General features: G+C 35.0%; 48 protein-coding genes and 4 pseudogenes (1 of these 52 running past the window's edge). 7 read left to right on the plus strand and 45 right to left on the minus strand.

Annotated features, from left to right (window positions below; genetic code table 11):
• Positions 1 to 1,181 precede the first annotated feature (1,181 nt).
• Together G8761_RS08400 and G8761_RS08405 are read right to left on the minus strand one after the other, a co-directional pair.
• Positions 1,182 to 1,613 (minus strand): DUF4275 family protein, encoded by a 432-nt coding sequence (locus tag G8761_RS08400; protein ID WP_166025565.1) that lies wholly within the window; start codon positions 1,611 to 1,613, stop codon positions 1,182 to 1,184.
• Positions 1,614 to 2,293: 680 nt separating this feature from the next.
• Positions 2,294 to 3,151: a MurR/RpiR family transcriptional regulator gene (locus G8761_RS08405; protein ID WP_166025567.1), complete on the minus strand. Its 858-nt coding sequence runs from the start codon at positions 3,149 to 3,151 to the stop codon at positions 2,294 to 2,296.
• A gap of 276 nt (positions 3,152 to 3,427) precedes the next feature.
• On the opposite strand from G8761_RS08405, the pseudogene G8761_RS28015 reads away from it, so the two are divergent.
• Together G8761_RS28015 and G8761_RS08410 are read left to right on the plus strand one after the other, a co-directional pair.
• Positions 3,428 to 3,568, plus strand: a pseudogene (locus G8761_RS28015) (NAD(P)-dependent oxidoreductase); the annotation flags it as partial.
• Between the two features lie 124 nt (positions 3,569 to 3,692).
• The gene (locus G8761_RS08410; RefSeq protein ID WP_166025569.1) at positions 3,693 to 4,670 is read left to right on the plus strand and encodes a Gfo/Idh/MocA family protein; all 978 of its coding nucleotides are present in this window, start codon (positions 3,693 to 3,695) and stop codon (positions 4,668 to 4,670) included.
• Between the two features lie 336 nt (positions 4,671 to 5,006).
• On the opposite strand, the gene G8761_RS08415 is transcribed toward G8761_RS08410, so the two are convergent.
• The 3 genes from G8761_RS08415 to G8761_RS08425 all read right to left on the minus strand — a co-directional run bounded on the left by G8761_RS08415 (position 5,007) and on the right by G8761_RS08425 (position 8,456).
• Positions 5,007 to 5,462: a GNAT family N-acetyltransferase gene (locus G8761_RS08415; RefSeq protein ID WP_166025571.1), complete on the minus strand. Its 456-nt coding sequence runs from the start codon at positions 5,460 to 5,462 to the stop codon at positions 5,007 to 5,009.
• Positions 5,463 to 5,839: 377 nt separating this feature from the next.
• Positions 5,840 to 7,078: a serine/threonine transporter SstT gene (gene sstT / locus G8761_RS08420; RefSeq protein WP_166025574.1), complete on the minus strand. Its 1,239-nt coding sequence runs from the start codon at positions 7,076 to 7,078 to the stop codon at positions 5,840 to 5,842.
• Between the two features lie 556 nt (positions 7,079 to 7,634).
• Entirely contained in the window at positions 7,635 to 8,456 is an 822-nt protein-coding gene (locus G8761_RS08425) for a beta-xylosidase family glycoside hydrolase (protein WP_243449944.1), read from the minus strand.
• Positions 8,457 to 8,483: 27 nt separating this feature from the next.
• Here G8761_RS08425 and G8761_RS08430 point away from each other — a divergent pair.
• Positions 8,484 to 9,180, plus strand: a pseudogene (locus G8761_RS08430) (IS3 family transposase); the annotation flags it as partial.
• 14 nt (positions 9,181 to 9,194) lie between these two features.
• Here G8761_RS08430 and G8761_RS08435 read toward each other — a convergent pair.
• The 9 genes from G8761_RS08435 to G8761_RS08475 all read right to left on the minus strand — a co-directional run bounded on the left by G8761_RS08435 (position 9,195) and on the right by G8761_RS08475 (position 15,163).
• A complete protein-coding gene (locus G8761_RS08435) occupies positions 9,195 to 9,464 on the minus strand; it encodes an ArsR/SmtB family transcription factor (RefSeq protein WP_166025578.1) in 270 nt (89 codons plus the stop codon).
• A gap of 233 nt (positions 9,465 to 9,697) precedes the next feature.
• A complete protein-coding gene (gene trhO / locus G8761_RS08440; protein ID WP_166025580.1) occupies positions 9,698 to 10,663 on the minus strand; it encodes an oxygen-dependent tRNA uridine(34) hydroxylase TrhO in 966 nt (321 codons plus the stop codon).
• Positions 10,664 to 10,859: 196 nt separating this feature from the next.
• On the minus strand, positions 10,860 to 11,093 hold the full coding sequence (locus G8761_RS28020; protein WP_166025582.1) for a riboflavin kinase: 234 nt from the start codon (positions 11,091 to 11,093) through the stop codon (positions 10,860 to 10,862).
• Positions 10,996 to 11,277 carry a riboflavin kinase gene (locus G8761_RS08450; protein ID WP_166025584.1) on the minus strand — a complete coding sequence of 94 codons (282 nt, stop codon included), beginning with the start codon at positions 11,275 to 11,277 and terminating at the stop codon, positions 10,996 to 10,998. The genes G8761_RS28020 and G8761_RS08450 overlap by 98 nt, the downstream gene beginning before the upstream one ends.
• 96 nt (positions 11,278 to 11,373) lie before the next feature.
• Positions 11,374 to 11,802 carry an adenylyltransferase/cytidyltransferase family protein gene (locus tag G8761_RS08455; RefSeq protein WP_166025586.1) on the minus strand — a complete coding sequence of 143 codons (429 nt, stop codon included), beginning with the start codon at positions 11,800 to 11,802 and terminating at the stop codon, positions 11,374 to 11,376.
• 69 nt (positions 11,803 to 11,871) lie between these two features.
• A complete protein-coding gene (locus G8761_RS08460; protein ID WP_166025588.1) occupies positions 11,872 to 12,438 on the minus strand; it encodes an NAD(P)H-dependent oxidoreductase in 567 nt (188 codons plus the stop codon).
• A gap of 12 nt (positions 12,439 to 12,450) precedes the next feature.
• A complete protein-coding gene (locus G8761_RS08465; RefSeq protein WP_166025590.1) occupies positions 12,451 to 13,509 on the minus strand; it encodes an LLM class flavin-dependent oxidoreductase in 1,059 nt (352 codons plus the stop codon).
• 117 nt (positions 13,510 to 13,626) lie between these two features.
• The gene (locus tag G8761_RS08470) at positions 13,627 to 14,175 is read right to left on the minus strand and encodes an NADPH-dependent FMN reductase (protein ID WP_166025592.1); all 549 of its coding nucleotides are present in this window, start codon (positions 14,173 to 14,175) and stop codon (positions 13,627 to 13,629) included.
• 367 nt (positions 14,176 to 14,542) lie between these two features.
• Positions 14,543 to 15,163 (minus strand): superoxide dismutase, encoded by a 621-nt coding sequence (locus tag G8761_RS08475; protein WP_166025594.1) that lies wholly within the window; start codon positions 15,161 to 15,163, stop codon positions 14,543 to 14,545.
• Positions 15,164 to 15,336: 173 nt separating this feature from the next.
• On the opposite strand from G8761_RS08475, the gene G8761_RS08480 reads away from it, so the two are divergent.
• Positions 15,337 to 15,969: a helix-turn-helix transcriptional regulator gene (locus G8761_RS08480; RefSeq protein ID WP_166025596.1), complete on the plus strand. Its 633-nt coding sequence runs from the start codon at positions 15,337 to 15,339 to the stop codon at positions 15,967 to 15,969.
• Positions 15,970 to 16,003: 34 nt separating this feature from the next.
• Here G8761_RS08480 and G8761_RS08485 read toward each other — a convergent pair whose 3' ends face one another.
• The 3 genes from G8761_RS08485 to G8761_RS08495 form a co-directional block, all read right to left on the minus strand.
• Complete coding sequence (locus G8761_RS08485) at positions 16,004 to 16,480, minus strand: DUF1189 family protein (RefSeq protein WP_166025598.1); 477 nt, start codon at positions 16,478 to 16,480, stop codon at positions 16,004 to 16,006.
• Positions 16,481 to 16,495: 15 nt separating this feature from the next.
• The gene (locus tag G8761_RS08490) at positions 16,496 to 16,741 is read right to left on the minus strand and encodes a YuzB family protein (RefSeq protein WP_166025600.1); all 246 of its coding nucleotides are present in this window, start codon (positions 16,739 to 16,741) and stop codon (positions 16,496 to 16,498) included.
• 126 nt (positions 16,742 to 16,867) lie between these two features.
• Positions 16,868 to 17,089, minus strand: a complete 222-nt coding sequence (locus G8761_RS08495; RefSeq protein WP_166025602.1) for a hypothetical protein — start codon at positions 17,087 to 17,089, stop codon at positions 16,868 to 16,870.
• A gap of 706 nt (positions 17,090 to 17,795) precedes the next feature.
• On the opposite strand from G8761_RS08495, the gene G8761_RS08500 reads away from it, so the two are divergent.
• On the plus strand, positions 17,796 to 18,029 hold the full coding sequence (locus tag G8761_RS08500) for a hypothetical protein (RefSeq protein WP_166025563.1): 234 nt from the start codon (positions 17,796 to 17,798) through the stop codon (positions 18,027 to 18,029).
• On the opposite strand, the pseudogene G8761_RS08505 reads toward G8761_RS08500, so the two are convergent.
• From G8761_RS08505 to G8761_RS08545, 10 genes and pseudogenes are all read right to left on the minus strand, one after another.
• Positions 17,972 to 18,462 (minus strand): annotated as a pseudogene (locus G8761_RS08505) (aldo/keto reductase); the annotation flags it as partial. The gene G8761_RS08500 and the pseudogene G8761_RS08505 overlap by 58 nt on opposite strands.
• Before the next feature lie 487 nt (positions 18,463 to 18,949).
• Positions 18,950 to 19,786, minus strand: coding sequence for an STAS domain-containing protein (locus G8761_RS08510; protein ID WP_166025603.1), 837 nt, complete (start codon positions 19,784 to 19,786; stop codon positions 18,950 to 18,952).
• 304 nt (positions 19,787 to 20,090) lie between these two features.
• The gene (locus G8761_RS08515; protein ID WP_207789165.1) at positions 20,091 to 20,957 is read right to left on the minus strand and encodes a proline iminopeptidase-family hydrolase; all 867 of its coding nucleotides are present in this window, start codon (positions 20,955 to 20,957) and stop codon (positions 20,091 to 20,093) included.
• A gap of 29 nt (positions 20,958 to 20,986) precedes the next feature.
• Positions 20,987 to 22,531 (minus strand): DUF4145 domain-containing protein, encoded by a 1,545-nt coding sequence (locus G8761_RS08520; RefSeq protein WP_243449945.1) that lies wholly within the window; start codon positions 22,529 to 22,531, stop codon positions 20,987 to 20,989.
• A 38-nt stretch (positions 22,532 to 22,569) separates the two neighbouring features.
• Positions 22,570 to 23,106, minus strand: coding sequence for a 2'-5' RNA ligase family protein (locus G8761_RS08525; protein WP_166025605.1), 537 nt, complete (start codon positions 23,104 to 23,106; stop codon positions 22,570 to 22,572).
• Between the two features lie 371 nt (positions 23,107 to 23,477).
• Positions 23,478 to 23,564: a putative holin-like toxin gene (locus G8761_RS28025; protein ID WP_420800240.1), complete on the minus strand. Its 87-nt coding sequence runs from the start codon at positions 23,562 to 23,564 to the stop codon at positions 23,478 to 23,480.
• A gap of 318 nt (positions 23,565 to 23,882) precedes the next feature.
• Positions 23,883 to 24,572 (minus strand): CPBP family intramembrane glutamic endopeptidase, encoded by a 690-nt coding sequence (locus tag G8761_RS08530; protein WP_166025606.1) that lies wholly within the window; start codon positions 24,570 to 24,572, stop codon positions 23,883 to 23,885.
• Positions 24,573 to 24,861: 289 nt separating this feature from the next.
• Positions 24,862 to 25,026, minus strand: coding sequence for a hypothetical protein (locus G8761_RS08535; protein WP_166025608.1), 165 nt, complete (start codon positions 25,024 to 25,026; stop codon positions 24,862 to 24,864).
• 17 nt (positions 25,027 to 25,043) lie between these two features.
• Positions 25,044 to 26,111, minus strand: coding sequence for a hypothetical protein (locus G8761_RS08540; protein ID WP_166025610.1), 1,068 nt, complete (start codon positions 26,109 to 26,111; stop codon positions 25,044 to 25,046).
• A complete protein-coding gene (locus tag G8761_RS08545; protein ID WP_243449946.1) occupies positions 26,112 to 26,777 on the minus strand; it encodes a hypothetical protein in 666 nt (221 codons plus the stop codon).
• A 149-nt stretch (positions 26,778 to 26,926) separates the two neighbouring features.
• Here G8761_RS08545 and G8761_RS08550 point away from each other — a divergent pair, with 149 nt between their 5' ends.
• Positions 26,927 to 27,682: an NERD domain-containing protein gene (locus tag G8761_RS08550; protein WP_166026178.1), complete on the plus strand. Its 756-nt coding sequence runs from the start codon at positions 26,927 to 26,929 to the stop codon at positions 27,680 to 27,682.
• 283 nt (positions 27,683 to 27,965) lie between these two features.
• Here the strand turns inward: G8761_RS08550 and G8761_RS08555 are convergent, their stop codons facing one another.
• The 12 genes from G8761_RS08555 to G8761_RS08610 all read right to left on the minus strand — a co-directional run bounded on the left by G8761_RS08555 (position 27,966) and on the right by G8761_RS08610 (position 48,843).
• Positions 27,966 to 28,268 (minus strand): hypothetical protein, encoded by a 303-nt coding sequence (locus G8761_RS08555; protein ID WP_166025612.1) that lies wholly within the window; start codon positions 28,266 to 28,268, stop codon positions 27,966 to 27,968.
• A gap of 208 nt (positions 28,269 to 28,476) precedes the next feature.
• Positions 28,477 to 28,800 (minus strand): nucleoside triphosphate pyrophosphohydrolase, encoded by a 324-nt coding sequence (locus G8761_RS08560; RefSeq protein WP_166025614.1) that lies wholly within the window; start codon positions 28,798 to 28,800, stop codon positions 28,477 to 28,479.
• Position 28,801: 1 nt separating this feature from the next.
• Positions 28,802 to 31,285, minus strand: coding sequence for a restriction endonuclease-like protein (locus tag G8761_RS08565; protein WP_166025617.1), 2,484 nt, complete (start codon positions 31,283 to 31,285; stop codon positions 28,802 to 28,804).
• Positions 31,257 to 33,833 (minus strand): MrcB family domain-containing protein, encoded by a 2,577-nt coding sequence (locus tag G8761_RS08570; RefSeq protein WP_166025619.1) that lies wholly within the window; start codon positions 33,831 to 33,833, stop codon positions 31,257 to 31,259. Before G8761_RS08570 ends, G8761_RS08565 begins: the two co-directional genes overlap by 29 nt.
• Positions 33,834 to 34,095: 262 nt before the next feature.
• A complete protein-coding gene (locus G8761_RS08575; protein ID WP_166025621.1) occupies positions 34,096 to 35,430 on the minus strand; it encodes a hypothetical protein in 1,335 nt (444 codons plus the stop codon).
• A 135-nt stretch (positions 35,431 to 35,565) separates the two neighbouring features.
• Complete coding sequence (gene brxL / locus G8761_RS08580; RefSeq protein ID WP_166025623.1) at positions 35,566 to 37,620, minus strand: protease Lon-related BREX system protein BrxL; 2,055 nt, start codon at positions 37,618 to 37,620, stop codon at positions 35,566 to 35,568.
• Between the two features lie 20 nt (positions 37,621 to 37,640).
• The gene (gene pglZ / locus G8761_RS08585) at positions 37,641 to 40,196 is read right to left on the minus strand and encodes a BREX-1 system phosphatase PglZ type A (RefSeq protein ID WP_166025625.1); all 2,556 of its coding nucleotides are present in this window, start codon (positions 40,194 to 40,196) and stop codon (positions 37,641 to 37,643) included.
• A gap of 74 nt (positions 40,197 to 40,270) precedes the next feature.
• Positions 40,271 to 43,765, minus strand: a complete 3,495-nt coding sequence (gene pglX / locus G8761_RS08590) for a BREX-1 system adenine-specific DNA-methyltransferase PglX (protein ID WP_166025627.1) — start codon at positions 43,763 to 43,765, stop codon at positions 40,271 to 40,273.
• Positions 43,766 to 43,781: 16 nt separating this feature from the next.
• A complete protein-coding gene (brxC, locus tag G8761_RS08595; protein WP_166025629.1) occupies positions 43,782 to 47,357 on the minus strand; it encodes a BREX system P-loop protein BrxC in 3,576 nt (1,191 codons plus the stop codon).
• A 22-nt stretch (positions 47,358 to 47,379) separates the two neighbouring features.
• A complete protein-coding gene (locus tag G8761_RS08600) occupies positions 47,380 to 47,946 on the minus strand; it encodes a DUF1788 domain-containing protein (protein WP_166025631.1) in 567 nt (188 codons plus the stop codon).
• A gap of 13 nt (positions 47,947 to 47,959) precedes the next feature.
• Positions 47,960 to 48,556, minus strand: coding sequence for a DUF1819 family protein (locus G8761_RS08605; RefSeq protein ID WP_166025633.1), 597 nt, complete (start codon positions 48,554 to 48,556; stop codon positions 47,960 to 47,962).
• 26 nt (positions 48,557 to 48,582) lie between these two features.
• Entirely contained in the window at positions 48,583 to 48,843 is a 261-nt protein-coding gene (locus G8761_RS08610; protein WP_338000928.1) for a TIGR04540 family protein, read from the minus strand.
• Positions 48,844 to 49,457: 614 nt separating this feature from the next.
• Between G8761_RS08610 and G8761_RS27075 the strand changes: the two genes are divergently transcribed.
• On the plus strand, positions 49,458 to 49,628 hold the full coding sequence (locus G8761_RS27075; RefSeq protein WP_420800241.1) for a tyrosine-type recombinase/integrase: 171 nt from the start codon (positions 49,458 to 49,460) through the stop codon (positions 49,626 to 49,628).
• 841 nt (positions 49,629 to 50,469) lie between these two features.
• Here the strand turns inward: G8761_RS27075 and G8761_RS08620 are convergent.
• The 6 genes and pseudogenes from G8761_RS08620 to G8761_RS08645 all read right to left on the minus strand — a co-directional run.
• Positions 50,470 to 52,239 (minus strand): DUF262 domain-containing protein, encoded by a 1,770-nt coding sequence (locus tag G8761_RS08620; protein WP_166025637.1) that lies wholly within the window; start codon positions 52,237 to 52,239, stop codon positions 50,470 to 50,472.
• A gap of 298 nt (positions 52,240 to 52,537) precedes the next feature.
• On the minus strand, positions 52,538 to 53,845 hold the full coding sequence (locus G8761_RS08625; RefSeq protein ID WP_166025639.1) for a hypothetical protein: 1,308 nt from the start codon (positions 53,843 to 53,845) through the stop codon (positions 52,538 to 52,540).
• 653 nt (positions 53,846 to 54,498) lie between these two features.
• Positions 54,499 to 54,744, minus strand: coding sequence for a hypothetical protein (locus G8761_RS08630; protein WP_166025641.1), 246 nt, complete (start codon positions 54,742 to 54,744; stop codon positions 54,499 to 54,501).
• A gap of 14 nt (positions 54,745 to 54,758) precedes the next feature.
• The gene (locus G8761_RS08635) at positions 54,759 to 54,980 is read right to left on the minus strand and encodes a helix-turn-helix domain-containing protein (RefSeq protein WP_166025643.1); all 222 of its coding nucleotides are present in this window, start codon (positions 54,978 to 54,980) and stop codon (positions 54,759 to 54,761) included.
• Positions 54,981 to 55,168: 188 nt separating this feature from the next.
• Positions 55,169 to 57,167 (minus strand): annotated as a pseudogene (tkt, locus tag G8761_RS08640) (transketolase).
• 87 nt (positions 57,168 to 57,254) lie between these two features.
• Positions 57,255 to 57,671 carry the 3' portion of a PTS ascorbate transporter subunit IIC gene (locus G8761_RS08645; protein WP_166025645.1) on the minus strand. The gene runs 918 nt beyond the window's last position, so only the last 417 of its 1,335 coding nucleotides appear in the window; its start codon lies off the right edge, out of view; it ends in the stop codon at positions 57,255 to 57,257.

Below are 57,671 nucleotides of genomic sequence, written 5' to 3' on the forward strand. Positions count from 1 at the left end.
ACTAAGAAGACTCGAAAGTTTAGGCTATATAGTCACTCTACAAGAACCTAAAGCATCTTAATCCAGTCCACTTTTCTTCAATAGATTATGAATTGGGCGCTCTCCCCTTTTTTAAAAACGAATGAGCTGCGTCTTATTTTAGTATTGCCTTTTTTCCTTTTAATAGAAGTTAATTTTCATGGTAGTTTAAGTGCATCCTTTTACAATCATATAATCCTTAGTGGACTAATGTATCCAGTAGTGTAAACAAACGGCTTTAATTAATTGGTGTTCTCTAACAGAGGAGATACAGCCTTTTAGTTTAAAAAAGTCTGATAAGTCGATTAGAATTTTCATTTTGGAGGTAATTAGTTAAAAATGGAGGTGAATCTATGATTCCAAAAAAACTTCTGCTTTGGCTAGGTCTTGTTGGAGGTTTATTATTACTATTAATAACTTTCTCTTTCCATTATAAGGATTTTGATATCTTAGGATCTCCTTTAAGTTTATGGTCAATTATCCTTACCTTCATTTTTGTAATAATTTGTTTTCTAATCCGAGCTGCCTTTTCGATTAAGGAAAACAAAATTTTGGCGTTCGCATCAATTATAGTGTCACTGGTGTTCATTTATCCTTTATATTTAGTTATTAAATTGTTTATCCTAGAGAGATGAAGACAGGAAGGTAGTAGAACAACATAAATAGTTCGAGTTAAATGCTCGTATATCTGAGGTAATTAGTTATTATTCGGGGTGAGACAAAAAATGAATATTAACTTTAAGTATTTATTGATTATATCTGTAGTTTTATCCTTGATCTTTCTTCCTGTACTCCCCATAAAAGAATGGATTTACTTTTTCCTTTTATTTAATCTATTGTTTTTTATGATTGGAACAATTACTAAAAAAGTTAAGTCAGTATGGTTTGCCTTTGCTACTTCTTTCTTTTTGGCTCTGTTATTTACTTATTTAATTAATACTATTACTACTATAAAAATACCCTATTTTATAATCTTAATATTCGGTGCCGTTTACTCCGTCTTTGGTATAATAGCTACATTACAAAAAAGGGAATAAGTTTTGAAAGCCCTAAAAATAAGCCTCAACTTCTTTAACTAACCTGCCCCGTTAGTCGAATAAGTGAAAAACAGCAAATTATATCCAAATCATATGCTCTTGCACCTGTTAGTGAAACAACCTTTTTCATTTAACGCTAAAATATGGACCACACCATCCTGTTTCGTGGGTTTGTATGTAAGTCCAGTTAAATCCTTTATCTACAATATAAATATCTTGTTCATTTATAAGGTCATCAGTATTTAACATAGAGGTATTTTCTAGAAAAAGAGCATAATCCGAATGTTGATAAAATACATAACAATTATCTTTTGGTTGATTATTGAATGCGGCTTTAGCTCTTTCTCCTTCCAAACAATCCTTCTTCTCATAACTAAACAAGTGCCACAAATAGCCACTATAACTTCCAGTATCAAATAGGTATATTGATTTCTTATCTTTATTACTTAAATGATTAGCAAAATTATTCTCCCATTGCTTTCGTAAATAAGGTCCCCATTTTGGAATTTCAGTTATTTTTATTTTTTTGGCTTTAAGTCCACCATATAGGTCATTCAATTTTGCCCCTCCCTAAATAAAGTGATATTCTCCATAATATATGAAAACCCTTCTTCAAGTAACCTGCTCTTTATTTCAATAAAAAAAACGGGATCGCCGCAGCCACCCCGTTATTCAATATAAGCTACCCATTAGTTGAACAAGCATTTTTCTATTTACCAGAATATTCACTTGTCTTCTCCAAACTCTACTATATCTATCGAGCTTTAATTATGTTATGATTGATTTAATAACTTTGTTTGGGAACTTTGAGACTTCTCTTAGTCATCCTCCCCTATAAAAGAAGGGAGACTAAGACAAAATGACCTTAAACCACATAGAAACAATGTTAAAAACCATACAACAGTACAGTAATTCTGAAATAACATTAACTTTCAAAAACAAGGAACAGGTTCCTGTGTTGTTAGTATGCTACCTAAACCAGTGTTTTCAATTAACCTATTTGGATAATCACACTATAGAAACTTATGATGATATTTTACTTACAGTTTTAGCTATTGATAGAGCTGTGCGAACTTACATACAAGAAGCCTCTAAATAATTTAGAGGTTTTTTATTTTGTTTTAATATTGATTCTATTAATGACCTCATAAATGATTATGGCTTTTCTTTGCACTTCTTTCACTAACCTGCCCATTAGTCGAATAAGCCGAATAAGTCAGTAAACTCATTGAGTAATATTAATCCAACTCCCATTTTCTAAATGCCTTTTCCTTTTGTTTTAGATTATTGAGGTTTTTGGTGTATTCCTTGGCATAAATAATTGAAAATAGTGTGTCTAGGATATATTCAAAGGATATTTGTGAAGAAAAGGTCCCTACTTTAAAAAAGTCATATTCGTCATAAGGAACCTCTAATGTCAATTCACACAATTTAGACATAGTGGATTCCGAATTACCAGTTAAAAGTATAGTAGGGATTTTCATTGAAGCTAAATATTTTAATATTTTTAAGTGGGCAACCGAACTACCAGCATAACTAATAAAAATGGCACAGTCTGTTTTTTCCAAGTTTAATGCATTCCATGTTGCTTCCCCATACTCATCAGCGATGATCAGGTGTTTATTAATTTTTATAAACTTGTTTTGAAAGCTACGAGCACGAATCTGAGAGTCTCCATTTCCAAAAAGATAAATTCTGTTTGCGTTTCTAACAATATCTACAGCTTTATTTAATTGATTCTTATCTAGTTTCACTAAAGTCTTTCTGATTGATTCTATTGTCAAGTCAGCCATTTTCTTTCCAATGTCTATTGAACTGTCAGATGGCAGAAAAGGAAAATTAGGATCAACATGTGCAAATGCATGTTTATTACTTTGAATTTCATGGATTAATGCTATTTTAAAATTTCTATAACCTGAGAAACCTAACTTCTGACTAAGTCTAATAATTGCAGAGTGAGAGGAAAATGTGTTTTCTGCAAGCTCCTGAATAAACATATTTGGAACATCTTCTAAGTTTATTAATATATAATCAGCAATCCTTATTTCAGTATCAGTAAAGCCCTGCTTTTGTTCAAGTTTCTTTAATAAAGTCATTTCTTCCTCCATTTTATCTGACGATAAGTAATTATTTTATTTATCAGATACGACATGAACTGTACAAAATAATTACTCAATATTATTTGATCATAATTCTGACAGAAATGCTCGTCAACAACATTAAAATGAGCACCTTTTCAAACATTATGTTCAGTCTAGTATCAACAATTCTAAGTATTGTTGAAAATAAGGTCCAATCTGATATAAAAGCATTCCCAAACCACATCACTTTAAATATAATCAAGCTACAAAAGAGAATTGGAGGAATTTTTTATGTTAACAATTACCTATATCGGAAACGGAAAAAGTACCAACCGTTATCACTTACCTTTTTCATTAATAAATTAAGACATTCATGTGAAAACCATTTATTCACGTCAAGATAACAGTATTTGGCAGAAGGAATCAGGAGTTAATTAAAAAAAAATAGTAAAAGATCAAGAAACCATTCAACAAATAGAAATTCTTGAAGAAGGTATTAACAAAATTGAAGTTTACGAAAAAGTTATTTGCATAACAAAGAATGAGGTGAATTAAATTGAAACTCGCAATACTAGGTTCTGGAAAAATTGTTGCTGATTTTTTAACTATAGCTGGGGATTTACCCGATACAGAATTAATAGCCATCTTTGGTACTAACGGAAGTATACCAAAAATGGAAGTGATGAAAAACGAATATGGAATTGGAAAAATATATACCGACTATGAAGAATGTTTACAGGATTCGGATATTGATACCGTGTATGTTGCACTACCCAATCATCTTCATTATTCTTTTTCTAAAAATGCTTTATTAAGAGGAAAAAATGTAATATGTGAAAAACCATTTACAATAAAGTTCAGTGAGTTTACTGAGCTAAGAAATATTGCTAAAGAAAATAATTTAATATTAATTGAAGCAATTACGACACAATATTTATCCAATTACATATCAATTAAAGAATCCATTCATGCCCTTGGAGATTTAAAGATAATCGAGTGTAATTATTCTCAATATTCATCTCGATATGATGCTTTTAAAAAGGGAGAAATCTTGCCGGCTTTTAACCCAAAAGCAGGAGGAGGTGCATTAATGGATATCAATATTTACAATATCCATTTTGTGGTTGGAATTTTAGGAAAGCCTAATTCAGTAACTTATCTTGCAAACGTTGAAAGGGATATAGATACATCTGGTATTCTTGTTTTAAACTATCCAACCTGTAAAGTAGCTTGTATTGGTGCAAAGGACTCGACAGCACCAATACGTACTCTAATTCAAGGCGATAAAGGTTCCATTGTATTAAATGGATCAGCGAACGTTTGTGATTTCTTTGAGTTGAATATGAATGGAGAGGATAGCCGAATCATTGATAATAAAGTCCATCCACACAGAATGTTTGAAGAAATTTATGAGTTTGAAAAAATGATCAAGGAAAATGATTATACCAAAGCCAATTATATGTTAGAACAGAGCCAAATTGTGATGGAAGTTGTCGAGGAAGCATTACTTGATGCTGGAATTAAGTTAGGTTAATTGAAACTCCTTAGTTATCTAGTTAAAATCAAAAAAAACTTGCAGAATTAACTACCGGCAAGTTTTTTTTTCTATTCTCTAGTGCCTGGACCTCTTCACTATAGAACGTGTTTTATCCTTTTTTCAGGTTCAAGTTGTTGACTACTATAACTTTATGAATTGGCTAGCCATTTTCTAAAAAGTGGATTAGAAGCCTTCTTGACTAACCTGCCCTTTAAGTACATTAAGAAAAAGATGCTGCCGCAGCAACATCAATACTCAACATAAGCACCCGTTACTTTAAGTACATTATTTCACAAAAAAAAAGCCCCGTTTGAAAAGGGCAAGATATTTACTTCATAATACTTTTGTCATAAAAACACTATTGGGGTCGTCTTTGTAATCTGAAAAAGGATTACAATATTGAAACCCGAAACTTTCATATAGCCTTTTAGCAGGTTCAAAAGCATTCGTTGAACCTGTTTCCAAACTTAACCTATAATAACCACGTCTTTTGGCTTCCTCCATTATGTGGTCAAGCATTCGTTTTGCAACACCTTTTCTTTGATGTTTAGTTGCAGTTCGCATTGACTTAATTTCTCCGTGTTGTGGCTCAAGCTCTTTTAGTGCACCACAACCGAGTAATTCATTTCCTTCCCACACACTCCAGAAAGTAATCTCTGGTCTCCGTAATTCATCAAGATTTAGTGCGTGTATGCTTTCTAGTGGAGAAATTAATGACATACCTAAAAGATGTTCCCTAATCAAGTTAGTAATTCCAGTTCCCGTTAAATCATCGATTTTGATTTCCATTAGACCCCTCCTTATCCTTGTCACTATAATTTATAGTCCTAAAAATAATTTTTCAACAATTTTGGAAGGTTATCTTACAATTAAAATCAATCTCCTTACTTTACCTCCTTTTCTTGTTGAACTATCCTGCCAGTTAGTGCAATAAGGTTCATTTCTAATTTTACAATACAACCCCTCTTAACAAGAATAAAAGCAGTGCGATTTCGTATGTGAAATCCACTGCTTTTATTCTCGTTTTTATATATGCGTTTTCCTATGTGGGTACTCCAAAAGAGAATGCTTTGTATAATACCGGGGTCACCTGTTAGCAGCATAAGCTCTTTTTATAGCTGTGCGAACGGGGGTACATATCACTGAGATACAAGAGCTTCCTTCTTTTATGATGCTTTTTGGATTTGAACCGTCTTTCCTTCTTTACGCCACTTCTTATATTCAGCAGTTGCAGTGAAAAGAACGTCTGTGGATGAGTTAAGGGCGGTTTCAAATGAGTCTTGTAAAACGCCGATGATAAAGCCTACTCCTACTACTTGCATCGCAACATCAGCTGGGATTCCAAATAAGCTGCAAGCTAAAGGAATCAGCAATAGTGAACCGCCCGCAACCCCTGAAGCACCGCAAGCACATACAGCTGATAGTAAGCTTAGAATGATCGCTGTAGGGATATCCACATGAATGCCAAGTGTATGAACCGCTGCAAGTGTCAGCACTGAGATCGTAACCGCGGCACCAGCCATATTAATGGTTGCACCAAGCGGAATAGATACAGAATAAGAATCTTTATCTAATTTTAAATCTTCGCATAGTCTCATATTCACAGGAATATTTGCTGCTGAGCTACGTGTAAAGAATGCTGTAATACCACTTTCCTTTAGACATTTAAATACAAGCGGGTATGGATTTTGGCGAATATTTACAAACACAATGATTGGATTGACAACAAAGGCCACGAAGATCATGGATCCAAGTAAGACAACAAGTAATTTCCCATAACTTAGTAATGAGTTGATTCCATTCGTGGTTATGGAGTCAATCACGAGACCCATGATTCCAAATGGTGCCAACCTGATGACCCATGTAACCATTTTGGATATGGCATCTGAAAAATTAGAAATCAATGTTTTTGTGGTATCAGAGGCATTTTTTAACGCCAAACCAAGAAGGACTGCCCAAGCTAAAATACCGATGTAGTTCGCATTATAGATAGCTTTCACAGGGTTATCGACAACGTTCATTAGTAATGATTTGAGAACTTCTACCACACCGCCAGGAGCGGTCACATCCTGTGCGCTCTTGGCAAGCGATATGCTGACAGGAAAAATAAAAGATACAATAACGGCAAATAGACCAGCTAAAAAGGTTCCTAATAAATAAAGGAAGAGAATGGATTTCATATTCGTTTGGTGACCTTTTTTGTGTTGTGCGATCGCTGACATAACCAAGAAGAGTACTAATACTGGAGCGATGGCTTTTAAAGCACCTACAAATAAAGAACCTAAAATGACAACAGGTTTTGCTACTTCAGGAATCGTTACAGCCAGGATAATACCAATTATCAATCCAGCAATGATTTGTTTTACCAAACTGATTTGATTCCATTTTTTCAAAAAGCTTTTCATAAATAGTCTCCCCCATGTATGTAAAATTTTTTTATGGAAAAACATTATTCAATTAAGTTATGAAGTTTCCTATTTTAACAAAGTGTATCTCTTTATAAATAGGAATTTCAACTTTTTTTATAAGGAGGATAACCATTTATATAACTTATCTATCAATCGAATATTATCAATGAATAGAATTATAATGAATTTTTTGATATTTTACAATAGTGACCACTTTGTAAAAATAGATCTTTTTTAAATGTAAACGGTTAATAATAAAGTAAAGAATGGAAAAATAAAAAAAGACGGACAATGCTTGTTTTTAATTAACTGCTTAAATGCCGTAACAATCGTATGTACAAAATATCTGCAATTTTTAAACCATCTAATCAGCATTCTATCAGCCCATATATGGACAAGTTTGAATACTGGTAAACTTCAAAAACATATTACCCTTTTTGTTTTAACACATAATCGGTAAAATGAGGAGAATGAAAAAGAGACGGAACAAATCCGTCTCAACCACCTTAATCAAGCAATACCTTTTTGATCTTTTCTTTAGTTTATACTAGTGTTAGTTCTTATGAATACGAAAGTAATCGAATTTGGCTGGTATATGTCTTCCGCTTACAGGAGAGATGGCAAACAAGCCAATCTGTTCATTGCCATAAGAGGCGTCAAATGGGATACCCACAGGCCTCCATTGCTCTCCATCACCACTAACAAAGAAAGTATACATTGTACCTTGCTTTCTTATTTTTAAATACACATCGTCCCCGATATCATTTGGAGATTGACCTGAGAAGTAACGCCCTTCCGATTCCATCGCAGTTTCAAACATTTTCCTGTCCGTAAAGACAAAGGATAGCTTCATATAGTTATCCGGTCCATTCCACGCAACAAGACCTGCCTGTTCAAATCCACGTTCAGGACTGAAATTTAACTTTGTTGGAATCTCATAATCTCCCTTTGGCGCCTGACGCAGAAAATAATTCAGCGGTTGATTGCGTTCTTGATAGGTATCAGAATCCTGAGTTGTAATGGTTAAGAAACCTTTGTTCTTTGTGAGTGACCAGAAGTCCTTATTCTCCTGTCCAGGACCTGGACCGACCATCCACTCTTTTCCCAGAATCGGGTCGTTAAAATGATCCATCATAGGACCCACTTTCCCAAGAGAAAGTCCGCTGTCTGTTATATATGAAACCGGTTTGGTTCCAGGGAACACATCAAGACTGTCATACTCCACATAGCCTACTTTTTTCGTAAAACATATTTTATTTTCCCCTGAATTCAAATAAACATTCGCTGTAGAAATGCCCCAATTGTTCCATCCGGAATTGACGGTATAGAAGTTGGTTGCACTTCCCCCATTCACTTGGAGGGAATCCAGAGCCAATCTCCTATCCCGGTTTCCCGTACGGGCCGGAAAGGCTCGTGTTCGATTAAAATGATTTTGGAAAATGAATTTGACATTTATTTTAGCAGAAAAAAGATACAAAGAATTATGAAAAAGTATGGGATTGTTTGCCTTCACTGGAAGTCAAACACTTATAAAAAAAAGGCCAAAGCAACAAAAGAACATCAGGTTGTTCCTAACAAGTTAAACAGAGAATTTAAGGAAGGGATTCCAGGAAAAGTATTATTAACGGATATTACATATTTACCATATAAAGGAAATAATATGGCTTATTTGTCAACAATAAAAGATGCCTCCACTAATGAGATTTTAGCTTATCATGTTTCAGATAGGATCACTTTAGATATCGCAACCACAACCATTGATAAATTAATGAGTAATAAGAAAATCAGCCTACACCCTGAAGCATTTATTCATTCAATTCAAGGAAGCGATTATACAAGCCTTCGATATCAAAAACTGTTAAAAGAATACGGGTTAGGCCAATCTATGTTCAGGCGGGGAAACTGTGGGGATAATGCCACGCAGGAGTCCTTTTTTGGTCATTTAAAAGATGAGGTAGAATATCAATCTTGTAAGACATTAAAAGAATTAACGGCGAAAATAAATCATTACATGGTTTACTATAACAATTATCGTTATCCATGGAATTTAAAAAAGATGACCCCCAATTCAATATAGGAATCATCTTCTAGCTGCTTAACTCTTTTTTTTATATCACGTGGGTGCCAGTTCACACCGGTCATGTACCTGTTGAAGTTGTACGGCATTAAGAAAATTCCTTCTATATTTCCCTTCTCGTCTAACCACTACCAAGTTTGCTTCTTCCAGAATATTTAGGTGTTTCATAATGGCGTACCGGGTGATATGAGGAAAACATTCATTTAATTCACCGGTTGTTTTAGGTGAATCCTTGAGTATATCGAGAATTTCCCTTCGAATAGGCTGGCCTAAAGCTTTAAATACTAAGGAAAGCTCTTCTTCCATTAAATCCTTCCTTTCGTATAAGTTATCAAACACGATAACATGTGGCTAAAGGTAACATGTTAATCAAGTCGAGTCAAACTGATCCCATTTTGCAAAATAGTATTCATGATTTGATATGTAAAAAAACAGCATACTTCCCTGGGGAAAGAATGCCCGTCAATAAATAGGCTTGACCAGCTAATTCTGGCTGCCCTTATTTATGTTTTTTATCTTAGAGTAAAAGAACAAAAACCCTAACCTATTTTCACTGTATCTTTTTCTAAGTCCTTTAATCTTTCTGCAACTTGTTCTTCTGTTAAACCTTGTTCTGCTACATATCTGTTTCTTGGGTGTACTCTGCATTCATGTGTGCATCCACGCAAATATTTATGCTCATTCTCTTCTGAACATAAAATTTGTTTATTACACTCAGGATTTGCACAGTTTACATATCTTTCACAAGGTTCACCTGTAAAGTAATCCTTTCCGACAATCACATGTTCAGTTCTGTTAACTGGAACGCTAATCCGTGAATCAAACACATAGAGTTGTCCATCCCACAATTTACCCATTGCTTCTGGATCTTTACCATAGGTAACGATTCCACCGTGGAGTTGGGATACGTCTTCAAAGCCTTCCTTCACTAACCATCCGGAAAACTTCTCGCATCGAATACCTCCTGTACAATATGTCAGGATTTTTTTACCTTCGAACTGCTCTTTATTTTCTCGAATCCATTCAGGCAATTCACGGAAATTCGTAATGTCAGGTTTTATCGCTCCTCTAAAATGACCTAAATCGTATTCATAGTCATTTCTTGCATCAATGATGACTGTGTCCGGATCTTGCATAGCCTCATAGAACGTTGCCGGTTCCAGATGTTTACCTGTTACCATTAAAGGATTAATATCATCTTCTAAACGAAGCGTAACAAGTTCTTTTCGGTACCGCACATGCATTTTCTTGAAAGCGTGGGCATCTTCTTCATCCACTTTAAACACCATTTCTGCAAAACGTGGATCTTCATTCATTGCTTTCATATATTTTTCAGTTGCTTCAATTGTACCTGATACTGTTCCGTTAATTCCTTCATCTGCTACAAGAATACGGCCTTTAAGACCTAACTCTTTGCAAAAGTTTAAATGCTCACGTGCAAATTCTTCTCCGTTCTCTATCGGAACATACATGTAATACAATAAAACACGGAATTGTTTTTCCATTATCTTTTCACCTGCGCTTTTATATTGGTATAATATATAGACTAAAAAGGATTTTTTATAAGTGAATGATATTTTTATACCCAAAGGTATAAAATACCTAGATATTATACCAATAAAACTTAAAAATTTCAAACTCATTTTTGTTAAACAGATGGTGTTAATAATTCAATTATGATCACAGCATCCTGTTCTATTATTATTCAATACCTAATATATTCTTTGCCTGGGCCTTATCTGCTTCCATCAGTTGAATAAGAGAATCTAATCCTGTAAATTTTATTTCTTCCCTTAAGTATCGTAAAAAGGAAACTGTTACTGATTTCCCATATAAATCACCGGTAAAATCGATAAGATAAGCTTCTATTAAATATACCTCCCCGCTCCACAGTAGGACGGTATCCTGCGCTAATAAGAACGTGCCAAAACTCATTTCCGCTTCCTTCAATCTTAATTTCAGCTGTTCCTATATAAACACCAGGTTTCGGAAAAACATATGTATCTACATCGCCTAAATTTATAGTTGGAAAACCAAGGGTTCTTCCTAAAGCTTCTCCATGGATAACTTCACCTGTAATAGTGTAGGCTCTTCCCAACAGTGCTGCAGCAGCCTCCATTCTTCCCTCCTTTATAAGGGATCGAATATCATTGCTGCTAATCACCTTTCCATTTTGCTTTATTAAAGGAACAACTGTAACGGGAATATTGATACTCTAACAAAGTTCAGCTAGATCTGATACGGAACCTTCCCGGCCTTTTCCAAAGTGGAAATCGTCTCCAATTATAATTCTTTTAACCTGCAGCCTGGAAATATGCTCTAGAAAAAATTCGCGCGCTGTTATGTCCGCATATTCCTTTGTAAAGGCGATGTTATAGATTCGTTCAACACCGAACTGTTTAAGAACTCTTGCCTTTTCTTTTTCTGGTGTCATTTTATTCTTATATTCTTTGTCTTCCCTTAAAATCCAGCGTGGATGATCTGAAAAGCTCATAACCGCAAGAGTCTCGTTTTCATTTTTCAGCTCTCTGGCCTTGTGAAGGATAGCTTGATGTCCAAGATGAATTCCATCAAATTTTCCAATCAATAAAATTAAAGGGATATCATCTCTGGGAGGTTTTGATGTAATTTCAATGATCTCCAATGAATATCTTCCTTTCATCCATAAAAGTTTCGAACGGAAAGCAGGTGGAATAAGGATCCTTAGTTGCTTTTAGAAATCGTATTTTGCCTCTTTTTCCTCTCGAAGCTTCGTAAGGGTCTCCGTTAACAAAACCGTATCTTCAACAAGACGTTCAATTCTAAAAAGGACATCATCATTTACAATTTGTTTGTTATGGAAATCCTTTTCCTCAATAAATACATAAGTCTGAACAATTTGGCCTTTCATATAAGAAACAATTGGCTTAAGCTGTTGTTCAACTACCAGATAGTGTTTGGCAGAACCTGCTGTTACAAGAATGCTTACCACTTTATCACGAAAGGCGCTCACAGGCAGCAGGTCGAAAATGTTTTTTAAAGTAGCTGGAATTGATGCCTGAAAAATAGGTGTTCCGATCACAAGCGCATCAGCCTCCATGATTGTTTTTGTCACGTATCCAGTATCACCTTCGTATTCCAAGTAATTTCTTCCATCACTAAACTGAAGATTATATTCTGCAAGGTCGATCAGTGTAAACTGTGCTTCTGGAAGTTTTTCAGAGATTTCCCTGGATAAGCAGTTCATTGCGGTTCTCGTCTTAGATCCTACTATGGAGCCGGATATTCCAACTATCTTCACGATGTTCTCCTCCTATTTTTTTGCTGTATATTTCCTTATTGCAGGTAAAATTTCGGTGCCGATAATTTCAATATTCTTCATTAATCGATCAAATGGCATACCGCCAAAATCCATTTGTGCGAGATAACGCTGATGACCGAAAAGCTCATATTGATACAAGATTTTCTCGATGATTTGCTGCGAGCTTCCTACGTTAATAACACTGCGTTTATCTGCAGCCTGAGCGAAAGCCTGTTTTGGAAAGCCTTGTCCATTTGTTAGTACCATTCCTTCATTAATATATGGATACATCTCTCTCATGGCTTCTTGTGACGTTTCTGCTGCAAAGAAAAATCCTGTTGTTCCAACTGGTAAAGCAGACGGGTCAAAACCATTGTTCCTCGCTGTTTCCCTGTACGCTTCTATTATATTTTTATAGATGCCTGCAGGGCCTCCAAGAGCTGCAAGCATCATCGGAACGCCTGCATAACCCGCCTTCATAGCACTGGATGATGTACCTCCAACCGCGCGCCAAATGGGAAGTGAACCGTTTTTTGGCCGGGGCAGAATTTCTGCATTTTTTAATGGCTCACGGTAATTTCCACTCCAATTAACGATTTCTTCTTCATTGATTTTAAGCAGCAAATCAAACTTTTCTTCGAACAGCGCTTCATAATCACTAAGGTTATAGCCTAATAGATGATATAGCCCAACACGGGACGCCCGGCCGGCGATAATCTCTGCACGTCCATCTGAAATCAAATCAATTGTGGCAAAATCCTCGTACACACGTACTGGATCTGAAGTACTAATGATTGTCGAAGAGCTTCCGATCTTAATGTTTTTTGTCGCCTGGGCTATAGCAGATAAAACAACTGAATGGGCCTGAGTGACAAAGTAATCCTGATGGCTCTCTCCCACACTAAAAAAGTCAATACCTGCCTGCTCAGCATGCTGGGCCAATTCAATAATTTCCTTTATCCGCTGCTGAGCCGAAATGCGTTTTCCGGTTTTTGGGTCGGGAATATGATCTCCTAAAGTATATAGGCCAAATTCAAGCCCTTTGCTCGTATCGATTCGATATTTTTCCATATAATTAAGCATCCTTTATGTAATTTTATTTTTATTGCCGCCGATCATCTCACTTGATGCAATAGCTAAGGATGTAAATTTTTTTACAAATCGCAAAAACCAAATAGCTTTATGGTATTAATTTTTATCTCTCCCACTTAGACTTTTTTGCAAAAAAATCATTTCATCCGCTAATAATCTTATACGATTATTAACTTCTGGATTGGTGATTTCGTTATTTTCATTAAAGTCATTATTGTGGACAAAAACATTGGCTGATGGAACGACACCTTTTAAGTAGGTTAGGATTGGTTTAAGCTGGAATTCCTGAACAAGAAAGTGCTTATCAGTTCCAGCTGTTGTGATCATTCCGGTCACCTTGTTTTTAAAAACATCCATTGGCATGTGGTCAAACAAATTTTTTAAAGCCCCAGGAATCGATGCTTGATAAATCGGTGTACCAATGACAAGGAAGTCAGCTGTTGACACTGTATTAACCACCTTTACGGTGTCATTGTTGTAATAGCTTAGCGGCGTCCCTTTCACAAATTCCACTTCATAATCCTTTAAATCAATAAGTTCAATTTCAATCGATGGATCAATAGCCTTAGCTGCCTGCAATACTTCAAAGACAGCCTTTGACGTTTTAGAACCGATCAGCGAGCCTGAGACACCAACAAGTTTCATTGCCTTTTCCTCCTTTTAAATAGGACATCCTCAATTTTTTCCTATGTGCTATTCCCTTTTATTTCATTTTATTGTGGTATTCCCACTATGTAGACAAATAGTTGAATTTATTAATGGGGACAAATATGTAAGCCTCGAACGTCTAGTGAACAAATCTTAATGACCCAAGCGACTTTTTTCCCTGGCACACTGGCTCGTGGAAAAATCTTAGGGAACCCAAGCCACTTTTATCTATAAAAGCCATCTCGTGGACAAATCGTAAGCAACCGGTGAGAGATTTGTACCTCTACCCAGTCTCGCCGATTTTTTTACCCTAAAATCCTTACCTAAAAAATAAGGTGCCAAAAAGGCACCTTATCACATACCATTATTTTTGTGCACTCTCATACTTTTCTGTTACAGCATCCCAGTTGATGATGTTAAAGAAGCTGGCAATATAGTCAGGTCTTCTATTTTGGTAATTTAGATAATATGCATGCTCCCAAACATCAAGGCCAAGTACAGCAGTCTTGCCTTCCATAATCGGGTTATCCTGGTTTGGTGTGCTTGTTACCTCTAACTTGCCGTTTTCACCAGCAACGAGCCATGCCCAGCCGGATCCGAAACGTGTTGTGGCAGCTGCTGAGAATTCCTTTTTAAAGCTGTCAAAGCTTCCGAATGATTCATTGATCGCTGCTTCAAGCTTGCCTGAAGGAGCGTTGTTTTCTTTAGCTGGAGCAATGACTTCCCAGAACAGGCTGTGGTTCAGGTGACCGCCCCCATTGTTTCTTACAGCATTTCGAACCGCTTCTGGAACAGCATCAAGGTTTGAAAGAAGTTCTTCCAAGGATTTTTCCTGAAGTTCAGGCTTTCCTTCTAGAACAGCATTCAGGTTGTTTACATATGTCTGATGGTGTTTGCCATAGTGAATCTCCATGGTGGCCTTGTCAATATAAGGCTCCAAAGCATCAAAATCATAATTTAAAGCTGGAACTGAATATGTAGTCATTTTTTTGTCCCCCTATAATATTTTTATACCAATTAGTATAATTAGTACATTTAAATAGTAATAGATGTAATTCTAGAAATCAAATAATTACGCTCTGATTTTTAATATTTTATACTTTATGGTATAATTAATGTGTAACTTTATAATTTCTTCTCCTCAAGTGGAGGTATAATATGAATGCTATAACCAAGAGCACGAAAGAGAAAATTCTTGATTTGCTAAAAAAGGAAGAACAGATGACGGTTAATGATTTGACACATCGCCTTGAGATTACCCATATGGCTGTACGAAAGCACCTTAACAGCCTTGAAAAGGACGGTCTTATTGCTTCGAAGACAATCAAGCAGCCCATGGGAAGGCCGCTCCAATTATATACTCTCTCCAATAAGGCACAATCCCATTTTCCGAAAAACTACGAGGGCATCAGCGTTGAGTTCCTTCATGATATTAAGGAAATTCATGGTGAAGAGTCAGTCGAGCTTTTATTTAAAAAAAGAGAAGACCGCCTCACACGTGAGTACAGCAAAAGACTAGGTAATAAATCTACCGTTCAAGAGAAGCTTCATGAACTGACCGATATCCAAAACGAAAAAGGATATATGGCTGAGCTCACTCGGGTGGATGAGAACACCTTCGAACTGACAGAGTATAACTGTCCAATATTCTCTGTCGCTAAAGAATATAAAGTCGCTTGCCGCTGTGAGACCGAGCTCTTTAAAAATATTCTCGGTACGGAACGGATCAACAGAAGCTGCTGCCAAACAGATGGCTACAGTCACTGCAAGTTTCTTTTTCAAATAAATTGAGGAGCATACCCGGTATGCTCCTCTTTTCTTTTATTCATTTCCCTACCCTGCTTTTCGGATAGCCTCTAATCATTCTAATAATGTTAACAGCAAACAGGAAAAAAATAATCAATGCGTTAATGGTATTTGACCCCAAAAAAATTTGGGCAAGGACGGCAGCAATTATTGGTTTAGTCAAAGCAAAAATGGTCATTTTCCAAAGAAACTGAAGCTTTAACTTTCTCTTTAAAGGTTTACTGAATACCAGGCCGCAAAATGATAGAAAGGTGATTCCCACCAATCCATAGAGTAACATAAAAAATGGATATAAAATAAGCACCTGGGTGATATAAAGACTTTGGTTTTCCTGATTGGTATGTAAAAGCAAGTTTATTTCCAAAGGAAGAAGAATTACGGTCATGAGTATGAAAAAGTAAAGGATCGCTTTTTTCATATCATATTTGTTCAACCGTAAGACAGCTTCCTTTTTTGGAAATAACATGGAATATTTCAATATATTCATATATTTCATGGCTTCGTCCCTTTATTAAGCATAGACAGCCAATTCAGCTTCTATTTGCTCTTTAATGAGCTCCAGGCATTCCTCGGAAGTTTTGGCGAATATTCTCTTGCCGTTAACGATGGCATACGGCCTTTTCGCACACATTCCGCAAAAGGAAAGGCAGCTGTTTTCAATTACTGCCACTTCCGGATATTCTGTTTCCAAAATTTCAGCTAAAGGAATCTCCGTAATAAGGCTGCCATCACAAAATTCTACAACAACAATTCCCATTGCACTTTCCCTCCTTGTCTTGCGATTCAAAAAGTTCTTAGAGAGCTGAAACAATAAGTTTCAGCTTCTTTCCTTCGTGCTTTACCAGGAAGTCAATGATATCATCATCTTCTATAAAAAAATCATTCACATATTTCGTACCCCTGTGAAAGTTTTGAGTCCCTTCATAGAAAAATACCTCAGCAGTTCCCATGTATGTTTGGGAAAAACAGAATCACAGCCAATGTTCAAATGAACCATCTTACCATATAAAAAACTAAAAAGTTTTGAGACAGGCTCTCCATCAATGAGTACAACCTCTGATCCTTTATTCTGCTGGACGGTAATAAGTCCTTGTATTTCTTTCATATGTCTTCCTCTATGTGCGACAAAGTTATTTTTTATACTCATAGGTATAAAAACACGTAACTATTACACCATATTTTTAGATGAAATTCAATAATAATGTTCTGTGCAGTATCGCGGACATTTTGGTGGCTGATATAAAGATAAATGGCTTCGAAAAGCGGTCTCACAGACATTTCGGTGGGTGATAGAACGGGAATTGTCCTCGAAAGGCAGTCTTCCGGACATTTCTATTGCTGATAGAACGGGAAATGGCAACAGTCTTTACATAAGAATTAGAAGAGTGACACAAATTTATGTCACTCTTCTAAAAATGGTACGAATTACGGTGCTTTTTCACTCTAAATGCGACCTAAAACACCGTCATATCAACAAAAAAGGCAGTCCGATTCAAATACGAAAAGGACTGCAAATTAGTTTGTGATTTAATGATTTATACTCGAAAACTGAACTCGTAGAATAAGGGGCAATTTTTTCGTGTTCGATTTTCGGGGTATTTCTATGGACCGCTTCAACGGTTTTTTTATCGTTTGGGAAATTATAGATTTTCACCTTGTGGATATCTCCGAACTAGGTTATTGTAATCCAACTCCAGCGCCCAGCCCCTCGGGGTCATAAGCCAAATCACTTCAGAAATCAGGACAAGGAACGCTTCGGAAGAATCCGCATCGCACGAAGGAAAAGCTTTAGCTTTTTCGAGGATGACTACGTGATTCGTCTTATGCCTGTTGGAGGCCCACAGGACAAGGAAAACTTCGGCAGCTTAAGCATCGCACGAAGAAAAAGCATTTGCTTTTTCGAGGATGTGGGTCAGGAAGGCGTTGCCACAGGACGTGGCGATTTTAGCCTTTCATCCTCTAACCAGGGCGCTTGCGCCTTTTGTTCTTATGATTTAAAAATCTGGCTGATTTCTTTAACTTCCTCATCCGTTAAATGCACTTGAAGAGTTTTTAAATTATTTAACACCTGGTCAGCATGCTTTGCCCCTGGAATGATAACATCAATGGCGTCGTGAGTCAGGTACCACGCAAGAACGACATGGGCAACTTCGGCCCCCTTATGATTAGCGATTTTTCGAATTTGTTCACTTTCTCTAAGGTCTGTTCAAACAATTCCTTTTGGAAAAACTTGCCGCGCTTTTCAGACAGGTTGGTATTTTTATCATACTTTCCGGTCAATAAACCAGAAGCCAGCGGGAAAAAAGGGACAAACGAAATCTGATGCTCTGTAACATATGGGAACAATTCCTTCTCCGCATCACGGCTAAGTAAGTTATACTCCCCTTGATACACATCCACATATCCGTCTTTGTTGGCTTCCTTCAATTGTTCGATGGAAAAATTAGAAACACCGATTGCCCGGATTTTTCCCTCATCCCATTGCGTAAAAGGATTTCGAACCGTCATTTCCCCAGGGGATTATCAAATACTCTACCAGGACATTTTAAGATTTGGGCATTTCTACTTGTTTCAATAGTACTTACACTATCAGTGCTAAGAATCCATAAAAGAGCATTTCCTCTCTAAATCATGCATTCTTTTCCTGTTTCGTGCATTTCCTCTCTAAATCATGCATTCTTTTCCTAATTTCGTGCATTTCCTCTTTGAAATCGTGCATTATTTTCCCAATTTCGTGCATTACCTCTTTGAAATCGTGCATTCTTTACCTAAAGAATAAAGGTGTGAAAAACAAAACCTCCTCAAGAAATGATTGAGGAGGTTTTAACGAACATTTTTAATTAAAACTCTGAACAAAATTGCTCATAATTCAAAATGGACAAATGGATCCCTTAAAATAAATCAAATGACCATTCAATGTTTATAATGAATGAACCTTTTTATAATTGATTAGAAGTATATGTTATTATTTTATAACTTCTATCGCTTTTAAAACAGATCCATACGTCTTAATCGATGAAAAGTCGATTCCGGCACTAATAGATTTTGTTGCTAAATCGGGACGAATACCAGTAAAAACCATATTTACTCCCAACAATCGAAGAACATCATTTATTTTAAATAACTGACTTGCAACATATGTATCAATAGTAACAATTCCGGAAAAATCCATAATAAGGTATGCAAGCTTTAATCGAGAAATTTCGGGTACAACCCAATTAAAAATATGTTCAACTCTTTCAGATTCAACGTTTCCTATTAAAGGAAGAACAGCAATACCATCATGGATAGGTACAATAGGAGCCGATAATGCATCTATTGCTTTTTGTTTTTTAATTAACTCTTTTCCTCTTTCATCAATGACACTATCGGTCTGTCGCTCGAAAGCAAGTATGGTCTCAGTAACGGTTATATCGAGCATATAGTTAACACGTTTATTTATTTCAGCAGATTCTTCAAAGGTAAGTCCATGCTCTAAAGAAACCTTTGTGATTTGGTCTATAAGACCCAATCTAATTTGAGGATAACGCCCGATTACTCCTGAAATTCTGCCCCTGTGCGCCGCTGAACGTTCTCCACTTTTTTGACTCATTTTTAAAAAACCTTCTGGTACTTCATATTCATTTAATGTTATGCCTTCAGCCGATAATGTGATGAACTCAGTGTAAACACTGTAGTAATACTCTAATTCTTCTTGAGAAAGTACGATCCCAAGTCTTTGGACAATATCATCAACGACTTTAACTGCTAATGAATCAGCATGTTCAGTTAGATAATCAGCAACCACTGAAAATGATTTCATAATTCTCCCCCCATCCTTTCTTTCATTTCGATTATATCCTTTATTTTTTAAAATGAATATTTTTAATCATATTGTTAGAATATCCATTTTCTAAATTATATTTACTTTAATCCTTCTACATCTTAACTTCCTTCTTTAATCCTATATCACCCTATGTCCATAAATAGATGTCAAATGTTAAGTCAAAAATCTAATAAGAAGTTTAAATGCCAATGAAAATAAAGAAAAAGACATGTGCAAAATCACACGTCTACTCTTTAGGCATTTATAAAGAAATTACCTGATACGGCCCATTAATATTGTTTTACTCAACACTCTTTAAGAAATCTCCTATAACTCTCAAATATTCTTCCGTTTCCTCCACATATGGCATATGTGCGCTGTGTTCAAATACATGAAAATTTGAATTCGGAGTCAGGCTGCTATAATACTCGGTTGATTCCGGAGTGGCTTCATCATACCGGCCGCATGTGTAAAGGGTTGAAAAGGATATCTCTTTAAGTTGGGAGGTACAGTCAAAGGTTTTAAGATTGCCCATTACCGTAAATTCAGAAGGACCCCACATGATCTCATATACTTCTGGGTTCCTATACTTTCTTCCCTCTTTCAGCCATTCAGGGTATGGATCTAATCGGCAAACAAAATTCTTATTGAACTCCTCGATTGCCTTTTTGAATTCTTCCGAATCCGTTGTGCCATTTTCCTCACAGCGGGTAATGGTTTCCTGAACGTCTTCTGGCAGCTTTTCAATATTCCTTTTTTGGTCCTGTTCCCATAGCGGAGCACTAAGACATGGACTTGAGAAGATAATACTCTTAACTCCGCTTGGCTGGGTCAGTGCATATGCCGCAGCAAGTGTTGTTCCCCATGAATGGCCAAGGATATGCACCTCATCAAGTTTAAGAGCTTCTCTAATCTGGCCAAGCTCCTCCACAAACCGTTCAATCCTCCATAACGACTCATCCTTTGGACGGTCAGACCTTCCGCAGCCCAACTGATCATACAGGATAACAGGTCTGTCTTTACTTAGTTCTTTTAGTCCCTGGAGCGAATAGCTTGATGAACCTGGACCTCCATGCAATACAATAACAGGTGTTCCGCTGGCATCTTTATTATGTAATTCATACCAGATCTTTCCCCCTGTTACATTTACAAAGCCTTCTTCTCGCATAATCTTTCCCCCTTATTCTATAAAAGCTCTTATTCAGCTTTTAAAAGCGGTATATCTACTTCTACGCCAAGCTTTTTGAAGATTTTCTCGAGTGTTTCTAATCCGGATTTCGGATTGATTTTAGTCTCAAGATAATAGATTTCCCCGGTTAACTCTGACTTATAGGTATGCATTTGGACAAAATGCCTGTTATCCTTATGAATTGGTTCAAGTGCAATAGCATATCGTTTTCCGCCGTCAGTTGAACCCAGTATAATTCCCTCTTTTACAAGATCATACAAAGCTAAATTTTTAGCTTCCATCCAATTCAACGCTTCCTTCCATATGGATGGAACACTTTCACCCCGAATGACAGTCTTTACATCTCCAAAAGTAACCTTTACATAAAGAGAGTCCCACTTTTTATAGCTTTTACGCTGTTCTTCCGTAGGCTGTTCTGCTTCGGTTACGGCTTCGGATGTTTCCATCACTTTTGATTTGATCTGTTCAAACAGCTTTTCAATTGTACCTACGCCGACATTATCATATTTAGCTAGAGTAACCAGTTCGTTTGGCAGCTGGCCAACGGTTTTGATCTGATTCTCATTCAGCTGTCTTAACAGTCCTGGAATTCCTGTGAATTCATCTGCAGTAAGAGATACTTTTGAAAGTTCTTCTGTCACCACGATGTTGTCTGCTTTATAGAAGAAAAATAATTCTCCCTGGCGTTTTAAGGTAAGGTTTCTGCGTGTCTTTTCTTCTTCTATAAAGATTTTCAGTTCATCGAAAAACTGCTCATCGTTCTTTTCAGTGTAACGTTTCACTTTCTTATGAAGTCCCTCTAGATTGCTTGGCAGCTCACTCATGATTCGTGCTTCCTGCTCAGCACCTAGTCTAATAAGGAAGGTTTCCGATTTTTCAAAACGCTGAGGCAGCAAAAAAGCATCCCGAAGGAAATACGGAACATCCAGCTTTCGGCCTTTGTATGTAATTGTGCGAATTGGAGTAAAACCTGGGGTTTCCTGAACCTCAATTATTGGAGCTTCTACAGCTGCAGCTACCTCTTGTTGTGCAGGAAGTTCAGCAGATTTTTCAACTTGATTTTTCAACAGCTCCTCAAGTCCCTTAAGCCTTACTTCAAGCTCCGTCATATCGAATACTTTTTCAGTCTGAGGCGACGGATCCTGATATTCAGGAACAGTCACTTCTACCGGCCCATAAACCTCAACATACCATTTTACAATGCTATAAAGAGCTTCCCAGGATAACAGAGCTTCCGAAAACCTGAACATACGTGAATCATGTGCTGCCTGATTTCCTAGTCTCCTCACCAAATGAAGGTCATCACGGATCTCAGGAATCAAATAGCCATTATCATTTAAAAGGTCGAGTCTTTCTTTTAAAGAAGTACGTGGATCTTCCGTAATTTTTTCAGCTTGTACAACCTGCTGCAGTATGTTCTCTACAAAAACCCTGGAATGAGTAAGCATCGTCCTTGGACTTGAAAAAATACTATTCTCTAATTCTTTTGCCAGCAGCGCCAGTTCCTTTGAAATCGGTTCTAAAAATTGATAGAAATAGTTTTTGTCATTCATATATACTCCCCCAAATTGCAGTCACCTTTACTACTATTTTATCTATTTAATAGTGGGATATCTATGTATTTTATATATTTGTTTGTCTCAACTTCTTGGTAGATTCTTATAAAACTAACCTCAAATGAGGGATAAGGGCTTAATTCGGTTTCCGTAACTTTTGCCATATTTTTTAATTCATTGCTTGTTAAGCCCCAATATGTTTGGCCAAGTGTTAAGTGAGGCTCGTAAAGATCGAGTTCCATATACTTTTTTATTAAATCATTATTTGGAGAAATAGTTTTTACAAGTTTTCTATGAAGTTCAAATATTTCTTCCGACTCAACACTTAAAAATAACACACTTTCCCCAAAAAACATTGGTTTATTTAAAGTCACACTGAACGGAGCGGTATCTTCACAAATCTTCTTCACATCACTAATCCAGCTTTTGTCTGGTGTTAAACCACCTTGAGCCTTTATTGTGATATGCGGCTCCACAACATGGACAAGAGAATTATTCTTCCATTGTTGTTGTAGCTCTAATATTCTTTTTTTATAATCTTCAGGTGGCACAACACCAATAAAATATTGCATTTTTTCTTTCCCCTATTATGCGTAATTGATACAAATATTCTCTTTTGAAATGAAATTTCCTTCTTTCACTTGGCTAAACATTAAGTTGAGTTACTTGCAAAACTATTACATTGCCTAACTTCTCCATGCATGTCTCACTTGGAATACATATTCATTATTTAAAAAAACTTACACTGTTTCTATATCTATCCCATACTAAAATTTTTAATAGTTTCTTTTTAAAAATTATTGGTTATAATAAGATATATATTGAATAAACTAAAAAAGACCAAACATGGATGGCATGTTCGGTCCAGCAATAGACGGTTCCCATTAAGGGGGTCGGCAATTAGGCAGAATAATCCACCAGGAGCCTCTAACTCAAGGGTGGATTATTTTTTATGGTTGAGAAATGACAGAATCGCAATAATTAAACTAGCAAAAGATATTGCGAGCATTAAAGCTTGAAACACTGTCATACGGCATCACCCCCTTTCTGTTTGGGAGTGTGCCGACCACCCTTGAGATCCTATTCTATTGCAATATAAGTATACCATTTCTAGGTCTAAACAAGAACGTATGTTTCGCATTTTTTATTTGTGTAAAATAAGAAGAAATTTATGTGAAAGATGAAAGACTTAATCCCTTATCAAAATAACATACGACTTAAGGCAAAATTAATCTACCTTTCCCCCTTGGACTATAGGGAACAGGCAGCTTCGGTAAAATGCCGAATTCGGATAGTAAATTGGCAATAGAAAAAGCAGTGGATTTCGTATCCATCTGCTTTTTTTAATTCACATTAATTTTTCAACCTCTTGGTGAATAATCTCAGGATTCTTATTCTTACCTTTTGTCATCAAGAAGAAACGTGCATCAATAATAATGTGTATTATTATTGGAAATAAAAGAGAATCTGTCATTACATATACTCTTGCAAATACAAAACCAAGAAAACTTGTTAACAAAAATCCTTTCCACCCCTGATAAATATGTCCAAATCCGAAAATTAAGGCGGATAACACTAAAATTATGGGTAAAGATAGATCAAAAGGTAGACTTTGTAAATAAAATATTATTAATCCACGATAAATAATTTCTTCGCAAATACCCGCTGTTGCACTTAAAACCAAACCCCAATTTCGTTCTTTACTGTTTGCCGGTGCCAAGAAGCTAATACTTTCCATTTGCTTTTCCATTCTTTTTTTATAAAAAGGGAGTCTAAATAAAACCAACAATAAAAATAGGACACCTATAAGAAATCCACTAAACACACCTAATAATTTTGAAGTGTTTTCATTTGGAAGTTTCAATCCAAACTCTGTCCATGATACTGAAAAAGCGGCTGCCCCGATCAAGATTAAAAAAGTCAAAAACCATTCACTTGTTATAATAAATAAAAAATAAGCTCTTTTGTCTTCCCAATTACCCGATTTTTTTACTTTTTTTGTGTGTTTAATATCTTGAAGCGGGTATACGAATAGCAAAAAAATAAGAATAATTCCTCCAAAAATTAAAATAACATTCTCCCCTTTATATGGTAAATATTTCTTTGAAATTATAATCTATTTTATTTAAAAAAACGATAGAAAAAAATAGATTATTATATTTTTTATAGAAAAGTGCAAAATCTAATTTTTGATAAATGAAATAGAATATGTTCTCATCTTCAACCGAACCTTTAGAACGAATCACCCTTTTTATTATCTTATTAATCTATACCTTCCACCCACTTTCAACTCTTTCAAGTCTCCTGCATTCTTCCTTAACAGTTGATTAGGAATTTCCTCCATATAATTCTGGGACGATGTCGACCATAGCAGTACCAACATCCTTCCGTGAATCATTTAAATTCTTTAACAGCCAATCTCTTACTTCTTGTATGCTGCCTTCGCCACCTAATTTAGTTAAAGCATAAATAATCACTTCATTATGATTCAATTCAAGTCCTCCTATTTTTATTCTTTAACAGAAGCTGCTGTTTCTAATGAAACTGGGCTGTGTAAATAATATCTAACAACCTTTGTAGAACTCATCCCACTGGGTGTATCTTTGATTATTGTCCATGAATAACCAGGTATGGACATCATCGCATTACAAACAGGCGGCAGCCTTTGGCTAAGACCTAATTCCTTATGTATATCTCCCGACCGTAAATCAAGAAATTCTTCCCCTTCATTTTTTGCTTCATATAGAAGAGAAAGAATATATCTTCTTATTTTTTCGGTTAATCCGGTCATGATCGGTCTCCGATTTAAAGTTTGAGGAGAATCTACTATATTCTTTTCTTTTTCCAAAGACCTCCAATGGTTGGAAAATTCGTTAATATTAATAAGTTCATCTTTATATAATTCAATATTATCCATCATGTACCCAATCTGCCAAAAATACATATCAATTAGTTTCATAGGAGTATACTGAACACCTTCTGAACTAAACAGCTTTTTAAGTTCTGAGAACTCCCCAAAATACATGTTATAAAAATTAGCAAGTTCTCTTAATGATTGTTCATTACACTGCGAATTGATACCGAATAAAACTAAAGCATCTTTAAAATATCGATCATAAGCTGGTACATTTCCGTATATTCCAAGTATGATTTTAGATGCCAGTGTATCTGTGACATTTATGATTGTTTTTTCTCCATATACCTCTTTGATATTATCTAGATAAGCTCTCTTTGTATCATTAATAAGATTATTAATACCTTTGATATCCTCTTCGCCAATTTTTTCTTTCTGGCTTTGATCTAAATACTTCCTGTATTCAGGATTCATAACTACATTTTTTAAAAAATAAGAATGAACGGTATAATCTTTTTGAAGTAAAAAAGAACTACCCCGTAACATACCCCAGCTAGCAAGGTAAAATGCCAAGTGTAAACTTGCGTGGTCAAATACAATCTCTTCACTTAGTTTATTGGTATTTTTAAGAAAAAAGTTATAACAGTGTTCCCAGGATTTGAATCTATGGTGTTTATCAATAACCGATAAGGAATGATATTTTAAAATGATTTCTCTTATCATTTACTTGCTTCCTTCCAATATGCTACCTTGGGATTTTTCCTTTTCCTCTTCAAAAGCAGTATATTCTTCGTCAAAGCACATAAGCCAATAACGATAATCATCAATTTTACAAACAGCATTTCTTGTTTCATGGAGGCCTTTGGGTGTAAAACTGTATGCACGGACCCTTTCCACATTAAAGTCTGGATCCACATACCTGTATACCATGAGTGCATTTGATTTTTGCGAAAGATTTTTTTCAATAACTAAATTATTAAGGTAAGCAATCCTATCTGCTGATTCGATAAACTGTATGCCGATTACATTGTGAGGAATAAAACCTTCCTCTGTTAAAGAGAACAATTTTTCTATGGTATCAACATCATTGTTCCAATTATTTTCCCTCTCTAAATGAAGGGCCAGGTATAAGTAGTTTTCATCATCCACCCTGGCATCCCACTTCCACAATGCCAGATCCATTGGTCTAGAACGCCCCATAGACTGATCAAACTTGGAATCTTCCACAAAAGAATCAAACCCGAGCATTTCTCCTAAATTAGCAAAATAATCTATCTCTCTTTTTGTGAACATTGAACGGTTATGTAATTGAGTTAAATTCATTCTTCTGTAATTCCTAACGTAACCCTCAAAAAACTGTATTAAATTAAAATATTGCTTCTCCATCATGAACGCCCTCTTTACCAATTAATAATTTGATCCATTTTTAATGGTTCGGCAAAAATAGCGAAAACCCTTTAGTTTATTGAAAAATTTGTCAAAAAGGGTAATATAGTGTGCTATTATTTAATTGGAATAATTTTCATGGAGGGATTTAAATGTGGGTAATCATTTTGATACTATTTCTTGCATGTTCACTTATATTAAAAAATCCAAAAGTAAAGGGGTTAATAGGGGAAAAGCATGTTTCAAATATTTTAAACAAGCTAGATCCACAAGAAAATATTCTTTTAAACGATTTATATATTCCCAAGGAAAATGGACAAACAACTCAAATAGACCATCTACTAATATCCAATAAAGGCTTATTTGTTATTGAAATGAAAAACTATAGTGGCTGGATTCTAGGAAGTGAAAAATCACAAAATTGGACACAGTTAATATATAAGCGTAAAGAAAAATTTTATAACCCTATTTGGCAGAACTCTACTCATATTAAAGCACTAGAAAATTATCTAGGTGACACACTAGCCGGGGTTCCAATCTATTCTATAATCGTTTTCGGCAAAAATGCTACGCTGAAATTCAAGGAGCCATTCTCCAAAGCTCAAGTGATTAAAAGCAATCAATTACTCAATGTGATTAATTCAACTTCCATTGCCGCTCCACTGCCACATTTTAAAATGAAAAAAATTCAGAGTCAGTTATCAATGTTGGTCTTAAAGGAGTCAAAGGCAAGAAAAGAACGGGCGAAGGAACATGTACATAATATTAAACGGGAAATGGCCGCTCGCAACACAATGATTTCTAATGACATTTGTCCTCGCTGTGGTGGAAAATTAGTAATGAGGAAGGGTAAAAACGGACAATTTCATGGCTGCAGTAATTATCCTAAATGCCGATTTACAGCTTGAGTGTTAAACAAACTGGAGGTTTTATAATTGAAGATAGGAATAGATAAATCCTTAATGCTTTCTTGACTCCTTCATGTTAAGCATTGCCAATCAGTTCAATTAAACTGGAAGGCATCAATCCTTACGGTATTGGAGTCAGGTATATGTTATTATGAGAAAAATACTTTCTTTACAATGATTGGTTTGATACAAACACCACCAAGTTTAAGAACTGGCTGAAAGGTATTAAATGAATATATATAAAACGCTGTAGGACTACATCCTAACAGCGTTTTTGTATTTTTTATAATAGGTAGTCTAAAAGTTTTGGGATATCTTCAATAACAGGCAGGAGTTTTTTCTGCTTTTTTGATAGTTGATACTCATCTTCATAGTACATTTCCTCTTCATCTAAATCCATAATGTCGCTATCATCTAACCGATGATAATATTTATCAAGAAGAGCTTCCAAGAAGTTTTCATTGTTTTCGAATTCCTGCGTTAATACATAGGGAACTTTTAAGCTTTTATCATAACGATACATACTCGTTAGATATTCTGGATCTACCACTACATAAAAAGAATTGTTGTATTCGAAAAGGAACAATTGCTCAATCTCCGCATATAAAATTAAGCTGGTTTTTATTTGTTTTTTATAATATTGAAAACTATGATACTTAATTGCTTTTCGTTTCAATTGGAACTGTTATACCTTCTCTTTTACAATCCTTGCAAATATGCTGCCTATGTCCCTTCCCGCTGAACTTTTCATTCGGACGGGATTCCCCGCAGCCTATACAATAATGTCCCATTACTTACTCTTCAACTTCCTTCAAAAATATTCGTTCTTTAAAGGCTCCTCTTTTTATGGCCTTTTCTATTCTAATTCCTTCAAGTGTTTCGAAAGATGCCCCATGATAATCGGCAAGAGCATGGACTATTTCTAATACATCGGCCAATTCTTCCAGAGCCTCTTTATCGTTTTTGACATTTATGTACTCCTCTAACTCTTCAAATGCCTTTTTCTTTAGCTCTTTAATATACTCTTCATTATCAAGTATTTGTATCACTGCTTTTTGTCCGGTTGATTCTATTATTTCAGGTATTCGATCTCGGACGAGTTTGTTGTATACAGGCAAATTAAGCTTCCCCCTTATAAGCAATAAAATGTATTATCTCTTTAAATACCATAGAAGGCTGCTTGGATAATAGCTCAATTGAAATTTCTATTTTTTCTTGCTCATTAGAAATTGCTATTACCTCTCTATCTTTCATAAGCTCAATTTTAATATTCTTAAAGGAGAAAGAGTTTATTTGAGACGCCTTATCAATGTTTTCGTCGTTTAGCTCAAGTTTAATTTGATCTGAGACACGCCGCAGCATTCTCCATAGAGTCATTTCTTCTTTCGTTTTCATAAATAGCTCGGGTAGTTCCTGAGCTTCTTTTAGGATATTAAGTGACGACATAGCATAAACCGCAATTCCGTATCCAACTGGACGTATCAATTGAGGAGTTCTCTTCCAGAATTCCACTTCAAACCTTATCTCCTCTTCATCTCCGTTTTTTACTACTTCAACATTTTTTATCTTTCCATATTCTGAAACACCATTATAAGAAGTAACACCAGATTTCAAATAGAGAGCTAAATATTTAGCTTCCTGCCAGCCCTTTTTTAAAAGCTTACTAGATAATTGATAAAACCCTCTCTGTTTATAAAGGTGATAATCATCTTCATTTTGAACGAGGCCAACCAATACCTTTTCATCTAGGCTTGATTGCCAATCTTCTAAGGAACCGCGTGGTAGGATTCCTTCCTTCTGAATCTCTTCAGGACTTTTTTCAATAAGGTTTTCTATAAACTGTTCTACTAAATTTGTTGCGTTAGGTAGAAACGGTAATGCCCCGATATTTACTTTATCTATACTTTTATAAAAATGATGCTCCTGATAAACAGCCTCGTCAAACCATGGAAAAAGAACATAAGCTCCAAAAGCCGTTCGCTCAAAGGGACCGTTGTTAGCGACAACCAAAGAATCTCGATAGCGGTGCATAGTATTAATATCGTCTTCCATCGGACCGGGAAGAATATATCGAGTTTTATAGTAGCTGCCTTCCTGTGCATAATCGATTCTGTACTTTGCATCAAAAATATAATTATAGGTATAGTCTTTTCCCTTCTTCTCTATGCTTAGCATAGTATCAGGAATTTGTGGTATTGTAGGATTCTTTTCGTACTTCTGATAGGTTAAGACTATTTTTTCCTTTGTTATAGGATGTCTGTAGATCCTTTGTGCTGTACGATTGGATTCCAAGTTCACAAACAAGCCGTCTCGATTCACTTTTATAATATCCTGGCTAAGAAGTTCATACTTTTTATTTAGAATTTGACCCAGTTTTAAAAATGTCCAGTATTCATAAAGGGTTGCAACATCCTTAACGGACAATTGATAAAGTTTTCCTTGCAGCATAAGGCCTTTTGAAACAGTTAAGTATATTTGAAATGCATCTCGATAGCCCGGTGCCATTTGCAGAACTAAACTCATTACGGACCGATCTAGTTTTCCAATCCTTTTCCAAAAAGGATTCTTTGCTCTTCCTTCCAACTGCTTAATCATTGAATCAATCCGGTTAATCAAATCTTGGTCAGGTGTTTCTTCCCATCTGTTCCGACTAGATAAGATGGTACTTTTTAGGTCATGAAGTTTATTGACTAATCTTTGAGTTATCCACTTAATATATCGGTTTTCCAAAGTATCATAGGTCAATTCCTTTTTTATATTAAGTCCTTCAGTTGGCATTAACACCCTATTTTGAATAGCGATTCCTCTTTCCACATTTACGAAGAGACTAGCTCTTTTTTGAAGATAGCTACGACTCCTTGAATCCTGTTTACTTAACTGATCTCCTCTTACCTTTTCATGAGTGGTCATCAATTGATGATGTGGCTGACGTTCAATTCTCGTTAGTGCTTGAACAAAATGCTGAAAATGCGTACTTATAAGCCGGTAAAATTCAGAACGAGATGGCTTACCATACAGCTTGATTTGGGCTCCTAAATAGGTTTTTCGAATAAAGTGAAAGGCAAGATTATAGATTTCATCATTCACTTCTTCTAATAATTTTTTATAATCATTTTTATAATCTAACTTCGCTGGGAAAACTTCAATGGTGACGGCCATAAGTGTTTGCTCTCCAGCACGTATTTCAAAGGTCGAATATCCAACTTCATTTTGAAAATGTAAATTTCCCATTAGCATGTATGTCGGATAAATGTCCACTCGGGAAACTGCTTGTCTAAAAAGGGGATGTTCGTGATAAAATTCCAATTGCCTATCATTCTTTGGTAACACGATTATTTGATAAATCCCGTTTTCAAAAAATATCGGTCTTAGTTCTCCTGGATCACCAAGTTCCTGAGAGTTAACATTAAATACTTTGATTTCCTCTGTACCTTTTCCATGAACGGAAAATTCCATTACATCGTGATAATCCATTGCTCTATACTGCTTTAAGCCTTCATAGCGTTGGTGATAGGGCTTACCTTTAATCACTAATGATAAGTCTTCTGAATTGATAACCACTAATTCAACATCTTCACGAGATCCAGAAGGAAGTGAAGCCATCTACCTGTAACCTCCTTAGCATCTCTAACACTTTTGCTGCACTGTTTGGATGTAACGCATTTTCTATGTTGTATTCAGAATCCGATTGTCTTTCAACATACTCCATCTTCGTAAACTGTTTAAATAAGTCTTTTAACAAGCTTTCGACCCGGTTATCGCTTCCTGATATACGAGGTAAAATCTTTTGTAAAATACAATGGTCAAATGCTTTTTCAAAGGACATTAATTGTCCCTCTTGGTTATAAGCCATGTAAAAACAAATTTCATCACGTACCCGGTAACCGACATGGGCATTTATTTGTTGAAGTGACTTGTTTATTTCAACCAACTCTATTGTTACTTTCTCAACTAATTCGGGATGAAGATTATAAACATCCTTCAAATGTAGGAACTCTGAAGCTAATTTTCCTTGTGCTATAGAAATAGAACATTTTTCTTCTAACTCCATTAGGAATGATAGATTTCCAAGTTCTACCCGGTTAAACTCAATTGTATTCGCACGGTCAAGAACCTTTTTACTAAATGGATGGGTGGTTTCATCCATATTAACTGTACCTATTACATAAACATTGCTAGGGAGTCGCAAATCTTCTTCTTCGCCAGTGATCTCTTTTGAAAGAAGAGTAGAAGTTATCATCTCCCCGTTGTCCCATTTCCTACTTTCCATCACACTTAAAATATCACTAAAATAATGCTCTACTCTTGCTAGATTCATCTCATCAAGAAGAACAAAGAATGGAAGCCTTGGATTTTGAATGGCATTTTTTATTACTTTTGTAAGGGGACCTTCTTTAAAATCACCTTTAATATCTACATAACCAAGTAAATCCGACCCATCATTCCAATCTGGCCGAACTGGAATTAAGCTAAATTGGCCATTTTCTTCATTCGCTCCAATACTTTCAGCAAACCATTGAACCATTTTGGTTTTACCAGTGCCGGAAATACCTGATAAAATGACAAATGGCTTAGATTTTAATGAAAGAAATAAGTTTGTTACTTCATCAAGCGTATAAAAAAAGCCTTTAGAAGCTATAAAACTATGTATATGGTTCACTAAATCTTTCATATTTAAATCATTGTCGCTATGCTCATATGGTGTTATTGGATCTTTTACCTGCAATTCGTTCCCACCTTTTAAACGAATATACTTTTTATAATATTGGATCATGGAGTGTAGGTCGTCGACTAATTGATTCTCTGGAGGCATATTTTCTAGGTTATAAGAAATGTAGGCAGCAGTAGATAAAGCATATTGTTTAGCTTTTGTACTGGTACCTAGATTAATGTCATCATCTTTTTTCACTCTTTCACTCATTACAATGGAGCTTCGAATTTCATTTTTTATCCTTAGCATTTCTTCTTTCGTAGTCTCGGTTACTCCCTGAGCAAAAGTTAAGTATAACTGTTGCATATCTTCGCTAAACAAATAAACTATGTAATACCCTCTTTGTGTAGAAGTGGTTATTTTATTATTCATAATAGCAATCCAGGGGATGGTTGCCCAATTACCTTGTCCAACAGAACCAGTCACTACATAATCATAGGAACTAATAAAAGGTAATTTATTTATTTCATTAGGTAACTGTGACCTAACAAATGCACCGAATGGATGCCCACCAAATCCTTCTCGCTTTGCTTCTAAATATTCATTCATGACCCTAAGAAAGCCATCCCTTAACTTAGTTTCCATCCGTTCTCCCTCTTCTACTATTTTCCCATTTTCGATTGGAGTCCAGTTATCATCAACTAAATCAACACTTTTCAGCCAATTTAATAGATTTAAAGTCCTTTCTTTAGCAACTGACTCCACCATTAAATTACTACCCATAGAATTTCGGATGATTAACATTCCCAGTTCTTCTAAGGCTTTCCTCTTATCTACTTTAGATTGTTCACTTAATAAATCTAAGCAATAGAGAGCAATATTAAAGTACTCATGCTTTAAAACTTGCTGTTTAATAAATTGATTTTTATTAGGAGTTTGTTTATATTCTTCAATACTTTCCTCTATTATTTCATTATTATTTGATAGAAGTTGAAGTATTCTTAAATCTTGTCTTCCTTTAGACTTTATTCGATAAAGATTCCCATCAATTTGATTACTTAAGGTTTTAGGATCATATACACCGGCAACAACTTCATCGAGAAAAGTTATTACCTTATGAAATTGTTCACATGGTATATCATCTGTTTTAAATTCTTTTAATCTAATAGCAACTACACCATTTTTATTTATTACTTCCACAAATGGTAATTGTGAAAAGAAGGCCATAATAAATGATGATCTCCTTTGTGTTTTCACAAAGTCTTTTACACTCGCTATTCTTGCACTTGTAAACTCGTGCCATGCTGTAAGTAAAAAATCATGGGAAATAAAATCAGAAGGTTGTGACTTTTCTCCCGTCTTATATTTTTCTAAGGAAGGTTCAGTTTCAACGTAGATGCCTGTACTATCTACTTTTGTTATCCGATTTTGTTTATTTGTCTTCCAAGTACTTACAATTCTCACCCTACCAGATAAAGCTAGTAATACTTTTTCTATCAATTTAAATTTACCTCCGATTAAACATTTCACTAAGTAAACAAAACCAGTTGTTCTTTTATTATATAGTTTTTTTCGTGATTTTTTATATTAAATACATTAATAAAATAACTGTTTAAAAAAATAAAAAGCCACAGATTTTAATAACTGCAGCATTTACATTATTTTATAAGTCTATTTTCAATTACCTTTATTAAAGGTAATACTTTAAACTACCTCAAACTTCTAAAATCAGTGTGAGGTACAACCTTTAATTTTATTGTACTTATACTTTTGTTACTTCTCTTCCCTCTGTATTCTCTCTAATATCCTCTTCTAGTAGATTATGGACGTTTAAGAAACTCCTAAAATCTTCATTCTCATATAAAAGTTCATTAGAAATGTCATAGTAGTCTATTCTAATATCAATTCGTTCTATTATCTCTTCTTCTAATGGAAATCTTAATTTATTATCAATAAATTCCGAAATAAATTCTCTCAGTGCGTGTTTTGTAGTTATCAACCCATTATCAACTTTCTGTGAAAGGTGTCTATTTAAACGTATTATTATTTCCGCATTATTTTCACTAATATTTATTAAATAATTAATAAGTTCTTCTTTGGATGAATTTAAAATCTCTTTTATATTTGGCGGGGAACCTAGACTTTTTTCTGTAATAAATATATTTCCCTCTTTTGCTTCACCTTTTATATATAACTTAAAATGTGTCTTTACTTTTTCAAATGCTTCCTCAAACTCTTTTTTTCTATCAATAGAAATTATATAACCAAACCTTCCCATATCCACCAAATAGTCATCAACAATAAAATTAATTTCACGCTTAAACCAAGCGATATCTTGTAATTTTTCAAGATCGCTTTTAGAAAAAATGTTCCAACTACTTTTTAACCTTTCATTTTGTTCATCGAGTAATTTAATAAATGGATTAAGATTTAATTTTTTATTACTAATTTGAATACCTTGTAATTCATATTTGACTAATTTATATTTATTTCTATAAATAAAGACTTTTCTTAAATTGTTTGGGTTAGTTGGAGGATTCTTGTCTAAATCGTCTAGAGTTTTTTCTATATTACTTATTATATTGATCCGATCTTCCTTTTCAAAAATAGGTATATCTAAAATAGTAATGGGACCTTCCTCTACCTCTTTAAATTGAATTTGGGAAGGAGGAAAAAACTCTAATATTTTACTTGTTATTTCAGGGCCACCAAACAACCCGCTGGGTAAACCGTTTTTAAAATCCTCAATATTACTATCAAAAAATGCAATCTTAGGGGGATAAATAAGTATCTCTTCATCGACAATTAAAATCGCCAATTTGATTCGTTCAACTATCTCGATAGAAAAGCTTTCTATCTGATTAACAATTTTTCTAAGTGCAGACTGTTCACCAAACCCGAATCTAATCGATTGATCGTTCGATTCAAAATACAACTTACAAAGAAGATTATATTCATTCTGCAGATTTAAAATCAAATCAATTTCAGATTCATAAAAAGCAGGCTTTGCAAAAATAATTCTCCTTTTTGCACTATTAAGAAAAGATTCTATTAATTCTTTAGTTACATGGACAAAACTGAGTTGATTTAATTCCAATTTATACTCCCTCCTTTTTCAAAAAAACCCCTCAATCATAATTTCTATATATTATTCCATGTGAATATATGTAATTCCTTCAAATTACATTAAAAACCGACAATCACTAATTTGATCATCGGTTTTTTTCGATATTTAACTAACTCCCAATGCCTTAAACACGGCATCAATTGGATCCGAGTAAAAAATAGGCTGTACTTTTATTAATAATTCAGATGGAACAGTTTGAAAGTCGACTACGGAAGAAGCAGGGATCAATACTTTTTTTGCTCCTGCATCCACACAAACCTGAAGAACATTTGCAAATTCTTCCACTTTCGAGATTGTTCCACCTACTGTCATATTACCAAGAATGACCATACTTTCCTGCACCGGTTTCTCTAAAGCCCCTGAACTTAACCCAATAAGTTCTGCTATTGCTAATTGACTTGTCAGACCAATACCTTGTAAATCCGAAATATGCATATGGTAGTCCCTTGTTTTAATGGTGATTGAACCACTTATGCTTTTACTGTTTGCTGTAAAGTACCTGTATGCTGTATCCAAACTTTCCTTTACATCTCTTTGTGTGCCAACACCTGACTTTTCAAAACGCCCTGATCCTGAAAATACTTGGTTTTCTAACTTAAATACACCTATCATTCCTGAATTACCATGACCTACGGTATATACATGACCTGGTTTTCCCATTCCTTCGGGTATTAGTTTACCACCGCCCTGTTCTGGGACGGAAACGTATTCTTCTTGGAGGGATTCTTTGTCAATATACGAAAAATTCACATCATAAAATTCCATTCCGCCTATTTTCTTTAACTGTTCTTTTACACGTCTCCGACCTTCAAGAGCATACTGAAGAACTTCCTCGACATCCTCTTTTGCGTATTCACCATGCGGGTACAATAGCTTTATAAGACCTGAGACTGTCTTTCTGACACCAATCACATCTCGCTGGTTCAAGTTATTGCCCAGCTTAAAGAACTGATCAATCGAATCACCAAAGGATCTCTTTCTCATTTCTCTAAAATACTCTGCCAAATAATCCACAATAAACCCGTAACGGTCTGTAAAGAAATCAGGCCGCATTTTTGGGACTTCCCATCCAGGTAGGTAGTAATGCATACGATCAAAGAAAGCTGAGTCATTGTTCATCCCCTCTGGAAACGGGGCAAACAAATGGGATGTTTTGATTAATGAATCCACACTTTGATTGATATTCCCTACAAAAACCATAGAAGCTGAGGCCGCTTTCTCTTCCTTTCCTCTCGCAAAGGAACCACTTGCCATATAATCTTTCATAATTTGAATGCCATCTTTGTCCTTAAATTTAATGCCTGCTACTTCATCAAATGCCACGACATCCCACATACCCACAAGTCCAACCGTTCTTGAAGACATATTGTAGAAAAGATTGGCTACGGTTGTCTGTCCACCAGATACTAAGATGGAGTTTGGAGATATTTCTTTATAAACATGGCTCTTTCCCGTTCCTCTTGGGCCAAGTTCACACACATTGTAATTGTTTTCTACAAGGGGTACGAGACGTAAAAGCAAATGCCATTTCACACGATTATTGAGTTGAGTCGGCTCCATTCCAGTTGAACGAATTAGAATATCAATCCACTCATCCTTTGTAAATCCCTTTCTCCCCTCAATGATTTCGTTAAGATCCATGTTTGGCATTTGGATTGGCTTTAGATTGCTGATGCTAAATGGACTCATATTCTTCTCCTCTTCGTCATAATAGTAGTCCATTTTCAACATACACCAAATACCGCCAGCTAACAATTTATCAAATTCTTTAACGTAATTAGATGAAATAGGAACATCCTTTAGTCCCAAATTTGAAAACTCTGCCTCATATGTATCCTTCTTCGGATTAAGACGCACTGTAATCTTATCAATAATAGAATATTGACCGATTTCACGAATCTTACTCTTAATTTTTTCCGCTTCGTCAGGTCTCACGAAATTCTCGGAAAGGATTTTCTTTACCCTTGTGACTCCCTCTTTAATACTTTCATCATCATCAGTGGCCGCATACATTCCGAGAAGATATTCAAGTACATAAACAGGTACATTTGCTCCCTCTTTAATGAGCTTCGTAAGGTCTTTCCTTACAACACGACCTGCGAATATAGAAGTGAGCTTTTTATCTAATTCAATTGTATTTACTTCATTTTCAATCTCCAAAAATTCTCCCTCCCTTTTTGTCAGAAATCAAAATCACTTACAATCCCCAAGTTAATGTTGAACGGTATTTTTTCAAGGATTACGCCTGTCTCGAAATCTTGTATTGTTAAATAATAATGTTTACCTTTATCATAAGTCACAGTTTTTAAGGCAAAACGGAGCTTAAACGTACGATCTTCTGGATTATCTGATGTACGATCACCGATTATTGTTTCCTCATTGGATATAACCGCATTATTTTCATCTGCAATAAAAACTAATACCGTTCTCGGAACAACCTTATCTTCTACTTTTTCTGTTTGGAAGAAAGAAAGATGGAATAGACTGTTTGTAATTTTCCTTGTTGTACTTGTCAATTTAATGTCCACTTTTACAATCTCACGACTGTTGGCTTGTCCTTTTCGAATATTTTTGTATTTAAGTAAAGGCACAACTACTTCTTGAAGACTTGCCCCACCATGCACGAAGTTTACGCCAGTTCCTTGCATTTTAAAGCGAATCGTTGATTTCGGAACATAGACATTTAGTTGATGCACATTATTTATGATTGAGTCTAAATTGATGTTGAGGATACCGCCCATCTGACGCTTCTCTTTGGAAAGCATATATCTTCTTTTTACTTCTACCGTCTGAATGTTTTCTTTTTCTATTTTATCAGTTTCCATCAACGGCTCTCTTTGATAGACAAATCCATGGTCAGCAGTAATTAAGATATTAGTTCCTGAAAGGTCATCCCGTATTATCTTAATAAGGGTAGAAATTTCTCCAATTGCTCTTTCAACAGCGTCGAACGTATAGATTTCAGTCGATGCTTTATCTCCCATCGCATCAATAGTGTCATGATACATATAAATCAATTTTTTTCCTTTAAAAAACTCTCGCCTACCTGCCTTGTTCATTGCAAATACTTCTTGTGCATGTATCGCAATACTATCGGCAACAGTTGACTCAATAATACTTTTACGATTTTCAAGCCCACTTGAAGATTTTCCATCAACCAAGACTCTCGCATTCTCATTAAAGTCAACGACTTTATGTGGCAGTAAGGAAGCCATTCCGAGTTTTGTAACAGAAGGGACAACACTAAGGATCGGTTCAATTTCACAAGCACCCATTGTCTCAGCATTCAATCTTTCAGTAATCTCTACTCCTACTTCATAGCGTAGGGCATCTGAAATAACCACGAAAACACGTTCACCCTTATTGACCTTCGGTGCAACATATTGCCTATAAAACTGTTGCTGATTAGTGATGCCAGGAATTATCCAGTTATCCTTCATATCTGATTCAACTGCCTGAGACCAATGTGAACTTAAATCTCCCATATACCAGTTTGTATAGAGGTTCTCCACCATTACTTTCAGCTTTTTCAGGATTTCGCTGTTTGGCTCATTATCAAAAGCCACATAAAACTTACGGTAATATGTATCCATTGTATGATATTCATTCACATAACTTTTCCACATATCTATAGCTGGAACTTTTGGAATGCCCGAACTGAATTTCTTATAGAACTCATACATTTTTACTGTATAGAATAATGCCTCGTAAATAAACTGAAATCTCTCGTAGAAATGCTTGACTCTTCTTAAATTTATCAATTTGATGTACTCGTCATAGTCTTCATGCGATGCTTCAAGACTGTTGGCAATATATATAATGATGGCTTTGTCGAAGTAAGGAAACGTATCCGCATTCTTAAAGTCCTCAATCTGTAACCCATGAACAATATCAGCCAATTTAATTTCTTGTTCTACAGACTCGACTAACTCATTGTAAATAACATAGTCAGTCTTATGGTGCATCCAATGATCAATGAACACTAATGCATTCGATTTGTTTCTATCTGCGATAAAACTTTTGATATTTGAGAGTAATGAGCTTTCAATTGAGTGACTAAGAGAAGTGACAGTTAAATGCATGAATAACGTCTTTAAAGTTTGATCTTCTCTATCATATCCGTATATATTTGAAACGTACTTCCAGAACACGTTTATATCGAAATACTTGTCCATAAAAACAATGTATCTGTTTTCTTCGTCTGAAAGTCCTTCTTTTAAAACTGTTTTAAGCACTTCTTCAAAATCAGGAGTTTTCAAGTTACATAAAACACTCATAATTCCTATTTCGATTGTTTCTTCTGTATAGGAATGAAGCCCATATGACTTAAACTTTTGTGAATGCTTTTTATTGAAAAACTTCTCGTATTTCTTTACAATCGCTCGTAATGATGTATCTATTCCTAAGTCATCCAATAACAAGGAAATTTTATCTGCATAGAACGTTCTCGAATAGTAAACCGTATCTATAAGCCAGTTGTCTTCTACGTTTATATCATCATTCGTATAAATAAGATAGTGGGAAGTCGGATCTTCCTCTTCAAGTAAGTATTTTGAATAGAAATTATTATTTGCCGTCAATTGATGAATTTTCACATTTTCAATAGAAATATTATTAATTTCCTCAACAAACTCTTTATCCTTGTCCACCCAAAATACAATTTTTCTCTGTTCACCATCATTTAATGTTTCATTAAACGTGGTAGTTAATGTGGAAATTACCTGATTTAAATTCAAGTCCACTCACCCCTTTTCAGACACTCCATAAAACAAGGATACACCAGTCATCACCGGTATATCCTCATGACTGCCTATATTTTTGCTACAAGGCCCTTAAAACTCTCATAATTAACCTCTACGCCATAATTTAAATCGATCTCAATTTGCATATCTGCCATATGATGTACTAATTCATCGTACTCTTTTAATTCTTCGATCTTCTTATCTAATAACTTTAATTCCTTTTTTGCACTGCTTATTTCTTTAGGTGTATAATCACCCTCAATAATGCTTAATAAGTCCTTCTTTTCAGCATCAAGACGTATTTGATATTCATGTAGATAGTCGGTACGTATCCTGGATAAAGTGGTCTTATCATAACGATGCATATAAATTATGCAGTTAAACGCCTTTTCTTTTCCAGAAGTAAATAACCAATATATCGGTCGTTTTTTATATGTTTGTACATGATCCTTATAGAAGTCATTTAAGAAATAGCGTCTAATTGTTTCTTTTGCTGTTTCCCCTTTTTTCTTCCCAAGCGTATTAGCTATATAATCAAGGTTTTCTATTAGATTTTCTTCTCCGAATGTCACATTTACAAACTCAATAAATCTTGAAACAATATCGTCTTCAAAATAAGCTCCTGTTAATATCGGAATAATATTATCTTTATCGGGATTGAAAATATTGTATCTGTCTGGATTAAATAACCCACCAGCGAAGATTAGACCTTCTTCATCTAGGGAATAGCGACCAAATAAACAACCAATAAAATAAGAAATAAAATTTTTAATATCTTTACCTTTATCTGCAATACTTATCGTAATTTCTTCTTTTTTTACTTTTGGAGAGATTTCTCCTTGCAGATTATAAATTTCCAAGAAAATACTATTTAATTCTTCTTCATTTTTCCACAATTTATTGAATTGTTCTTCAGTAAACTTTCTTCTTTTATTGTAAGTCTCTTTAATTAATTTTGGATATCCTTTTACTTGTAGTAAAGGTGACTTCTTAAAATCCCATGAAATTTCAGTTGAGTCCCAATCAATTTTAGAAATTTCAATATTCTCTTTGACGATAGAAATTACTTCTTCTTTTTTTTCATTACAAACGTTATAGGGTATTACTCCAATAACCCCACAACTATAATTAAGTGTTGGATTAATAATATCCAAAATTTCCTGACATAAATTAGAATTCATTAATCCCAATACATAAAAATCAATCTGGTTTCCATTAAAGTAAATACAATTAGATGCTGTATCTAAAATAAAACCTTTTTCAAAATATCTTACAGAAAATTTATTCGAGGTAACTAAAGTCCAAGATAAATGCGGTTTGAAAAAATATTGTGGACTTCTTACTGCAGCTTTTGGGTTTGCTTTTATCTCCTCACCGTTATTTTCCCAAAGTACAATATGATTTCTATTTCCATACCACCGTCTAAAAGCGCCACCTTTATCAAGTACATTCCATTTGGGATTATTTTCCATATACTCTTCAGTGGAAGTTGCATTAAATTGAATATCATTTATAGACACTTCATACCAATTTCGGATAAATTTTTGGCCATCACCTACGGACATACCAAACTTAGGTATGAAGTGTTCTGATAAACCGGGAAATTTAATAAATGAGTCCCTTAAGTTTTTACTAACCCAATAGGCAATTGGATATCCTGGAATATTGAAAAAAGTTTTTTGGCTAACATAATATTTATTATTTTTATTAAAGAATTCACTTTCTTTTTGATTCCTTTTACTGTAATTAAATTCAATCAATCTAATAGCGATCAATTTCTTATCGTTACTATTTGGTTTATCGTTCTTATTAACCCAAGAAACAATTTGATTATGTCCTACTTTACCATCAAATAACTCTGTACCAAAATCAACTAAAGAACATATTTTTAATTTATTTAATACCATTTTTCTTAGTTGTTCAAAACTACTTAAAAACATCCAAGAATTAGTAGTGATAAATGAAATATAACCACCTAATTTAGAAAAACTATCTATAACTTTTTGGTACATTACCATTGATAAATCTGCCTTTGTTATCGGATAATTCTCCTTCACATAATTATTTAATAAAGGACTCATCCTTGAACTTCCTAAATAAGGTGGGTTAGTAATAACTATCTCATATTTTTGAGTCATAATTTGTGCTTGTTTTATTAGTTTTGGCATTATTTCATTTATCTCAGCCAAAAATTGGACTTGAAATAAATCTCTGACCTCTTGATTTGTAGTTTCTGTTAGGAACCTAAGAAATGAACTATAATCCTTGTTTTCAACATTAATAATAGAACCATATTCTTTTGCATTTTTGAAAATTGAAATTAAATAATTAGCTGTTTCTATATCTTTATCTTCAAGATTAATTGTATCCTTTATGTCCTTGCTACTTATCTCATTACTCTCTATAATTGAGCATAGATTCAGATCTACCTTTTCATCTAATATACGCCTATTATATTTTCTAGCTTTCATGACTACTGAAAAACAGGCCAATTGGTATGCACGATCTTCAATTTCAAGGCCATAGAGGTTTTTTTGTAAAATTAGCTTTGCGGCATCTCGTGGAATATAACCGCAGGATTTATAAATATCCATAAGAACATCAAATGCATAAACAAGAATATGTCCACTTCCCATACATGGATCAAAAACCTTTATTTCTTCTGGATTTATTGTTAACTTTATTCCATTTGAATCATTATTATTTTCATTTTCAAGATAATATTTCCATCCATCCTGTAAGGTTTGGTTAGAGTGTCCCTCTAACCATAAACGTCCAAGCGAATTTTCAACCATATATTTTACTGCCCAATCTGGGGTAAATAATTGTGTTGCCGCCGGTAAGAGTTCTTTTGGAATTTTGCTTCTTGCCATATTCCCATCGTAAACAAGTGCATTTAATTCTGTATTGTAATATTGATATAACCATCCAATAATTTCAACTTCTTCCCAGTCGGCATTCGAAATAAACTCTGTATCAGTCATCTGGCGAATAAAGGACTCTTTCGCCAACAACCCTTCAGGAAAAAGGATCTCGGTATAATCATCAATTTTTTCAAACATAAAGGGTAGGTACCGATTCATCTCATTACAATGTTTTATAATTAAATACTTGAACAATTCTTCCGTTTCATTATTTAATTTCAAGTTATATATATACTCTTTATCAAGTTCAATCTCTAAGTCCAAATCAAATGCCTCATTTAACATATCTGGATCGGCACTATTAGGATTAGAAGATGATAACACTCTTACACCTGTTGGAAGAAAATCATTAACTTCCATAAAACGTAGTGCCGTAAATCGGTTAAACCAAGTATATGCAACTTCCTCCATTACCTGTTTAAAGCCAATTTGATTAATACGAGCGATCAGTTTGTCTCTTTGCATTTTTTCTTCTTTTGAAAGCTGTTTGCCATCTATAAAGATGGCATCCGAGCTTTCAATATCTGCTTTTTTTATGTTGTCTTCCGTAATTCCAATTTTCATTGCCTTTGCTTCAACTTTTTTCAATAGCTCATTTCTGGCACTTGTCGCAAAGGTTTTCAATGCTGATTTATTCATTCCGACATCTCCTGCTTTAATCAATAAATTCTATTTCTTTATTTGATTTAATGATTTGCTTTAGTTTATTAGAGAGAGTGTTAATATACGTGTCTACATCCTCTTCCGAACGAAGATTCCTCACCACAAGAAGCTCCGAGGCTTTTACCTTCTCCTTTTGAATAGTGGCAACGGTACTTCCACCATCTCTACCTTCAATAACAACAGGGGTTTGCTCTTCCTCTTTTTTCCTCTGCCACTCCTGAATTTCATGATTGATTGTCCGTTCATATGTCTCCTTGAAACTTGCACTTTGGGAAATAGTTGCGTCTACCTTATAAATATCAGCAAATGCTTCAACCTGGTTTAATAATTCATCGTAATAACGCTCAATGCTTTCCTTCGTTTCATTGGAAACACCATATTGTTTTGCTTTGAGAGAAAGGTAGTCATAGTCAACCTTGATTTTTTCCTTAGCATTTTTCCTTTTCTCTGAAAGGACATTTTCAATTTGTTCATCAATTTTCTTAATAATTTCTGGAATCAGCTTGATTTTTCCATATGGAACAGGATCAATTAAAACATCTTTTAATTGATTTGCGAATTTATTAGCGTCATCACCCATGAGATATGCTTTATTTTCTTCATGTTTGCTGATAGCTAAAAGTCCTTTATCAAAGATATCCTTCTGATCAGTTTCAAAGAAGCTCTTTACATAAGTCATGTCTTCTTCCCAATAACTAAGATCTTTTTGTAGATCTTTCATTTTGGCAAAAAATGAAGCATTGTCTAATCCTTTATGGAATTCACCAAAATACTCCAACCCTTTATCAAGAAGGCTCAGACCAGGGTATTTTCTACCTTCGTAACGAACCTTAAATGCATTTATTTCAGTAACTTGTTTTTCAATAAGAGAACGAATTTCCTTTACCAACCCGTCTTCATCATCTGGCAAGTCTGTTTTATTAAAGACTTCTTTACAAACCTTCTTAGCTATTCTTATTAAGGCTTCATCTACTTTAACTCGTTTAAGGATAATCCCCTTATCAGATTCTGATGTTTTTGTTAAAACCGTAACGATTATCCTTGCACTTTCCTCTGGCTCCAGATACTCAGAATTATAACGGAGACGAATTCTTTGTTCTTTTAATAATTCGGCAATTAGATACTGTATATCAAGGAGTCTCCATCCATAAGGTTTATCATTAAAGCGGTCTAATAGAATTTTCACTCGGACTTGCTTTTGAATGGAATCCTGCATAGTAATAAAATCAAAGATTTCTTTAATTGCTGATTCATTCGGATTTTGTTTTATATCAGTACCAAAAGTCAATTGCTCGTCTTTGCTACTTAAAACAGAGATAAGCTCCCTCTCACTATCTAAGAAATCCTTAACATAGCCCAGTTTTGTATATACATTGTCAACCAGGGATTGCATGCCAGTATTGATTTTCTCTTTTACTGTTGAGCCTTTAATTTTTGCATCATCACCATTAATAAAGAACCTTCCACCTTTAATCGCATCCTCTAATAATTCACGGACTCTTCGTCTTCTTTCACGTATCTCTGCTTGCTTATTATTCAGTATGTTTTGAATGCTTTCTGGAAGCTGTGTAATATTCTTTTTCTTTCGGTACTCTTCAATTTTTATAACTTCTTCCATTTCCTCGGTATAAGATTCATTTCCACCGAGTTTAATGATTAGTTCACCGTTTCCAGAGGACATCATCATTAATTCTTGCTCAGATTTTCCATAGTGATCAGATAATGGCGAAAGAATATTGATTCCTATACTTGCTGTTTGGTTTCCGTAATTCTTTTCATCCATTTTCTGATTATAGGAAAATGAATAAACATTGGAATAGCGATACTTCTTTTCATCATAAAGATCTTGGAAGATATAATTTGCAAGTTCTCTTTTAATTAAATCTTCATCAATATTGATCGCTTTTATTTCTCGGTTGATATCCTGTTCGTCATCCGTAAGGAAGATAAAGTAGTCCCCATTCTTTTGAACAAGGGTTTGAGAAATGAGCTTTCTTAGGGACACTTTGATTTTTTCTTTCAGTTCCAATTTATCTTCTTCAATACTTGTTACCATGAGCGTAGCAATATTTTCGATATTTGCGGGAAGCTCTTTAATGTATTTAATCATGAACAGCACTTTCAATAAGTTCATATTAAATTCGTCATCTTTTAGAGCAGGGTTTTCATATGCACCCTCAATCACTCTTGAAATGGAAGGGTTAAGGAATTCCTTGATTGTATCGTAAAAAGCATAGAATGGAATTAAAATTCCTTCTTCTGCATCCTTATAGCGTAGTCCCGCCTCTTTAAATGCAGATAACATGGAACGTTCACCTTCTGATAAATGCTTACCAGATGAACCATGTCGTCTTACTTGTTCAAAAACATTTTGCAAAAGTTTAAATTGATATGGAATAAACGGGTAAACATCAGAAAATTCCCTTTCATTTTCGAATCCTCTTAAATCTGCCGTACTTTCTTTGAAACTAATCAAGTTCTTCAATATTGCACTTTTTTCTGGATAAATTAATCTGAGCTTATCATTAGCAAAATCTTTCTTTAGAAGGATACGTTTTTTGATTACTTCATCAACGGAAATAGAGGAAAGTGATAATCTTGTATCAAAACGACCTTGAATGCGGGAGAAATCATCTCCCTTTACCTTCACGATACTATCTATGCTCTCCTGGGAAGTTACCATGATCCAAACACGACCTTGGCAATGGGTTCCTAAGTCCTCAGCAACAGTTTGGAGGTTAAGCATAAGACTACGGCTATCGCCAATGAACTGCCCAATTTCATCCACCAAAAAGACAAGATGAAAGTTTTTGCCCTTTAGATCGATATATTCCTTAACATCTTTGGCAAACTTCTCTATACTGATTTCAAAATTATTTACTCCATGTTCGAACCAATTTCGAGCAGACTCCTCAGACATATCCGTAACCTCTGTTAAGGCTCCGATTACAAAGTCAGCGTCAAAATAGAACGTGTTTCGTCGCTCAACCCACTCTTCGCCAGAAAGTGCCTTAAACTCGTCTTTAAATTGCTCGTAGACACCTTTTTGATCTAAATATTTTTCCATTTCCGCTACGCCAGGAATATCTCCAAAGTATCCCCGATGTTCATAGAAGACTTTCATGAAAACACGCAGAATGGCATCCTCTTTAGACTTACTGTCCATTGAGGCTTTAGAATCAATATTGAAAAGAATAACCTCTGTTTCCACATCAGCCGTACGATTCATGTTTGCCAGTATTAATGGATCTTGTAGTTTATCTTGGAAAAATTCAATTGCCTTTTTATTTTTTACCTTCTTATTTTCAAGCAGGTAAGCAAGTATTTTTAAGAAGTGCGATTTACCGCTACCAAAGAAGCCTGAAATCCAGACACCCATTTTATCAGTTACGCCATCTATCCCTTTTTGATAAGTCTCATAAAACTTAGATAAGTGCTTATTTAGCTCCCTTGTAACAACATATTCATCAAGCTCCTGATAAATATTGTCTTCATCTGTCTGAGCAACTTTAATAACTCCTCGTATGTCCCTCTCAATATCTTTCTGAAACATGTCCTTAATGATCATACTGTTTTCCCCCTCTTTTTCTCTAATCAACTAATGGAAATGCTCTGTAATAATTATCATCCTTAAACTTATTAAATAATTGAAGTGACTGACCGTCATATCTTCCAGGGAAGAACATAATAACTGGAATTTTATCAATCACTTCTTGTAGATTATTTAGAATCGTGTGTGATCGAACAAATGGATACACCTTGCCCACACCTGTAATAAACACAACATTATTATCGTCTATTTGTTCTTTTATTTTTTTCAAAAAGACATCGGGTTTAGCAAAGGTTGTCATTGCTTTAAATAAAGCATCCTTCCCCTGCTTTTCTTCCACTTGAAATACACGATCAAAAATTCGTTTCTCTTGTGCAATTTCAAGCAACATTTTATATAAATCAAATTCGATAATCTTGCGGCCAGAGCGTTCATAATTGAATTCCTTCTTGATATGCTTCACGTAATCACGAACCACTAATTCCTCATTCGGTTCGTAATCGAAGATATAAAAACTGATCTCATTCCCAAGTCCTCGGCCTTGTATAAACTTATCCTCTTTGATTTTTGGGATAATCTTGTCCAATCTACGATTAATATTCGCCATATTTCTAATCCTTTCACTCACCCATTGCTTTCAAATAAGCCGTATCACCAATATAGACAAGGTGACGTTTTAAATTCTCATCAAATAACAACCTATTTAGCTCACCTGTTTTTTTATCCTTTAACAAGCCAGCCTCATACAGTAATTTCATATAAACCTGTTTTAATTTATTTATTGTAAGTTCAGTCCATTTTGCCATTTTGTCATCTTGCTCCGCTTTAGAAATAAAGAATACGTTCAAATCTTTCTTTTCAAGCAGATAATTATTTGCGTCCAGCTTCTCTCTAATTACTTCGTTCATAAATTCAAAGAAAAGCCTATCTGTCTTCATAATGGCATACAAGTTTATAACCTTACCCTCTTCTAATGGACTACTTAATACCCACTCCTGCAGTTGATTATCTAAAGCATTAGCCCTTCTAATGACAGATGGTACAATGCGTTTAAGACTGGAAGTGAATTTATATTCGAAGACATTCTCCTCGATAACCTTCTTCTTTATTTCACTATCTAACAGCCCTTGTCTTTTGAGCTTCAGCACTTTCTTTAATTCGTACAATAAAAAAGAAGCCCCAGTGAGTGTTGCACTATAATCCAATTCTTTAGTCATGCCTCCAAATCCTTCCACAACAAGTGTCAATTCTCGATACAATCAACACTTTTTAAAATTCGTTCAACTATTTCAAGCCTTCTCTTTCCACATTGTTGCCTTAATACTGTAGTAAAAGAACCATCCTTTAACAATTTATTTGGATTGTTTATGCAAATATCGGAAATAGACCTGATGAGAACATCTTCGTTAATTTCGTTTTCCCAATAAGAATCAATTACTAAGTTTAAAGAAGCAGCAAGCTCTCTCTGTGTTTTGTAAAAAAGTTTGATCTTCAAAAATATCACCTCAAAATAGAAAACATCTCATGTCTTACTCTACTCTTACTCTATTTATATTTTATTCTTCTATTTATCGAAATGCAAAGTGAGATTTTGATTCTTTTATAAAGACTAATTGTCTTTTTCAAAGATTTATTTTTTTGAGTATTTCGTTAAACTTAATTTCAGACTCTTAAATAACTTTATATGTTTGCACTTACTCTTTAATTATTAATATCAGTTTTCCACTGCGATAGGCAAAATAGCAAAGTGGACTAGATATTCCGCCTAATTCTTTCAGGTTTAAATAGCTCACTTACTTTAACAACAATAGCAATTTTCTGTCAGGCATAGGATTCTTGTACAGCTATGTTTTGAGAATTAAAAAGGGAAAGCAGCCTTATCGGCGTGCTCTCCCAGACTGTTTGAATAAATGTGGGTATGCTTGTTTATATTATTTAAGTAATGCCTCTTTGGTAGCTTTTCTTAAATAGAAAGGAATAAACGCATTTAGAAAACTTTTTGAGACAGTAATATCTAATCTGTATGGATTGGTCTTTTAGAGCCCAGAGTCCAAATACAGAGTAATCAGCAACACCAATGCCAACAAGTTCTTACAAAAAACTTTAAAAGAACTTGGTATTAATCAAATAACGATGCATGGATTAAGGCACATTCATGCAAGTGTCATATTATATAAGAAAGTTGACATTAATTATGTTAGTGAACGCCTGGGGCACAGCAATATAAAAACCACTTATAAGTGCTATTCTTACGTGATTAAGGAACTGCGGGTGGAAACGAGAAACTGACGATTGAAGCCTTTGAAAAGATGTAGTTTCTGTCGAAATTGAAATTAATGTGGTTTATGATATAAAAGGTGTCCGCGCTTGAAAACCAGCATCATTCTCAGTTATCCTCAGTAATGCAGCAGCTAATTAAATACGTGTAAGAAAAAGTAACTCACTCACTTAGAGGGTAGGTGGGTTCTTTTTTTTATGACTATTCTATTATGTACGTATAATAACTAACAATGTGCAACCATACGTATTAAATTTATCTTAGAAAGGAACACAGTAGTCCTCATTAATTTACATTATTCGTAAAATACTCATTAAAGCAATATTCAACTTCTTGCAACCAACTCCTAGGAGTAACGCCACTTCCTCTTTGCAAAGGATGCTTAAACTTAATATAATCTTCTCCAGATTTTCCTAAAACTACTTTATCATGTGGTAATGTGAAAAACTCCGTATTGTTAGCGAGCAATTAGGCTTATGATTTTCCACAAACAGGCCCGTTTGTGGAATATAATTCATTACCTATTTATGATAAGTTTTACCTTGACATGTCTAATTGAGGTTCAGCACTATGAAAAATTTCATTTTTCTTTTAAAACCAATTCCCTCATTAACTTGTTGGGGAGTAAAGATTAAAAAAAGAGGAAGTGCTTTTTTGCAGCCCTATCCCCATACTTTTTTTATTAATATTACTTCTTTAGCAACTCTATCCCTAATTTATAATTACCCGTAGCATTCTGCATCTAACTAAAAAATTCTTGGTAGTTCGCACTAGTAATGTTTTATCTCCTATCACACTCGTATCATTTGCATTTATTTTTGTATTACAATTAGGTTAAATCAACTTATTTTCCTAAATTAAACCTTTTCTCTTTAACTCTTCAATCATCTTTAATTCTTCAGCGGTTGGAACTGGTGATTGTACTAGTTGAACTGGAAAGTCAGGTTGATTTAACCCCCAATCATTTAGTAAGTTTAGCAACTCGTCAGAAATCCGAATATCTCTTTCTCGAATTTCATTTAGCCCCCAATCATTATGTTGCTCAGCAAGGTCAAGTAATATCTGGACTTTTGATTTCTTGTAACTTTCTTGTTTCTTTTTAAAGTAGCCATTACTTGCAATAATGTTCAACTTTTTCTCAAACGGAATCTTATTCCCTATATGTTCCACTAACTCTTTTACTTCTTCATCGGAATTGCTTGGAAAATAACTTGATTGCCATTTCTGAGGAAGAATATGCTCTATTTCCCACTTTTCTGGAAGGAGTTCCGTTTGGCTTTGATAAGCAAGAATTTTCAATAACATACGAACAGTATTACGGTGAGCCGTCTTAAGCTTCCCTTTTAATTCCTGTTCATCTACTATAGCGAAATCAAATGTTGGCGTAGGCGATTTAATAATTTCAGAGTTTAAATTCAAGATCCCTCGCTTAACAGCATTTATAGTTGGCGTAACTATATACCGAGCCGCCAAAACTGCGAGTAGTTTCTTGAGAAATTTCAAGAAATGTTCTTCAAAATCTTGTGAACCATGATATTTAAGATAGTAAATTACTACTGGATACTTCCAAAATTCATTTGGATACGAAGATAACCCATCGAGTACTTTTTTAATTTCTATATTTTTCGACCAGTCTTCATCCTCGATTTCCACACGGTTATTAACTACAAGCCATAAGTTAAGCAGCGAATTCAGGTTGTTCATCACGTCCTTTTTATATAACTGCTCAAAATTATTCCTTGAGTAGTATTTCCTTATCCCTGGTGTCGTTGTATTTCTATCGTTTTCTAACGCTCTCAAATAAAACATATAATAATAAAATAACTTTTGGATACTTTCATTTGCATTTGTAGCTTCGTAATCTAGTTGTTGCCACTGTTCAATAAAAACTGCTTTCCCTTCAGCATCCAAGTTATTATAGATCTTTGCTTTAAAAATATCTGCATCAGATAAAGCTAGTCCTCTATCATTCAATGTTGAGAAAATTGTTAAAGCCGTATCTTGTGAATCTGCGGTAATTGGTAATAAGATCGCTTTGTTTAATACATTTCGGATGAACCAGAAAAACAACTCTGGCTCATTCGAAGCATAATTCTCTATTAGTTCTGTAAATAATTTGTAATTTAACGAATAGTTATCTTTGGCACCTTCTTCAATAGCGCCACTTATAAGAATGTTGGCGAAAGTTTTGTTCCCTTCATCCCCCATTACTCTAGATTCAATAAGAGTTTTTTCGTAATCAACCTCAGCAGTTAATTCATCCTGTTCCCAAAGTGCCGATTCAATCTGTCCCTTAAAATTCTTCACTTCTTTTGTTTCTGTCATTGAATTGAGCTTTGAGTAAAGCGCTCTAAGCAATAGAAACAAAGAAGTGATTCGCTGTTGACCATCTATTATTTCCTGTTCATTGTTCTCATTTTCGTAAGAAACAATTGTTCCCAAAAAATAAGTGCTTTCATTATCATTTTCCGTATACTCTACTAAATCATCAAAGAGCGTTTGAATTTGTTCCTCAGACCAAGCATATGGACGTTGATACTCAGGTATAATAAATTTATTAACTTTACCTGTCTCTAACAACTGTTTGACACTCTGTTTGTTCACTTCAATTGTTGTAGCCATTGTCTATTCTCCGTTCTGTACCTTTATTTTGCATTTAATTATTCTTTGATTAAACAATGATCTTATTGACATTACTTTCGATAAAGTTTCAACGATTTTCATGGTCATCACCATTCTTCGAGAACCATAGATTCCTTACACTTTCTCATGAAGAGCTTTCATCTCTTTTATAATCTCTGCGTTCTATATTTCGTGTAATGAAGGTGTGTGTTTTAGCCATCTAAGGTAAGCTGCACGTGTTATACCAGCGATTTTACAGAGTGAGATAAGATAATACTAAAGCCTTTTATATACAGCTTTATTCCTCTTCAATATATTTAATATAGCATTCACCATCAATAGAAACAATTTCTGCTTTTTTACGAGTCATATCAATATATCTATCCATTACTGAAATAGAAGAATCAATCAATACCAAACCATTCATTTGACTTTGAAACTCTTTATTACTAAGATCATAGGCTTCTTTTTTCTTCTTTATGTTATTGTCAAACCAATCATTTACTAGTTCCTTTGTCTGCCCGCCTAATTGGTAATTACCAATTTTACGACCAAGAACATCACCAGCAAATCCAAATACGAATTTAAGAGATATCTGTTTCTTACTGAACTTGTTAAGTGAGTTTGTATCATCAATATAATGCTTAACCCATTTAGTTGTTTTATCAAATACGTCTTTATACTGATTTACTATAGCGCTAATCTCGTTACGGTAGAGGCTCAATTCTTCAACATCTATAATATTGTTTAAGTTAATTATTAGTATCTGAGCTAAGTTACATAGATAAACAGCGTAATGATATTGAACCATATTTTTTCTCAGTTCTTCCATGTTTTCTGTTATCACTGTTTCCTTGTCAGATTTAAAAGATTCTGATTCTCGCATTATTATTTTTTCAATCTGCTTTTTGTATAAATTGATGTTTTTTTTAGCAACAGTTCGTATACCATTAATTTGAATAAGTGTTGTACGGACTCTTTCTGAGTCATTCCTTATGAAGCGTATATGCTCAATAATCTCATATAACTCTTGAAGTGCTGTCTCTAGTTCACTTTGATTAACAGCATCAATATACTGTTTTATATCATCAATTCCACCTTTGATATCTAAAAGATTCGCATTGACCTGTGCCATAAAATACTGTCCAGTCACAGTTGATAAAGCATTAAATGCATTAGAGACAACCTGAGCTGTATTAGAGATAGATAAAAACGCATCATTTTTTAACCATCGTGCTTGTCCTTTCACCTTGTTTGTAGCATTATCGAGGCCAGTTCCAATAAACACATCTGTTGTCCCTTTTATTGTCGCCAGATGCATTGATGGATCTAAAAGGCATTTATAAGAGTTTTCTGTCGCTGCTTTAAAGGCCTTCTCACCTGCATCTTTATATATTTTATCTACTAAAAGTTGTGGTGCGAGTTGAAGTAATGGTTCCACATACTTAACCTCGTCTAAGGACATTCTTCTATATCCTCGATTTTCTAAATCTGCAGGCAACAACTCATTAACGAAAAATTCAATACCAAATGTATCTTTCATATGCTCTTGAAGCTCGCCGTTATTTACATTCTGACTTAGCTCTGTATTATTTTCATTATCCATGAAGTATCCTCCTAAAATTTTGTCAACAAATCAGCCCACCCTAAACTACTGTTTATGGAAACATCTAATTTCACTATCATAACAAATCGTCTCCCTCAACCTACTGTTATCAAATCAGGCAACCCACCCTTATGTAGTCTCTCCATACTCTGAGTAAATACTTATTTACATTATTTGTAATCATTATTAGTATAAGAATACTATTTCATAAACTTGATTGTTTGGCAATGTAGCATATATAAATTGCTAAAATCCTTGTGAAAAATGATTTCGAAAACTACCTTATTCAGCCTTTTTCTCCGCAAACTGAAAAACACCCACAAACATTGATGAATCAATATTTGTGAGTGTTTTATAGTTTCATAAATTAACTGGTTATTACCTAAAGATACCGGTGGTCGAGGCCTTAGCACATAAAAATCGTCCAATTTTTATCAGGTTTGTTTATTAAATTTAGCCTATCCAATTTGTTTATATTTCTTTATAAGCTCTAATTCAAATTATCAGACATTAACATCCCATCAAACTATCTTTCAAAATTTGTAGCTAAGCTTTCTATCCTTCATTAACTGCCTGTGTTCTGAGTTTCTTCTATTAATATTGTAATGAAAAACACATAAAAAGGGAGAGCGGCCTAATTGGCTCGCTCTCCCTTAATGTTTGAATAACTGTGGATATGCTTGATTGTACAATTTAATTAGTGCCTTTTTCGCAGCTTTTCTTTTGCTATGTAAGTCGATTCCTATAGCAGTAAAATCCTTAAATGGAGGTCTTTCTTGGCATATATTAACTGTAACATGGTATTGATTACGGAATTGAATGATCTCTATCTCTATTTCATCCCCATATTCGTTTACAATTTGAGAAGCTTCCCATAAGATACATTCATTAGATTTCATCTTTCACCCACTTACTAATCTTTTGTAATCTCCAGATCAATAATTTCTCTAATATCTTCTATATCAAGGGATTCTGCGATTCTTTTAATATGCCCTAAATTTATATTTTTTCTTTTGTTGTTAGCTAATTCACTCAATGCCGGATGCCTAATGTCTGCAAGACGGGACAGCTCTCTTAATGAGATGTTTCTTTCCTTTATTAATCTCTTAATATAGATTTTCACTTCTATTCCCATCGTTTTCTTTACACCCATTTCTATGGCCTATAAAGAAAAACTATCATAATGAAAATCTTTAAGTGGTACGCCTATGCGTACCAGTAAGAAGGATTTTTTAAGAAAGTAGATAAAACTAAGAATTGACCACGTAATCTACCATGTCTGAAAGGAAATGTATTATATATGATTTTAATGAGTTGAAATTATTAGCCTAGTTTCTTCTCTATAAAAGAAACTATATTATTTACATTATATCCATTCTCTTCGACAATACGATATCCAGGTCCAGAATCTCCATAGGTACACACACCGATAACTTTACTTTGTTTTCCTGCATATCTTGCCCATCCCATTGGTGATCCCATTTCAATTGATACCCGGGTTTTAATTTCCGAAGGTAATACGTATTCTTGATAGCTTTCAGGCTGTTTCTCAAAAATCTCCCATGAAGGCATACTTACCACACGCGAGGGTATTTCTTTTTCAGCTAATACCTTCTGTGCCTCCATTGCTAAACTTACTTCTGATCCTGTGGCAATCATTAATACTTGTAGTTTTTCACCATGAGGAGGATCTGATAGAATATAACCTCCTTTTGATAATCCCTCTTTCGCTTTTTTAAATGTAAGCAAAGGCAGGATTTGCCGAGATAGAATTAATGCTGTCGGGCCCTCTTTATTTTCCATAGCATAACGGTATGCTTCTATTGTTTCGCATGCATCTGCTGGCCGGATGACTGTTAATCCTGGAATCGCTCGAAGGCTTGCCAGATGTTCAACTGGCTGGTGGGTAGGACCGTCTTCTCCAACTGCAATGCTGTCGTGGGTAAAGACATATAGGACGGGCTGTTTCATCATGGCTGCCAGGCGGAAGGTTGGACGCAGATAATCTGAGAAGACGAAAAAAGTCGCGCCAAATGGACGGATGCCTCCATGTAAAGAAAGCCCGTTTACAATTGCTCCCATTGCATGTTCCCTGATACCGAACCACACATTTCTGCCAGCACAGTTTTCCTTGTTAAATCTATCAATTCCATTAAGTTTGGTTTTATTAGAAGCGGCTAAATCTGCTGAACCGCCAAAGAGAGTCGGCAGATTTTTAGCAATGGCATTTAATGCTGCTCCGGATGCTTCCCTTGTTGCGATGTCAGGATCTCCTGGTTTGTATTCCGGAAGGTCTGCATCCCATCCATCTGGAAGTTCTCCTAGAATAGTAGCTTCGAGTTGTTTTGCCAGTTCTGGATAAGCTTCTTTATATGAGGCAAATAGCTTGTTCCATTCCGCTTCCCTCTGCTCTCCTATTTCCCGGCTGGCTTGAAAGTGATTGACTACTTCTTCTGGAATATCAAAAGGCTCATAGTTCCAGCCATAATTCTTTTTCGCTAATAGAGCTTCTTTCTTTCCGAGAGGTGCTCCATGGGCAGCGTTTGTTCCGCCTTTATTGGGACTGCCATAACCAATCACGGTTTTAATTTCAATTAAAGAAGGACGGAGAGACTCCTGTTTTGCCAGATTGATGACTTCTCCTATGCTTGTAATATCGTTACCATCGTCCACACGGAGATAATGCCAGCCTTGAGCTTCAAAACGTTTTCCTATATCTTCCGTGAACGAATGTCTCAATTCCCCATCGAGGCATACATCGTTTGAATCATACAAGACGATCAGTTTCCCTAAACCTAAATGTCCGGCCAAGGAAGCTGCTTCATATGAGATTCCCTCCATTAAATCGCCGTCTCCGCAAATGACATAAGTATTGTGATCAATTACTGGATAGCCTTCGCGGTTATAGACAGCGCCCATATGTGCTTCTGCCATCGCCATTCCGACTGCCATTGCAAATCCCTGGCCTAGTGGCCCTGTTGTTGCTTCAATTCCTGCTGTCCCTACCTCTGGGTGGCCATGTGCCTTGCTGCCTAATTGGCGGTAATTCTTAAGGTCTTCCATTGAAATATCATATCCGGTTAGATGCAGAATGCTATATAAGAGCGGTGAACCATGGCCGGCTGACAACACAAAACGATCCCGGTTGAACCATTTTGGATTGGAGGGATTTGTGTTTTATATGCTTCATGTATAATTCATAGGCCATCGGTGCAGCTCCCATTGGCATGCCAGGATGGCCGGAGTTTGCCTGCTCGACCATATCAATTGAGAGTGCCCGAAGTGCATTAATCGCTAATTGTTCCAAAGGTTTCACTGACATATGTAACTCTCCCTTTATTTTTCAGTATAAAAACAAGGTTTATGAAACTCCATAAACCTTGTTTCTTCTATATATAAAACTCCCTAATTAAGCGTTTTTCTTTCTAAGGCTGGCTAATAGCATGATGACAATAATTACGACTGGAAGCAGGTACGCAATCACGGTGCTCCACTGGACCACGTTGCCGAGGATAATTCCGGCTACTCCAAAGTCTGCGTCACCAAAGGTCGTTCCTTCAAACCCGATCGAACCCAGTACTGGAAGCAGCAGAGCTGGCAGGAAGCTGATTAACAAACCATTGGCAATGGATCCCCAGATGGCCCCCTTTCTTCCGCCCGTCGCATTTCCATAAACACCAGCAGCTGCGCCTGTGAAGAAATGTGGAACCAGACCAGGTACAATAACTTTCAGGCCCACAAGAGGCAGTAGGAACATAGAGATAAGTCCTGCGATAAAACTGAAGATGAATCCAATGATGACGGCATTTGGTGCGAAAGGAAATAC

The sequence above is a fragment of the Neobacillus terrae genome (assembly GCF_011393025.1).
GTDB classification, from domain to species: domain Bacteria; phylum Bacillota; class Bacilli; order Bacillales; family Cytobacillaceae; genus Neobacillus_A; species Neobacillus_A terrae.

Excerpts from the sequence above, each read along its gene's own strand:
- G8761_RS08405 (WP_166025567.1), bottom strand. The coding sequence starts at position 3,151 with ATGACTTTATTAAAGAAACTTGAACAAAAGCAGGGCTTTACTGATACT.
- G8761_RS08415 (WP_166025571.1), bottom strand. The coding sequence starts at position 5,462 with ATGGAAATCAAAATCGATGATTTAACGGGAACTGGAATTACTAACTTG.
- sstT (WP_166025574.1), bottom strand. The coding sequence starts at position 7,078 with ATGAAAAGCTTTTTGAAAAAATGGAATCAAATCAGTTTGGTAAAACAA.
- G8761_RS08435 (WP_166025578.1), bottom strand. The coding sequence starts at position 9,464 with ATGGAAGAAGAGCTTTCCTTAGTATTTAAAGCTTTAGGCCAGCCTATT.
- trhO (WP_166025580.1), bottom strand. The coding sequence starts at position 10,663 with ATGGAAAAACAATTCCGTGTTTTATTGTATTACATGTATGTTCCGATA.
- G8761_RS28020 (WP_166025582.1), bottom strand. The coding sequence starts at position 11,093 with ATGAGTTTTGGCACGTTCTTATTAGCGCAGGATACCGTCCTACTGTGG.
- G8761_RS08450 (WP_166025584.1), bottom strand. The coding sequence starts at position 11,277 with ATGGAGGCTGCTGCAGCACTGTTGGGAAGAGCCTACACTATTACAGGT.
- G8761_RS08465 (WP_166025590.1), bottom strand. The coding sequence starts at position 13,509 with ATGGAAAAATATCGAATCGATACGAGCAAAGGGCTTGAATTTGGCCTA.
- G8761_RS08470 (WP_166025592.1), bottom strand. The coding sequence starts at position 14,175 with ATGAAACTTGTTGGTGTCTCAGGCTCGCTGATCGGTTCTAAAACGTCA.
- G8761_RS08475 (WP_166025594.1), bottom strand. The coding sequence starts at position 15,163 with ATGACTACATATTCAGTTCCAGCTTTAAATTATGATTTTGATGCTTTG.
- G8761_RS08480 (WP_166025596.1), top strand. The coding sequence starts at position 15,337 with ATGAATGCTATAACCAAGAGCACGAAAGAGAAAATTCTTGATTTGCTA.
- G8761_RS08485 (WP_166025598.1), bottom strand. The coding sequence starts at position 16,480 with ATGAAATATATGAATATATTGAAATATTCCATGTTATTTCCAAAAAAG.
- G8761_RS08490 (WP_166025600.1), bottom strand. The coding sequence starts at position 16,741 with ATGGGAATTGTTGTTGTAGAATTTTGTGATGGCAGCCTTATTACGGAG.
- G8761_RS08495 (WP_166025602.1), bottom strand. The coding sequence starts at position 17,089 with ATGAAAGAAATACAAGGACTTATTACCGTCCAGCAGAATAAAGGATCA.
- G8761_RS08510 (WP_166025603.1), bottom strand. The coding sequence starts at position 19,786 with ATGAAATCATTTTCAGTGGTTGCTGATTATCTAACTGAACATGCTGAT.
- G8761_RS08515 (WP_207789165.1), bottom strand. The coding sequence starts at position 20,957 with ATGCGAGAAGAAGGCTTTGTAAATGTAACAGGGGGAAAGATCTGGTAT.
- G8761_RS08520 (WP_243449945.1), bottom strand. The coding sequence starts at position 22,531 with ATGAATGACAAAAACTATTTCTATCAATTTTTAGAACCGATTTCAAAG.
- G8761_RS08525 (WP_166025605.1), bottom strand. The coding sequence starts at position 23,106 with ATGCAATATTTTATTGGTGTTGTGCCACCTGAAGATTATAAAAAAAGA.
- G8761_RS28025 (WP_420800240.1), bottom strand. The coding sequence starts at position 23,564 with ATGACAGTGTTTCAAGCTTTAATGCTCGCAATATCTTTTGCTAGTTTA.
- G8761_RS08540 (WP_166025610.1), bottom strand. The coding sequence starts at position 26,111 with ATGATAAGAGAAATCATTTTAAAATATCATTCCTTATCGGTTATTGAT.
- G8761_RS08545 (WP_243449946.1), bottom strand. The coding sequence starts at position 26,777 with ATGATGGAGAAGCAATATTTTAATTTAATACAGTTTTTTGAGGGTTAC.
- G8761_RS08550 (WP_166026178.1), top strand. The coding sequence starts at position 26,927 with ATGTGGGTAATCATTTTGATACTATTTCTTGCATGTTCACTTATATTA.
- G8761_RS08565 (WP_166025617.1), bottom strand. The coding sequence starts at position 31,285 with ATGGCTTCACTTCCTTCTGGATCTCGTGAAGATGTTGAATTAGTGGTT.
- pglX (WP_166025627.1), bottom strand. The coding sequence starts at position 43,765 with ATGAATAAATCAGCATTGAAAACCTTTGCGACAAGTGCCAGAAATGAG.
- brxC (WP_166025629.1), bottom strand. The coding sequence starts at position 47,357 with ATGATCATTAAGGACATGTTTCAGAAAGATATTGAGAGGGACATACGA.
- G8761_RS08600 (WP_166025631.1), bottom strand. The coding sequence starts at position 47,946 with ATGGCGAATATTAATCGTAGATTGGACAAGATTATCCCAAAAATCAAA.
- G8761_RS08605 (WP_166025633.1), bottom strand. The coding sequence starts at position 48,556 with ATGACTAAAGAATTGGATTATAGTGCAACACTCACTGGGGCTTCTTTT.
- G8761_RS08620 (WP_166025637.1), bottom strand. The coding sequence starts at position 52,239 with ATGGCTACAACAATTGAAGTGAACAAACAGAGTGTCAAACAGTTGTTA.
- G8761_RS08625 (WP_166025639.1), bottom strand. The coding sequence starts at position 53,845 with ATGGATAATGAAAATAATACAGAGCTAAGTCAGAATGTAAATAACGGC.
- G8761_RS08630 (WP_166025641.1), bottom strand. The coding sequence starts at position 54,744 with ATGAAATCTAATGAATGTATCTTATGGGAAGCTTCTCAAATTGTAAAC.
- G8761_RS08635 (WP_166025643.1), bottom strand. The coding sequence starts at position 54,980 with ATGGGAATAGAAGTGAAAATCTATATTAAGAGATTAATAAAGGAAAGA.